Origin of the sequence: Bifidobacterium tissieri, assembly GCF_002259645.1 — a bacterium.
In the GTDB taxonomy this organism is placed as follows: domain Bacteria; phylum Actinomycetota; class Actinomycetes; order Actinomycetales; family Bifidobacteriaceae; genus Galliscardovia; species Galliscardovia tissieri.
This window is the reverse complement of the sequence record NZ_MWWV01000018.1, coordinates 1-57,671: the sequence shown is the minus strand read 5'-3', so window position 1 is coordinate 57,671 and position 57,671 is coordinate 1. Positions and strand designations below refer to the sequence as shown.

General features: G+C 61.3%; 46 protein-coding genes, 1 other RNA gene and 1 pseudogene (1 of these 48 running past the window's edge). 23 read left to right on the top strand and 25 right to left on the bottom strand.

Annotated features, from left to right (window positions below; translation table 11 throughout):
* On the bottom strand, window positions 1-2,818 hold the 5' portion of the coding sequence (gene secA / locus BTIS_RS10075; RefSeq protein WP_094665085.1) for a preprotein translocase subunit SecA. It extends 125 nt beyond the left edge of the window; the window shows 2,818 of its 2,943 coding nt (coding positions 1-2,818); its start codon is at window positions 2,816-2,818; its stop codon lies off the left edge, out of view.
* Window positions 2,819-3,019: 201 nt separating this feature from the next.
* Complete coding sequence (hpf, locus tag BTIS_RS10070; RefSeq protein ID WP_094665083.1) at window positions 3,020-3,685, bottom strand: ribosome hibernation-promoting factor, HPF/YfiA family; 666 nt, start codon at window positions 3,683-3,685, stop codon at window positions 3,020-3,022.
* A 199-nt stretch (window positions 3,686-3,884) separates the two neighbouring features.
* Here hpf and rnpB point away from each other — a divergent pair.
* An RNA gene (rnpB, locus tag BTIS_RS10065) (RNase P RNA component class A) lies at window positions 3,885-4,240 on the top strand.
* Window positions 4,241-4,478: 238 nt separating this feature from the next.
* Here rnpB and BTIS_RS10060 read toward each other — a convergent pair.
* The 9 genes from BTIS_RS10060 to miaB all read right to left on the bottom strand — a co-directional run bounded on the left by BTIS_RS10060 (window position 4,479) and on the right by miaB (window position 14,313).
* The gene (locus tag BTIS_RS10060) at window positions 4,479-5,174 is read right to left on the bottom strand and encodes a regulatory protein RecX (RefSeq protein ID WP_158216895.1); all 696 of its coding nucleotides are present in this window, start codon (window positions 5,172-5,174) and stop codon (window positions 4,479-4,481) included.
* Between the two features lies 1 nt (window position 5,175).
* Window positions 5,176-6,342, bottom strand: coding sequence for a recombinase RecA (recA, locus tag BTIS_RS10055; RefSeq protein ID WP_094665079.1), 1,167 nt, complete (start codon window positions 6,340-6,342; stop codon window positions 5,176-5,178).
* 241 nt (window positions 6,343-6,583) lie between these two features.
* Window positions 6,584-6,823: a DUF3046 domain-containing protein gene (locus BTIS_RS10050; protein ID WP_094665077.1), complete on the bottom strand. Its 240-nt coding sequence runs from the start codon at window positions 6,821-6,823 to the stop codon at window positions 6,584-6,586.
* An 11-nt stretch (window positions 6,824-6,834) separates the two neighbouring features.
* A complete protein-coding gene (locus BTIS_RS10045; protein ID WP_094665197.1) occupies window positions 6,835-7,332 on the bottom strand; it encodes a helix-turn-helix domain-containing protein in 498 nt (165 codons plus the stop codon).
* 209 nt (window positions 7,333-7,541) lie between these two features.
* Window positions 7,542-8,081: a CinA family protein gene (locus tag BTIS_RS10040; RefSeq protein ID WP_094665075.1), complete on the bottom strand. Its 540-nt coding sequence runs from the start codon at window positions 8,079-8,081 to the stop codon at window positions 7,542-7,544.
* Window positions 8,078-8,761 (bottom strand): CDP-diacylglycerol--glycerol-3-phosphate 3-phosphatidyltransferase, encoded by a 684-nt coding sequence (pgsA, locus tag BTIS_RS10035; RefSeq protein ID WP_094665073.1) that lies wholly within the window; start codon window positions 8,759-8,761, stop codon window positions 8,078-8,080. The genes BTIS_RS10040 and pgsA overlap by 4 nt, the downstream gene beginning before the upstream one ends.
* A 136-nt stretch (window positions 8,762-8,897) precedes the next feature.
* Window positions 8,898-11,717: an FtsK/SpoIIIE family DNA translocase gene (locus tag BTIS_RS10030; RefSeq protein WP_094665071.1), complete on the bottom strand. Its 2,820-nt coding sequence runs from the start codon at window positions 11,715-11,717 to the stop codon at window positions 8,898-8,900.
* Window positions 11,718-11,822: 105 nt separating this feature from the next.
* Complete coding sequence (miaA, locus tag BTIS_RS10025) at window positions 11,823-12,860, bottom strand: tRNA (adenosine(37)-N6)-dimethylallyltransferase MiaA (protein ID WP_169713087.1); 1,038 nt, start codon at window positions 12,858-12,860, stop codon at window positions 11,823-11,825.
* On the bottom strand, window positions 12,844-14,313 hold the full coding sequence (gene miaB, locus BTIS_RS10020; protein ID WP_094665069.1) for a tRNA (N6-isopentenyl adenosine(37)-C2)-methylthiotransferase MiaB: 1,470 nt from the start codon (window positions 14,311-14,313) through the stop codon (window positions 12,844-12,846). The genes miaA and miaB overlap by 17 nt, the downstream gene beginning before the upstream one ends.
* Before the next feature lie 214 nt (window positions 14,314-14,527).
* Here miaB and deoC point away from each other — a divergent pair, with 214 nt between their 5' ends.
* The 9 genes from deoC (at window position 14,528) to BTIS_RS09975 (ending at window position 24,652) form a co-directional block, all read left to right on the top strand.
* A complete protein-coding gene (deoC, locus tag BTIS_RS10015; RefSeq protein WP_094665067.1) occupies window positions 14,528-15,199 on the top strand; it encodes a deoxyribose-phosphate aldolase in 672 nt (223 codons plus the stop codon).
* A 172-nt stretch (window positions 15,200-15,371) separates the two neighbouring features.
* The gene (locus tag BTIS_RS10010; protein WP_094665065.1) at window positions 15,372-16,571 is read left to right on the top strand and encodes a phosphopentomutase; all 1,200 of its coding nucleotides are present in this window, start codon (window positions 15,372-15,374) and stop codon (window positions 16,569-16,571) included.
* Between the two features lie 97 nt (window positions 16,572-16,668).
* Window positions 16,669-17,382, top strand: coding sequence for a purine-nucleoside phosphorylase (deoD, locus tag BTIS_RS10005; protein WP_094665063.1), 714 nt, complete (start codon window positions 16,669-16,671; stop codon window positions 17,380-17,382).
* Between the two features lie 84 nt (window positions 17,383-17,466).
* A complete protein-coding gene (locus BTIS_RS10000; RefSeq protein WP_094665062.1) occupies window positions 17,467-18,426 on the top strand; it encodes a sugar-binding transcriptional regulator in 960 nt (319 codons plus the stop codon).
* A gap of 57 nt (window positions 18,427-18,483) precedes the next feature.
* Window positions 18,484-19,782, top strand: a complete 1,299-nt coding sequence (locus BTIS_RS09995) for a pyrimidine-nucleoside phosphorylase (RefSeq protein WP_094665060.1) — start codon at window positions 18,484-18,486, stop codon at window positions 19,780-19,782.
* A gap of 165 nt (window positions 19,783-19,947) precedes the next feature.
* Entirely contained in the window at window positions 19,948-21,279 is a 1,332-nt protein-coding gene (locus BTIS_RS09990) for a NupC/NupG family nucleoside CNT transporter (protein WP_094665058.1), read from the top strand.
* A 62-nt stretch (window positions 21,280-21,341) separates the two neighbouring features.
* Complete coding sequence (locus BTIS_RS09985) at window positions 21,342-22,295, top strand: nucleoside hydrolase (RefSeq protein ID WP_094665056.1); 954 nt, start codon at window positions 21,342-21,344, stop codon at window positions 22,293-22,295.
* A 161-nt stretch (window positions 22,296-22,456) separates the two neighbouring features.
* Complete coding sequence (locus BTIS_RS09980) at window positions 22,457-23,824, top strand: MFS transporter (RefSeq protein WP_094665054.1); 1,368 nt, start codon at window positions 22,457-22,459, stop codon at window positions 23,822-23,824.
* A gap of 129 nt (window positions 23,825-23,953) precedes the next feature.
* A complete protein-coding gene (locus BTIS_RS09975; RefSeq protein ID WP_094665052.1) occupies window positions 23,954-24,652 on the top strand; it encodes a GTP pyrophosphokinase in 699 nt (232 codons plus the stop codon).
* A 217-nt stretch (window positions 24,653-24,869) separates the two neighbouring features.
* Here the strand turns inward: BTIS_RS09975 and BTIS_RS09970 are convergent, their stop codons facing one another.
* On the bottom strand, window positions 24,870-25,688 hold the full coding sequence (locus BTIS_RS09970) for an aldo/keto reductase (RefSeq protein WP_094665050.1): 819 nt from the start codon (window positions 25,686-25,688) through the stop codon (window positions 24,870-24,872).
* A gap of 485 nt (window positions 25,689-26,173) precedes the next feature.
* Between BTIS_RS09970 and BTIS_RS09965 the strand changes: the two genes are divergently transcribed.
* Window positions 26,174-26,878, top strand: a complete 705-nt coding sequence (locus tag BTIS_RS09965) for a Bax inhibitor-1/YccA family protein (RefSeq protein WP_094665193.1) — start codon at window positions 26,174-26,176, stop codon at window positions 26,876-26,878.
* A 122-nt stretch (window positions 26,879-27,000) separates the two neighbouring features.
* Complete coding sequence (locus tag BTIS_RS09960) at window positions 27,001-27,966, top strand: DMT family transporter (protein WP_094665048.1); 966 nt, start codon at window positions 27,001-27,003, stop codon at window positions 27,964-27,966.
* A 701-nt stretch (window positions 27,967-28,667) separates the two neighbouring features.
* Here BTIS_RS09960 and BTIS_RS09955 read toward each other — a convergent pair.
* From BTIS_RS09955 to BTIS_RS09940, 4 genes are all read right to left on the bottom strand, one after another.
* Window positions 28,668-29,282: an isochorismatase family protein gene (locus BTIS_RS09955; protein ID WP_094665046.1), complete on the bottom strand. Its 615-nt coding sequence runs from the start codon at window positions 29,280-29,282 to the stop codon at window positions 28,668-28,670.
* A gap of 172 nt (window positions 29,283-29,454) precedes the next feature.
* Window positions 29,455-32,154: an aconitate hydratase AcnA gene (gene acnA, locus BTIS_RS09950; RefSeq protein WP_094665044.1), complete on the bottom strand. Its 2,700-nt coding sequence runs from the start codon at window positions 32,152-32,154 to the stop codon at window positions 29,455-29,457.
* Window positions 32,155-32,195: 41 nt separating this feature from the next.
* Window positions 32,196-34,634 carry an HAD-IC family P-type ATPase gene (locus BTIS_RS09945; protein WP_094665191.1) on the bottom strand — a complete coding sequence of 813 codons (2,439 nt, stop codon included), beginning with the start codon at window positions 34,632-34,634 and terminating at the stop codon, window positions 32,196-32,198.
* Between the two features lie 159 nt (window positions 34,635-34,793).
* Window positions 34,794-35,375 carry a substrate-binding domain-containing protein gene (locus BTIS_RS09940; RefSeq protein ID WP_158216894.1) on the bottom strand — a complete coding sequence of 194 codons (582 nt, stop codon included), beginning with the start codon at window positions 35,373-35,375 and terminating at the stop codon, window positions 34,794-34,796.
* Window positions 35,376-35,438: 63 nt separating this feature from the next.
* On the opposite strand from BTIS_RS09940, the gene BTIS_RS11755 reads away from it, so the two are divergent.
* The 7 genes from BTIS_RS11755 to BTIS_RS09905 all read left to right on the top strand — a co-directional run bounded on the left by BTIS_RS11755 (window position 35,439) and on the right by BTIS_RS09905 (window position 43,798).
* Window positions 35,439-36,110: a response regulator transcription factor gene (locus BTIS_RS11755; protein WP_158216893.1), complete on the top strand. Its 672-nt coding sequence runs from the start codon at window positions 35,439-35,441 to the stop codon at window positions 36,108-36,110.
* 18 nt (window positions 36,111-36,128) lie between these two features.
* Window positions 36,129-37,241 carry a sensor histidine kinase gene (locus tag BTIS_RS09930; protein WP_094665040.1) on the top strand — a complete coding sequence of 371 codons (1,113 nt, stop codon included), beginning with the start codon at window positions 36,129-36,131 and terminating at the stop codon, window positions 37,239-37,241.
* Between the two features lie 391 nt (window positions 37,242-37,632).
* Window positions 37,633-37,833 (top strand): lichenicidin A2 family type 2 lantibiotic, encoded by a 201-nt coding sequence (locus BTIS_RS09925; protein ID WP_094665038.1) that lies wholly within the window; start codon window positions 37,633-37,635, stop codon window positions 37,831-37,833.
* Window positions 37,834-37,926: 93 nt separating this feature from the next.
* Complete coding sequence (locus tag BTIS_RS09920; protein WP_094665036.1) at window positions 37,927-38,562, top strand: hypothetical protein; 636 nt, start codon at window positions 37,927-37,929, stop codon at window positions 38,560-38,562.
* A 198-nt stretch (window positions 38,563-38,760) separates the two neighbouring features.
* Entirely contained in the window at window positions 38,761-40,569 is a 1,809-nt protein-coding gene (lanM, locus tag BTIS_RS09915; protein WP_158216892.1) for a type 2 lanthipeptide synthetase LanM, read from the top strand.
* A complete protein-coding gene (locus BTIS_RS09910) occupies window positions 40,566-41,372 on the top strand; it encodes an ATP-binding cassette domain-containing protein (protein ID WP_245819414.1) in 807 nt (268 codons plus the stop codon). The genes lanM and BTIS_RS09910 overlap by 4 nt, the downstream gene beginning before the upstream one ends.
* A gap of 53 nt (window positions 41,373-41,425) precedes the next feature.
* On the top strand, window positions 41,426-43,798 hold the full coding sequence (locus tag BTIS_RS09905) for a peptidase domain-containing ABC transporter (protein WP_094665032.1): 2,373 nt from the start codon (window positions 41,426-41,428) through the stop codon (window positions 43,796-43,798).
* Window positions 43,799-44,026: 228 nt separating this feature from the next.
* Here the strand turns inward: BTIS_RS09905 and BTIS_RS09900 are convergent, their stop codons facing one another.
* The 5 genes from BTIS_RS09900 to BTIS_RS09880 all read right to left on the bottom strand — a co-directional run bounded on the left by BTIS_RS09900 (window position 44,027) and on the right by BTIS_RS09880 (window position 49,008).
* The gene (locus BTIS_RS09900; protein WP_094665030.1) at window positions 44,027-45,310 is read right to left on the bottom strand and encodes a class I SAM-dependent RNA methyltransferase; all 1,284 of its coding nucleotides are present in this window, start codon (window positions 45,308-45,310) and stop codon (window positions 44,027-44,029) included.
* Window positions 45,311-45,347: 37 nt separating this feature from the next.
* The gene (locus BTIS_RS09895; RefSeq protein ID WP_245819413.1) at window positions 45,348-46,115 is read right to left on the bottom strand and encodes a DUF3159 domain-containing protein; all 768 of its coding nucleotides are present in this window, start codon (window positions 46,113-46,115) and stop codon (window positions 45,348-45,350) included.
* Between the two features lie 6 nt (window positions 46,116-46,121).
* Complete coding sequence (locus BTIS_RS09890) at window positions 46,122-46,982, bottom strand: DUF3710 domain-containing protein (protein ID WP_094665028.1); 861 nt, start codon at window positions 46,980-46,982, stop codon at window positions 46,122-46,124.
* 50 nt (window positions 46,983-47,032) lie between these two features.
* Window positions 47,033-47,893, bottom strand: a complete 861-nt coding sequence (locus BTIS_RS09885; RefSeq protein ID WP_094665026.1) for an exodeoxyribonuclease III — start codon at window positions 47,891-47,893, stop codon at window positions 47,033-47,035.
* 125 nt (window positions 47,894-48,018) lie between these two features.
* Entirely contained in the window at window positions 48,019-49,008 is a 990-nt protein-coding gene (locus tag BTIS_RS09880) for a tyrosine recombinase XerC (RefSeq protein ID WP_094665024.1), read from the bottom strand.
* Between the two features lie 141 nt (window positions 49,009-49,149).
* Between BTIS_RS09880 and BTIS_RS09875 the strand changes: the two genes are divergently transcribed.
* Window positions 49,150-50,220: a glycosyltransferase family 2 protein gene (locus BTIS_RS09875; RefSeq protein ID WP_245819412.1), complete on the top strand. Its 1,071-nt coding sequence runs from the start codon at window positions 49,150-49,152 to the stop codon at window positions 50,218-50,220.
* Window positions 50,221-50,231: 11 nt separating this feature from the next.
* Here BTIS_RS09875 and BTIS_RS09870 read toward each other — a convergent pair whose 3' ends face one another.
* The gene (locus BTIS_RS09870) at window positions 50,232-50,951 is read right to left on the bottom strand and encodes an SGNH/GDSL hydrolase family protein (RefSeq protein WP_094665020.1); all 720 of its coding nucleotides are present in this window, start codon (window positions 50,949-50,951) and stop codon (window positions 50,232-50,234) included.
* The gene (locus tag BTIS_RS09865) at window positions 50,948-51,619 is read right to left on the bottom strand and encodes a GNAT family protein (RefSeq protein WP_094665018.1); all 672 of its coding nucleotides are present in this window, start codon (window positions 51,617-51,619) and stop codon (window positions 50,948-50,950) included. The genes BTIS_RS09870 and BTIS_RS09865 overlap by 4 nt, the downstream gene beginning before the upstream one ends.
* Window positions 51,620-51,839: 220 nt before the next feature.
* Here BTIS_RS09865 and BTIS_RS09860 point away from each other — a divergent pair.
* A pseudogene (locus tag BTIS_RS09860) lies at window positions 51,840-53,624 on the top strand (bifunctional ADP-dependent NAD(P)H-hydrate dehydratase/NAD(P)H-hydrate epimerase); the annotation flags it as partial.
* A 412-nt stretch (window positions 53,625-54,036) separates the two neighbouring features.
* Here BTIS_RS09860 and BTIS_RS09855 read toward each other — a convergent pair.
* Both BTIS_RS09855 and BTIS_RS09850 read right to left on the bottom strand, forming a co-directional pair.
* The gene (locus tag BTIS_RS09855) at window positions 54,037-55,023 is read right to left on the bottom strand and encodes a LysR family transcriptional regulator (RefSeq protein WP_158216891.1); all 987 of its coding nucleotides are present in this window, start codon (window positions 55,021-55,023) and stop codon (window positions 54,037-54,039) included.
* Between the two features lie 62 nt (window positions 55,024-55,085).
* Window positions 55,086-56,717 carry an NAD-dependent malic enzyme gene (locus BTIS_RS09850; RefSeq protein ID WP_094665014.1) on the bottom strand — a complete coding sequence of 544 codons (1,632 nt, stop codon included), beginning with the start codon at window positions 56,715-56,717 and terminating at the stop codon, window positions 55,086-55,088.
* A 222-nt stretch (window positions 56,718-56,939) separates the two neighbouring features.
* Between BTIS_RS09850 and BTIS_RS12240 the strand changes: the two genes are divergently transcribed.
* Together BTIS_RS12240 and BTIS_RS09845 are read left to right on the top strand one after the other, a co-directional pair.
* Window positions 56,940-57,110 carry an anion permease gene (locus BTIS_RS12240; protein ID WP_275542050.1) on the top strand — a complete coding sequence of 57 codons (171 nt, stop codon included), beginning with the start codon at window positions 56,940-56,942 and terminating at the stop codon, window positions 57,108-57,110.
* Between the two features lie 38 nt (window positions 57,111-57,148).
* A partial coding sequence (locus BTIS_RS09845; protein WP_143248937.1) for an IS1/IS1595 family N-terminal zinc-binding domain-containing protein occupies window positions 57,149-57,671 on the top strand: 523 nt, incomplete at its 3' end.

Here is a 57,671-nt window from a genome sequence, read left to right as displayed (position 1 = left end):
TCGGCCTTCTGGAAGCAGGAACCTTGGCATCAGCATGGCTGATCGGCTTGGGACCGGTCACACTGCCCATTTCGGTACGGACCGGTTCGGCAACCGTGGGTTCCTCCTCAGGTTCCTCGGCCTCATCCGCGTCGGCAATCTCCGGTTCGGCGACCTCGGCCTCGTCGGCGTCCTCGTCCACAGTTTCCGGCTCGGCGGGGGCGCTGGTCTCCAATTCGTCGGTTGAGGGCTTGTCCTCGGCGTCTCCTTCGGCCTTGGCGGCTGCGGCGACGGCCTCATCCTCGTCGGCGTTGCTGTCGGGGTTCTCGGCGTGTGCGTACTGCTGGATGTCCACGTGGAACAGCAGGCGGATGGACTCCTCCTTGATGCCTTCGACCATGGAGTTGTACATCTGGTAGCCCTCGCGCTGGTACTCGGTCAGCGGGTCGCGCTGTCCCATGCCACGCAGGCCGATGCCGTCCTTGAGGTAGTCCATCTCGTACAGGTGCTCGCGCCACTTCTGGTCGAGCACGGCGAGGACCACGCGGCGTTCGAGCTGACGCATGGCGTCGGAGCCGGCGATCTTCTCGAGCCCGGCGTACTTGGCCTCGGCGTCCTCGACGATCATGCCGTGCAGCTTCTCGATGGCCTTGTCGGACTTGAGGCCCTCGACGGCCTTCTCGCCGTCCTCGACGTCCAGACCGATCGGGTAGATCTGGCCCAGCGCCTTCCACAGGCCCTTGAGATCCCAGTCGGCGGGCTTGTCGCTGCCCTGGGCGGCCCCTCTGATGTAGGAGGAGACCGTGTCGGACAGGAACAGCTTGATGTCCTTGCTGATGTCCTCGCCCTTGAGCACGAGCTGACGCTCGGCGTACACGACGGTGCGCTGCTTGTTCATCACGTCGTCGTACTTGAGAACGTTCTTGCGGATCTCGAAGTTGCGCGACTCCACCGCTTTCTGCGCGTTGCGCACGCCCTTGGACACGCTCTTGGCCTCGATGGGCTCGCCGGTGGGCATGCCCTTGGCCATCACACGGGCCACGAGCTGCGTGTTGAACAGACGCATGAGGTTGTCCTCAAGCGACAGGTAGAAGCGGGACTCGCCCGGATCGCCCTGACGGCCGGAACGGCCACGCAGCTGGTTGTCGATACGACGGGACTCGTGACGTTCGGTGCCCAGCACGTACAGGCCGCCGAGCTTCTTGACCTCCTCGTGCTCGTCCTTGACCTGAGCCTTGACGGCGGCCAGGGTCTCGGGCCACAGACGCTCATAGTCCTCCGGAGTGTCCTCCGGCGAGTAGCCCTGCCTCTTGAGCTCCTGATCGGCGAGGAACTCGACGTTGCCGCCGAGCATGATGTCGGTACCACGGCCGGCCATGTTGGTGGCCACGGTCACCGCGCCCTTGCGACCGGCCACGGCCACGACAGCGGCCTCGCGCGCATGCTGCTTGGCGTTGAGCACCTGATGCGGGATGCCGGCAACGTCCAGCAGCGAGGAGACGACCTCGGAGGACTCCACGGACGCGGTGCCCAGCAGCACCGGCTGTCCCTTGGCGTGCCGCTTGGCCACGTCCTTGACGATCGCGGCCAGCTTCTCCTTCTTGGTGCGGTAGATCAGATCGTCCTTGTCCTGACGGATCATCGGACGGTTCGTCGGGATCGGCAGCACGCCCAACTTGTACGTGTTCATGAACTCGGCGGCCTCGGTCTCGGCCGTACCGGTCATGCCCGCGAGCTTGTCGTACATACGGAAGTAGTTCTGCAGCGTGATCGTCGCGAAGGTCTGGTTCTCCGCCTTGATCTCCACGCCCTCCTTGGCCTCGATCGCCTGATGCAGACCCTCGTTGTAGCGACGGCCCGGCAGCATACGGCCCGTGTGCTCGTCGACGATGAGCACCTCGCCGCCCTGCACCACGTAGTCCTTGTCGCGCAGGAACAGCTCCTTGGCCTTGATCGCGTTGTTCAGATAGCCGATCAGCGCCGTGTTGCTCGGCTCGTACAGGTTGTCGATGCCGAGATAGTCCTCCACCTTGGTGATGCCCGGATCCAGGATGCCGACGACCTTCTTCTTCTCGTCGACCTCGTAGTCCTCGTCACGGGTCAGCTTCGGCACCAGCTTCGCGAACTGACGGTACCAGCGCGTCACGTCGCCCTCGGCCGGACCGGAGATGATCAACGGGGTACGCGCCTCGTCGATCAGGATGGAATCAACCTCGTCGACGATGGCGAAATGATGCTCGCGCTGCACCAGATCAGCCTTGTCCCACGCCATATTGTCACGCAGGTAGTCGAAACCGAACTCGTTGTTCGTGCCGTACGTCACGTCGGCGGCATACTGTTTGCGACGCTCCGGCGGCTTCTGGTCCGTGATGATGCAGCCCGTGGTCATGCCCAGGAAACGGAACACACGACCCATCAGCTCGCTCTGATAGCTGGCCAGATAGTCGTTCACGGTCACCACATGCACGCCCTTGCCCTCGAGCGCGTTGAGATAGCTCGGCAACGTGGCCACCAGGGTCTTGCCCTCACCGGTCTTCATCTCAGCGATGTTGCCCCAATGCAGGGCCGCGCCGCCCATGAGCTGGACATCGAAGTGACGCATGCCCAACGTACGCTTGGAAGCCTCGCGCACCGTGGCGAACGCCTCCGGCATGATCTTGTCGAGATCCTCGCCGTTCTCGATACGCTGCTTGAATTTGGCGGTCTGCGCCCTGAGTTCGTCATCGGACAGCGAGGAGATCTCATCCTCCAAGGCGTTGGTCGCTTCCGCCACTGACTGGAGTTTGCGAAGCTGTCGTCCTTCGCCTATACGCAGGACCTTGTCCAGAACTGCTACCACGAGTCGTCTCCTCAAGTTTGACGGTAAGTTGGCGGTCAGGCCCGATATTATTCATTCGGGCACAAACTGCAACCATACTACGCGATTGTTGCGATTTTCCCGGTTAATCGGATCAACAACGCAATGTTGGCATAAAAAACGCCCCTGGAAAAATCCGGGGGCGCTGATGTACTGATGTACTCAGAAAGAACAGGTCAGGTTCTACTTGGCCTTATCGACGTTCTCAGGGGTGTCGATCTCGAAGACGCCGTAGCTCCAGCCGTGACGGTGGTAGACGACGGACGGACGGCCGGTCTCCTTGTTGACGAACAGGAAGAAGTCGTGTCCGATCAGCTCCATCTCGTACAGAGCCTCGTCGATGCTCATCGGTTCGGCGATGTGCAGCTTGCGGCGGATGACGATCGGCGTGTCACCGACCTGCACCTCGACGGATTCGCCCGGGCCCAGATCTCCGGCCACGGCATCGGCAGGGCTGTTGCTCGGCTCTTCGACGACGGGCTCTTCGGCCTGGGGCGGCTCGACGACGCCAAGGTCGACGGGCTGCGGGTTGGTGTAGCCGCGGCGATGGTCCTTACGACGATCGCGAGAACGGCGCAGACGCAGGGTCAGCTTGTCCAGAGCCAGATCGAGGGCGCTGAACTCGTCGGCACTGGAAGCCTCGGCGCGCACGACGGTACGGCCGGCGATCACCGTGATCTCGACCTTCTTGGCGGTGTCTGCCTGACGGGGGTTGCCCTCATGGGTCACCACCACCTGGGCGCGCTGGGCATCGGGAGCGATTGCGGTCACACGATTCATCTTGCTCTCTACGACATCACGGAACCGCTGCTTGATCTGCGTGTGACGTCCGGTAACGACGATTTCCATGTGAACCTCCTTTATCGAGCGGCCGAAGCCGCTGTGGACACCTAACAGCATCTTCGCGAAAGGTTGCTTTCATCTTAACCGACAATTCATGCTTTTGTCGGAAATCCGCGCAACGAATATCATCGTTTCTTTTTATGGATTCTCCCCAACTCGTCTGATATGGGCATGGGATGTCGAGGCACATGGTATGCTTGTCCGCCGAGACCTCCTGATGGCCGCGACGGCATAAGCCGTTGAGGAACTTCCGGGCTCCATAGAGCACGATGGCGGATAACGTCCGCCCAGGGTGACCTGAGAGATAGCGCAACAGAGAACAGACCGCCGGCCTAGGCCGGTAAGGGTGAAACGGCGGTGTAAGAGACCACCGGGCCGCTGGTAACAGGGGCCGCATGGCAAGCCTCATCGGGAGCAAGGCCAAGCAGAAGGCGATAAGAGCTGCTCGCTCGTGTCTTCGGGTAGGCTGCTAGAGCTTGACGGCGACGTCAAGTCGAGATGGATGGCCATCCGCGTGACTGGTTCACGTGACAGAACCCGGGGTATCGGAGGTCTCATTTTTTCTTCCCCCGCTTGCGATCGGCATGTATTTGACCGCATATGACGTACACGATCCTGAGTTGCACGATCCCGAGTATGGGCATGAGCACCGTCAAGACGTGAATATCATCAAGCAATTCAGGCAATCATGCAATAGACACGCGGGGTGGCCGACACCTGCCATGCGGTATCTGCCGACCACTCCACGTAACAACCACACCCCGCGTAACAACCCTATGATTTCCATGCGCTCTACGCGTCACATGTCGTCATCGTCACCGGCACGGAACAGATCGGCCGCGACCTGACGGATCAGACTCGGATCATGACCCTTTCTGCTTCCGGCCGACCATAGTCGTCGCAGTCGTTTCTCGCGTTCCATGCCTTGAGTGCGACGCGCCACGACACGCCCAAGCTCGTACGCCGACTCCACGAACTCGCCGTCCTCGGCGGCCTCGGACGCCACCCGGGATGCGAGCGACCGGGCCACTCCCCGACCCATCATTTCACGTACCGTCCCTCGCTCCCCAAGATGGCGGGACAGACAGTACCTAACCATGGACCGCGCATACTGTTCGTCGTCAATCAGACCGGATCGGATCAGCCCATTCACCACGTCGGCAATGGTCGACCCTGCGTATCCTTTGCGCTCGAGCCGTTCGAACATCTCTCCCGACGAGCGCGGGGCCGCGTCGAGCAGGCATAACGCGGCCTCACGGCATGCATCGGCATCATGCGGATTTTCCGGCCCTTCTCCGAGATTGCCGCGGGAGCCGAATCCGCCGCGTCGGGGTGCGGTCCTTTTCCGCCCCCGACCACGAACGAGATGTCCGTGGCCGGAATCCACGTCGGAAACGGCCTCCGATCCGTCAATGACAGACGCGGCGAGCTCAGCAGAATCGGCAGCTTGAATACGGACGGGATTCGAACGAAGAAAATCCTCTGCGGAGATCACATCAAGCCTTTGCAGCGGACTTAGAAGCTGCGGGCTTGGTATCGGGGGCTCCCTGACCTTGGGCGGCCGGACCATCGGGGGCCTTGCCGGAAGCCTGATTCTCGTCGTCGGCATCCGACGGCTGAGCATCACGTTCATCCGGCTGCTCCACACCAAACGACACCTTGACCTTGTGCTCGATCTCGTCGGTAAGTCCCGGGTTGTCCTTGAGGAACTGGCGGACCTTCTCCCTGCCCTGACCGAGCTGGTCCTCGTCATAGGTGAACCAGGAACCGGATTTCTTGACGATGCCGCTCTGCAGAGCCATGTCCAGCACGGAGCCTTCGCGGGAAATGCCCTCGCCGTACAGCACGTCGAATTCCGCGGACTTGAACGGCGGTGCCATCTTGTTCTTGACGACCTTGACTTTGGTGCGATTGCCGACCGCATCGTCGCCGACCTTGATCGTCTGGATACGCCTGATGTCCAAACGCACCGACGCATAGAACTTCAGCGCCTTACCACCGGTGGTGGTCTCGGGGGATCCGAAGAACACGCCAATCTTCTCACGGAGCTGGTTGATGAAGATCGCGGTGGTTCCCGCCTGCGCCAGGGCTCCGGTCATCTTGCGCAGCGCCTGACTCATCAGCCTTGCCTGCAGACCCACATGGCTGTCGCCCATATCGCCCTCGATCTCGGCCTTGGGCACCAATGCCGCCACGGAATCGATGACGATGACATCAAGGGCACCGGAACGGATCAGCATATCGGCGATCTCCAACGCCTGCTCGCCATTGTCCGGCTGGGAGACGATCAGCGCATCGGTATCGACGCCAAGTTTGCGGGCATATTCAGGATCAAGTGCATGCTCGGCATCGATGAACGCCGCCACACCGCCGTTCTTCTGCGCATTGGCCACCACATGCAACGCCAACGTGGTCTTGCCCGATGACTCGGGGCCATAGACCTCCACGATTCTGCCCTTCGGCAGACCTCCGATGCCCAGAGCCAGGTCCAAGGCCAACGATCCGGTGGGAATGACCTCAACGTTCTGAATGGGCTTGTCGCCCAAGCGCATGGCCGAGCCCTTACCGAAACTCTTCTCCACCTGTGCCAGTGCCGTATCCAGAGCCGCCTGCCTCCGTGCAGCCAGCTGATCGGCCGAATCCTTCTTAGTCTGCTGTGCCATCAGTGTCTCCTTGCAACGTTTCCGACGTTTTCACCGTACGCACGGCGACGTCGAAAACGCCAGCCGCTCCGATGATGTGAACAAACGGAACCCCCTCCATCCATGACGACATTGATGATATCCAAATCAAGGCCAGAGTGCATCCGCATGTTCGATAGCTACCTCTGACTATAGCCGAACATTTGTTCGAAGTTGTACGACACTCCGAAACAACACAAAAAACACGCACAAAACCATGGCATCAGAAACTACCGGCCGGCATCGGCGGTGCGTTATGACCCTTCCCCCATCTGCGAGAGTCCGGAACATCCATCTGATCGCACAGCACATTCCACACCACGCGTGGCTGCACACCGGCCTCCAATGCCTCGACCGGCGTCATCGCGTCAAGCGCCGTCAGACTTTGATCACGGGACAGGCTTCGGCCGTAGGAATGGCCGAAGACCTCATCCACCAATTGCCAGAATTCACGTTCCTTCATGCCGAATAAGCCTAGCTGCGGGATTCCACCTCGCGAACGCGGTCGGCGACCATCACCAGCATGTCGCTCAGCCGCACACCGAGAGCCTGGGTGATCGACACCAGCAGTTCGGAGCTGGCTTCCTTCTGTCCGCGTTCCACTTCGGAAAGGTAGCCGAGGGAGACACCGGCCTTGCCGCTCACCTCGCGCAGCGTCTTGTGGTCCTTGGTGCGCAGTGAACGCAGCACCTCGCCGATGACCTTGCGCAGCGAGATCTGCCCGTCACCATTCGCCACAACACGAGCGCGTTCCGCGTCATTGGCCTTGTCCGCCATACCGTCCTCGCGATCGGCATTGGCCCACATGCGGCTGAGTGCCGCCTGACGGTCGTCCTTAGCCTTCTTGGCCGCACGGGCACGCAGAATCTGCTGCTGCGCGAAAGCGACGGCACGCTTCTGCGCCGGCGTGAGATTCTTTGCCATGGCCTTGCCATCCGGAACGGCGACCGCGGAACGTTCCGCGGAACGCATCTTGATTTCGTTGTCGTAGCGTGTTGCCGTAGTCGTCATATCCACTCCTTTGTCCAACCCGTTTTCTCGAAATTCTCTATCTAGCACAACCGATGGCAGGACGGGATATTCCGCTTTCGGTATCAAATGTGATTCACTTCACAGGACCAATGCGCTACCCACATTCGATCACGGCAACATCTGATACCATCCGACGGACGATTGACGAATCAGCCAAGCAATTCGTTCAACCGTTCGAGAACCGCCTCGACCGTACGCAGACGCACCTGCCCTCGCGTACCGGAAAGATGCAACTCGCGTGCTTCCACGGTGCTTTCCCCCGAACGCCCATCACATGGCAGACTCAGTCCAATGTAGACCAGCCCGGCCGGCTTGTCGCCGTCTGGCCCCGGACCGGCGACGCCTGTAGTGGCAAGCCCGACCACCCGATCACGATATTCGGGAAGCGTGGTATACAGCTTCGCCGTATCACGGGCCATCTGCATGGCCACCTGCGGATGAACCGCGCCTTCGCGCTCCAGCAGACCCGAGTCCACGCCAAGAATACCTGCCTTGGCGTGAATATCGTAAGTGACCGCGGAGCCGAGGAACACCTTGGATGCGCCGGGGATTCGGACGAACGCGTCGGCGAGCAGACCGCCGGTCAGCGATTCGGCTGCTGCGATGAACAGGGACCGTTCTTCGCAGATGCGTAATGCTTGCGCCGCGAGGTCGTCCCTTCGCTCCCGAGCTTCGGAATCGGGGCTCATCGCGCGTCCCCGGCACTGGATGACTTCGGCTTGACGAGCGCGCCCTTGAGATATTCGTATCCCGAGTAGAGGCACAGCACCAAGGCGACGACGAGCAGCGCGTAGGCAAGCAGATAGTACCAACGGACCCAGCCGGTAAACACGCCATCGGCACCGGCGCCTGTGCCGGACAGCGACCACATGGGCACCATGTAGAACGACAGCGCCACGGACTGGAACACGGTCTTGAGTTTGCCCGGCCAGGCAGCAGCGATCACCTTGCCGCCGGTGTCGATGATGAAGAAACGCATGACGGTGATGCCGATCTCCCTGATTAGGAAGAGCGCCGTGATGAGCCATGCCAGCGGAAACTCGGCGAACACGGATAGCACAATTAACGCGGAGCACATGAGCAGCTTGTCGGCGATGGGGTCCATGAGCTTGCCCAGTTCGGTGACCTCGTTGCGAGACCTGGCAAGATAGCCGTCGATCTTGTCGGTGCTCGCCGCCACGATGAACAGCACCGCCGCCACCCATCGCAACGTCAGATCGTCACGCCCCAGAGGGCCTGCCAGCACGGTCAGCACAATGTAGGCGATGACGAGCACGATGCGGGCGTAGGTGACGAGATTCGCCGGCGTGTTCCACCCCACCAACAGGGGATTCTTTGCCTTCTGCGACGCGTTGTTCTTGTCTGACATCGTTCACTCCTCGATCCGCTTGCATGGCAGATGTTCGCGGATCATCAACCGAAAAGCTTATCTGCGATTCCCTAGGGTAGCGCATGGTATGCCGCCCCGCCTCGGGGAAACGCATACGGCGATCGTTCTCGCCCCGTCATTCCCCTGCTGGGTTGGCACCGCCCTCGGATTGCGGCTGCGAGGGCGTGATCGACGAGGTCTCCCCACGGATGAACGCCAATACCTGTGGAAGATCCTGCGGCTGGACGAGCACCTGACGCGCCTTCGAGCCCTCGGAGGGGCCCACCACTCCTCGTGATTCCAGAAGATCCATGAGCCGTCCGGCCTTGGCGAATCCGACGCGAAGCTTGCGCTGCAGCATGGATGTCGATCCGAACTGGGAGGTGACCACCAGTTCGGCCGCCTGCAGCAACACCTCCATATCGTCGCCGATGTCCTCGTCCGGTTCGAGACCGCTCTTCTCCGCCTCCTTGGCCATCTGCTCGATATCCTCGCGATACTTGGGCTTGCGCTGGGTGCGTACGAAATCCACCGCCGCGCGGATCTCGGATTCCGAGACCCACGATCCCTGCACACGCTTCGGCTTGGCCTCGCCCATCGGCAGGAACAGGGCGTCACCCTGGCCGATGAGGCTTTCGGCACCCGTGGTGTCGAGGATGACCCTGGAATCGGTGGCCGAGGAGGTGGCGAAGGCCAGACGCGAGGGAATGTTCGCCTTGATGAGACCGGTGACCACGTCAACGGACGGGCGCTGCGTCGCCAGCACCAGATGTACGCCGGCGGCTCGTGCAAGCTGCGTGATGCGCTGGATCGAGCTTTCCACGTCGTTCTTCGCCACCATCATGAGATCGGCCATCTCGTCAACGACCACGAGAATGTACGGGTAAGGGGCGATCTTGCGATTGGAGCCCTCGGGCGCATGCACCTTGCCCGCGCGCACGGCCTCGTTGAAGTCCTTGATGTGACGGAATCCGAAATACTGCAGATCGTCGTATCGGGAATCCATCTCCTTGACCACCCACTCCAACGCCTGCGCGGCCTTCTTCGGATCGGTGATGATGGGAGTGAGCAGATGCGGGATTCCGGCATAGGCGGACAGTTCCACGCGCTTGGGGTCGACCATGATCAGACGCACCTGTTCCGGGGTGGCACGCATGACGATGGAGGTAAGCATGGAGTTGATGAAGCTGGACTTTCCCGAACCGGTGGCACCGGCCACGAGCAGATGCGGCATCTTGGTCAGATCGGCGGTGACGAATCGTCCCTCCACGTCCTTGCCCACGCCGGCGAGCATGGGGTTATGGTCACGGATGGCCTCGTCGCTTCTGAGCACGTCGCCCAGATGCACGATCTCGCGATCGACGTTCGGGATCTCGATGCCGATGGCCGACTTGCCTGGGATCGGTGACAGGATACGTACGTCGGAACTCGCCACCGCATAGGCGATGTTCCGTCGAAGATTGGTGACCTTCTCCACCTTGACGCCGGGGCCGAGTTCGACCTCGTACTGGGTGACCGAGGGACCACGCAGGAATCCCACGACCTTGGCGTCGACCTTGAACTGCTGGAAGGTGGAGCGCAGCGCGGCGATCACCTTGTCATTGGCCGGGGTGCGTGCCGCGTGCGGCTTGCCATGGGCAAGCAGTTCGAGATCGGGAAGATGGTACTCATAGCCGTCGGTGGGCACGGGTTTTGCGTCTGTCCCCGCCGGGGTTGCGGATGCGGGACCGGCAGCGGCTGTCGCAGGCGCGGCTCCCGGGACGGCATCCGCATTGGCCGCCGGAGCGGCGACTGGCCGCGGCATCTCGTCTGACGTCGTCCCCGAGATGACGGGATCCGCGGCGGGTGCGGAGACGATGGGCGATCCCTGACTGAGCACAGTGGTGCCGGATGGCCCCTCCTCCCCCGTCGCGACCGGATCAAGTATGGCTGTGGCCCACGGGTCGACACCCATGGCACGGGTCTCCGGCTCCGGATGCGCGGCGGGACCGCCGGCGGAGGATACGGATCGTGGCGCGTGCGCCGGGAGTCCATCAACGGACTCCACGGTCGTTTCGGCGCTGTCGCCGTGGGAACGTGCGGCCTTGTCGAATGCGGTGTCGGCGGCATACGAATCAAGCTTGCCGTCATCGTCCTTGGCTCCCAAAGTGCCTGAGAACAGACGTCGCCACCATGTCTTCCATGATGAACCGTCGGAACGGTTTTCGGACTTCGCCGGTTCGTCATGGGTGGGAACGCCGTCGGCAAGCACCAGCGTTTCTTCATTGGCAGCGGCCGGGGTATCGGTTCCCCGATCTTTCCGATCGGATTTGCCGGACGATTCGTCAGCGGCCTTTCTGTCGTGTTCATCCTCCATACGAAGTCGAAGACTATGCCCGTATGAGGAGATATCGGTCATGGTGATGCCGGTGATCAGCAGCAACGACAGCAGTCCCACGATGACGAACAGAATGACGGAGAACGCCTTGGACAATCCCCAGGTCAGCGGGGAGCCGAACGCGAACCCAAGAACACCTCCGGAGCCCTGCACCATGGCCAGATCGAACCCGTGAACGTTACCGATGCGAACGGCGTCGATGATGGAACACACCGACCACAGCAGCAGACCCAGACCCGCCAGTACTCGCGGCTTGTTAAGAGACCGTAGCGTGGAGCTGACAACGCAGAGTGCGGCATACAGCAGTATCACCGGCAGCAGTACGCTCATCATACCGAACAACGTGGCCGCGATGGCGTGCAGGAACCGGCCGATCGAACCATTGACACGGAACCATTCACTGGCGCAGAACAGCACCGCGGCCACCAACAGACCGAAAAACAGCATGGTGCGGTGCCACGCCGACTCGGGGCCGGCAGACAAGGGTTGCCGTCCCTGACGGCCTCCCCCATTCGACGATGTCCTGCGTGAACTCGTGGTTCGGCTCGTAGTCGAGCGTGGAGATGATTTCTGTGCCATAGCACTGCCCGATAATACCGTCCAGTCAGGAAACAGTTGGCCGCTGCCCATGATATTCACATCATTCGGCCGTTCCCGAGGCAACCGCGGCCGGCAATAAGGACGTTAGTCGATATCGCCGAGATGATGCTGCACGTACTCGTCCGCCTGCGCGTCGATCGCATCGTAATCACCGGCATCGGCGTGCTGGACGATACCCATGGCATTGTCCAGCAGGGCGGGATTGAGCGCCTGCAACCAGTGGATGCGCGGGTCCCGACCGAACCATCCCATCTGCTTGCGGGCGAGGCGGCGGGTTTTCTGCGCGATATCCGCAAACGCCTCGTTCTCGTCGATGAGCCCGTCGAGCACATCGATCATCTGCTGGTAGCCCAGAGCCCTGGCGGCGGTGGGACCGAGATGGTCACGCAGCCGTTCCGCCTCGGCGAGGAAGCCCTGATCACGCATGGCGATCGTGCGTTCGGCGATACGGCGGTCCAGTTCCTTCCGCGGCAGGTCAAGACCGATCTGCACGGTGGGAATGACATACCGATATCTCGGCAGGCTCGCGGAAAATGGCCGGCCGGTGATCTCGATGACCTCCAACGCGCGGATGGTACGGCGTACGTTATGGGCATCCATTCGGGATGCAGCCTCGGGATCCTTGGCCGCCAGCTCCTCGAACAACCGGCCCGGCCCCTCCTCCTCGGCCCGCCGCTCCAGCCTCGCACGTACCTCGGGATCGGTTCCCGGGAAGGAGATGTCATCGATCGCGGCCCGTGCGTACAGGCCGGAACCGCCGACGAGGATCGGACGGATTCCACGGGACAGCAGATCGTGGATGCATTCACGTGCCAGTGCCTGAAAACGCGCCACGGTCATGGTGTCATCCGGTTCGATGATGTCGAGCAGATGATGCGGAACCGCGGCCTGCTCCTCGGCCGACGCCTTGGCCGTGCCGATATCCATGCCCCGGTACATCTGATAGGCGTCGGCGTTCACGATCTCCGCGTGCTGCCCGCGATCCGCGAGCGCCTTGGCGAGCGCGATGGCCAGTCCTGTCTTGCCGGATGCGGTGGGACCGATGATGGAGACCACTCGCATGGAGACGGACCGCGGTGCCGTCGATCGGGGCTCGATGCCGGAATCAGTGACGGACGGCATAGGTCTGCCCTGCCTTCGGATCGGGATCGGCAATGATGTAGTGGTCGGCGGCGCGCGTGACCGTTGCGGTGACGAAGTCGCCGACCTGCGGGATGGGCCCGCCCTCGGGGATGCCGATATGGGTGAGCACGCCAGTGCGCTCGCGTCCGGTGACGCGATGGGTCGTTTCGTCCCGTCGTCCCTGGGTGGCGGCGACCATCACCTCGACGTCGCGTCCTTCGAATCCCTTCATGTTCTCGACGGTAAGCCTCTCCTGCAGCGCATGCAGTCTGTCATAACGCTCGCGGACCACCTCGTGGGGCACCTGTTCCATCACCGCGGCGGGAGTGCCCGGGCGAGGCGAGTATTCGAAGGTGAAGGCGGAGGAGAATCTGGCCTGTTCGACTACGCGCATGGTCTGTTCGAAGTCCTCGTCGGTCTCCCCCGGGAATCCGACGATGATGTCGGTGCTGATCTGGGCATCCGGCATGGCCGCACGGACACGTCCGAGGATGTCCATGAACCTGGCCGAACGGTAGGACCGACGCATGGCGCGCAGGATGCGATCGGAACCGGACTGCAGGGGCATGTGCAGCTGATGCATGACGTTGGGGGTTTCGGCCATGGCCTCGATCACGTCGTCGGTGAAGGCGGCGGGGTGTGGCGAGGTGAAGCGCACACGTTCCAAACCGTCGATCGTGCCGCAGGCGCGCAGCAGTTTGGAGAAGGCCATGCGGTCGCCCATGGAATACCCGTATGAGTTGACGTTCTGTCCGAGGAGCGTCACCTCCTTGGCCCCTTCGCTGACGCAGCGCTGGATCTCCTCGAGGACGTCGCCAGGGCGGCGGTCGCGTTCCTTGCCGCGCACCGCGGGCACGATGCAGAACGTGCAGGTGTTGTTGCATCCCACGGAGATCGACACCCATGAGGAGATCCTGGATGCGCGGGATGTGGGCAGCTGACTGGGGAAGTATTCGAGGTCCTGGGAGATCTCCACCTGAGAATGGCCTGCGGCGCGCGCATCGTCCAGCAGCTTGGGCAGTGATCCGATGTTCTTGGTGCCGAAGACCGCATCGACCCAGGGGGCTCGACTGGTGATGCGCTCGCGGTCCTTCTGGGCCATGCACCCGCCAACGGCGATCTGCATATGCGGCCGCCGGCGTTTCAGCTTGGCCCAAAGGCCGATGGTGCCGTACATGCGTTCGGTGGCGTTCTCGCGCACCGCGCATGTGTTGAGTACGATCAGATCGACGTCCTTGGCCTGCACCTGTTCGTCCGTGGCCTGCACGTAGCCGTCGGATTCCAGGACTCCGGCGATGCGTTCGGAATCGTGGACGTTCATCTGGCATCCAAGTGTGTGCACATAATATACGCCCTTGCCTCGGGCCTTGGAGATCGCCCCGTCGTCCGTTCCCGTGAGCGCGGCTGCCGGCAGGGGGTTTCGTTCCTCGATCGTCATCATGTCCTCATTCATAACGACCCATCCTACCGACTGACTTGGAGCGGCATGGAATGACGGATCGGGGCATCATGCCGTCATTCGCCGCCGGACGTCGGTTCATGTGTTTCCCCATCATAAAATGAACATATGTGCACTATTTTAGGTGGACGTATGTAAAAAACGGTGATATGATAAAACGGTAAACCCGCCAACGAAGGCGGAATCACACAGGGAAGGAACACCAGAAATGCTCACCCAGTCCCAGCTCGCCAAGTACATGGACCACACACTGCTCAAGGCAAACGCCACCGAGGACATGATCGACAAGGTCGTGGCCGAGGCCATCAAGTACAACACCGCATCCGTCTGCATCAACCCCTACTGGATTCCCCGCGTGCACGCCGCGCTCGCCGGCACTGACATCGCCACCTGCACCGTCATCGGCTTCCCTCTGGGCGCCAACACCACCGAGACCAAGGTGTTCGAGACCAACGACGCCATCGACAAGGGTGCCGACGAGATCGACATGGTCATCAACATCGGCGAGCTCAAGGCCGGGCATGATGACGTGGTGCTCGCCGACATCACCGCCGTGGCCGAAGCCACCCATGCCAAGGGCAAGCTGCTCAAGGTGATCATCGAGACCGCGCTGCTCACCGACGACGAGAAGATCCGCGCCAGCAAGCTCACCGTGCAGGGTGGCGCCGACTTCGTCAAGACCTCCACCGGCTTCTCCACCGCCGGTGCCACCGCCCCCGACGTCAAGCTGATGCGCGAGGCCGTAGGCCCCGACTTCGGCGTGAAGGCCGCCGGCGGCATCCACAACCTGGCCGACGCCTACGCCATGATCGAGGCCGGCGCCACCCGACTCGGCGTCTCCGCATCCGTGGCCATCCTCGAGGAAGCGGCCCGTCAGTAGTCGAAAAGACCACATCATGGCCGATGCGTCGTAGTCAATACGCCGGTCACCATCATCAGTCGTCCGGCACGGGACCCAACCGCGACCCGGAGCCGGACGACACCATCGACGGAATCAACATCACCAACCATCAATCACCATGCGACCTTCAACGACGAAGGAAGGACGACGAATGTCATACACCTACAAACGTGTGCTCACGATCGCACTCGACTCCATCGGCATCGGCGAGGCTCCCGATGCCGCCCGCTTCGACGACGTCGGAGCCGACACCCTCGGCCACATCGGCAAGTTCTTCGATGGAAAACTGCATCTGCCCAATCTCGCCCGCATCGGTCTGGGCAACATCCGCGCCGACGATCCGATCATGGGCGTGCCGCCCGCCGAGCCGGCGGAAGGCTGCTTCGGCAAGATGACCATCACCTCCCATGGCAACGACTCACTCGACGGTCACTGGGAAATGATGTGTCTTCCCGTGCGATTCGAGATGGCGACATTCCCCGACGGATTCCCGCAGCACATCGTCGACGATCTCGAACGGTTCTCCGGACGCAAGGTCATCGTCAACAAGCCGTATTCCGGCACGGAGGTGATCCACGACTACGGCGAGCATCAGATGGCCACCGGCGATCTGATCCTGTACACCTCGGGCGACTCCGTGCTGCAGATCGCAGCGCATGAGGACGTGATCCCGGTCGACGAACTGTACCGCATCTGCGAATATGCACGTACTCTCATCAACGGCCCCGAAATCGTCATGGGACGCGTGATCGCCCGCCCGTACGTCGGACCGGACAAGGACCACTTCACCCGCACGTCGAACCGTCACGACTATGGACTCGAGCCGATCAAGCCGACCGTGCTGGACTTCCTCAACAAGGCCGGATACGACGTGCTCGCCGTGGGCAAGACCAACGACATCTTCTCCGGACACGGCATCACCAAGGGATGGCGCAACAAGAGCAACATGGACGGCATGGACCATGTGGACGAGGCCATGGCCTCGGACTTCACCGGACTGTGCTTCACCAACCTGGTCGACTTCGACGCCATGTACGGACACCGCCGCAACGCCCAGGGCGATGGCGAAGCGCTGATGGCGTTCGACGAGCGGCTCGGCCACGTGATGGACAACATGCACGACGACGATCTGCTGCTCATCACCGCGGACCACGGCAACGACCCCACCTACAAGGGAACCGACCACACCCGCGAATACGTGCCGATCCTCGCCTACTCCCCCGGCATGCCGAACCCCGGAACCTCGCTTGGCATCCGCGACACCGCATCCGACATGGGAGCCACCATCCTCGACAACTTCGGCGTCGAAGGCAACGGCGAAGGCACCAGCTTCCTCGAACAGATCAGCTGATCCGAACCGCAATCCCGATCCATAACCCGGATTCGGACCGACCCGAATCCGGTCATCATCAACAGGAACCCGTAGCAAACAAGAAAGGACCATCATCATGGCCACTCCCCACATCGAAGCAGAACCGGGCGATTACGCCGACGTCGTGCTCATGCCCGGAGATCCGCTCCGCGCCAAGTACATCGCCGAGACCTTCCTCAAGGACGTCGTCCAGGTCAACGGCGTACGCAACTGCCTCGGATTCACCGGCACCTACAAGGGCCACAGGGTATCCGTCCAGGCCAGCGGCATGGGCATCCCCTCGCTGTCGATCTACACCAACGAGCTCGCCACCATCTACGGCGTGAAGACCATCATCCGCGTCGGATCCTGCGGCGGCATGGCCCCGGACGTGAAGCTGCGCGACGTGCTGCTCGCATCCGGCTCGACCACCGACTCCGCCGTGGTGACCAACACGTTCGGCCATGGCGTGCACTATGCACCGCTGGCCAACTTCGAGCTGCTCGACACCGCCTACCATGTGGCCAAGGAGCAGGGCGTCAACGTGAAGGTGGGCGACATCTTCGCCGCCGACCGCTTCTACAACGACGAACTCGACATGAAGAAGCTGGCCGACTATGGCGTGCTCGGCACCGAGATGGAATCCGCCGGACTCTACCTGCTCGGAGCCAAGCTCGGCTTCCGCGCGCTGTCGATCCTCACCGTCTCCGATCTGATCTTCGGCGAAGGCAAGACGACCAGCGAGGAACGCGAGAAGACGTTCAACGACATGATCACGATCGCGCTGGAAACCGCGATCGCCGGCAAGTAGCCCACGCGAGACCGGAAACGGTCATAGAAGCGTCTGCGACATACCGCATGACCACCGACAACCACGACGAAGGAGGGACGGAAGATGGACACCAAGGCGCGGAAGAACGCCGACAGCCTCAGGGTCGCAAAGCTGTACTACCAGCAGGATTACAGCCAGAACGAGATCGCCAAGATCATGTCCATCTCCCGCCCCACCGTCTCGCGGCTGCTGCAGTACGCCAGGGACATGGGACTGGTCCGCATCGAAATCTCCGATCCCATGACCGACGCGACCGAAATGGCCGACGGCATCCAGCAACGATACGGGCTGCACAAGGTGATCGTCGTGCCGATTCAGGGGGTGGCGCCCAAGGACCAGCTCGACACCGTGGCCCAGGCCGCGGCGCTGTACCTCGAAGGCATCGTCCGTGACGACGACGTCATCGGCATCGGATGGGGGCGCACGCTCTACAGCATCGGCAGCCATCTGGCACCGAAGGACGTACGTCGCGTGAGCGTGGTGCAGATCAAGGGCTCCGTATCGAACACGGAAAGCAACAACTACGGCTTCGAAAGCGCCAACGCGTTCGCGAACGCATTCCATACGCTGCCGCAGTACCTGCCGCTTCCCGTGATCTTCGAGCACATCCAGACCAAGGAACTCGTGGAGCGTGAGACCTACATCCGGCGCATCATCGACATGGGCCGACGGGCGAACATCGCCGTGTTCACCGTGGGAACCGTACGCGACTCCGCCCTGTTGTTCCGCCTCGGCTACCTGACCGGGGAGGAGCAGCACCGCCTTCAGGAGGTCGCGGTGGGCGACGTGATCTCACGATTCATCGACACGCACGGCAATCCCGCGGACGAGGACATCAACCGCAGAACCGTGGGCATCGATCTCGACGATCTCAGAGCCAAACCGCATTCCATCCTCGTGGTCGCATCCCCGTCCAAGGTGCCGGCCACGCACGGCGCACTGGTCGCCGGATACGCCAACACACTGGTGATCGATCAGGTCAGCGCCGCTGAACTGCTGGATCAGCCGATGGCGAAACGTTAGTCAGACAACCACAAGACCACATCACGACAGACCACATCACGACAAAGGAGTCACATCATGCGTATGGTCGACGTCATTGACGCCAAACGCAACGGCGGCGCACTGACCGCCGAACAGATCAAATTCTTCGTCGACGGCTACACCGCCGGCGACATCCCCGACTATCAGGCGAGCGCCCTGCTTATGGCCATCTGGTTCAACGGCATGAGCGACGAGGAGACCCGCAACCTGACCATGGACATGCTGCACTCGGGCGACCGGCTCGACCTGTCCGACATTCCCGGCGTCAAGGTGGACAAGCACTCCACCGGCGGCGTGGGAGACAAGGTGAGCATTCCGCTCGCCCCGCTGGTCGCGTCGCTGGGCATCATCGTGCCGATGATCTCCGGCCGTGGTCTGGGCCACACGGGCGGCACCCTTGACAAGCTCGAGGCAATCCCCGGGTACACCGTGGAGATCGAGGAGGAGGCGTTCAAGCGCCAGCTGCGCGAAGTGGGATGCATCATCGCCGGAGCCACCGGCAACATCGCCCCGGCCGACAAGAAGATCTACGCGTTGCGCGACGTGACCGACACCGTCGACTCGATCCCGCTGATCGCCGGCTCGATCATGAGCAAGAAGATCGCCAGCGGCACCGATGCGCTGGTCATGGACGTCAAAACCGGATCCGGCGCGTTCATGAAGCGCGAGGAAGATGCCGTGGCGCTCGCCCACGCGTTGGTGAACATCGGCAAGGGTGTGGGCATGAACGCCATGGCCGTGATCTCCGATATGAACCAGCCGCTTGGCCGCGCCATCGGCAACGCCCTGGAGATCGAGGAATCGATCGCCCTGCTCAAGGGCGAGGGGCCGGATGATCTGCTCGACATCGTGCTCACCATCGGCAGCCAGATGACCGTGATGGCCGGCAAGGCTGAATCTCTGGAGGAAGCACGCGCCATGCTCGAGGAGAATATCGCCAACGGCAAGGCACTGGAACGCTTCCGCATGATGATCGAGGCGCAGGGCGGCGACGGTCGGGTGGTCGACGATCCGACGATCATGCCGCAGGCGAAATACCACATTCCGGTGTCCGCCGAATCGGACGGCGTGATCGCCTCGATGCGCGCCGACGAGATGGGCGTGGCGTCCATGATGCTCGGCGGCGGACGCGCCACCAAGGACGACAAGCTCGACTATGCGGTGGGGCTGACACTGGATCGCAAGGTGGGTGACACGGTGAAGGCCGGCGATCGCCTGCTGACCATCCATGCCAACCGAGAGGATGTCGAGAACGTCAAACGCCTGATCCTCGACAACATCGTCATCGGTGACCATGCCGAACCCATTACGCTGATCCATCAGGTCATCGTCTGAGGCATGCAATCAAGACATAATCAAGGCATATCGGATATCCAATAACCGGAACACTTCTAGAGTACGCTGGAAACCGTTCCGGAGAGAGAGAACGGCCCGGCGCATTCCGTCATCCACTAAGACCGTGGAATCGGCCGTCTCCCGGCATAAGGAAAGAAGGAAAACATGTATCTAGCCGTCAATATTCTGGGCCTGCTGGTCTTCCTGGCCCTGGGGTGGGTGTTCTCCCACGACCGCAAAGGCATCGATTGGAAGTCCGTCGGCTGCATGGTGGTGCTGAACCTCGCCATCACCTGGCTGCTCACCAGCTTCCAGTGGGGACGTGACGCCGTCAAGGCAGCCGCCGACGGATTCGCCTGGATCGTCAACATCTCGTACAAGGGCATCAACTTCGCCGTGGCCAACTGGGTGGGCCCCACCGGCACCGACCCCGCTCCGGTGAACTTCATCGTCAGCGCCCTGCTGCCGATCCTGCTCATCGTGCCGCTGTTCGACATCCTCACCTACATCGGATTCCTGCCATGGATCATCAAGTGGATCGGCCGTGGCCTGAGCTTCATCACCCGTCGTCCGAAGTTCGAAACCTTCTACGCCGTCGAGATGATGTTCCTCGGCAACACCGAGGCACTGGCCGTCTCCAAGATCCAGCTGCAGCGCATGAAGGCCGGCCGTAACGTGACGCTGGCCATGATGTCGATGAGCTGCGTGACCGCCGCCATCATCGGCTCCTACATCCAGATGGTCCCCGGTGAGTTCGTGATCACCGCCATCCCGCTGAACTGCATCAACGCCCTGATCGTCAGCCACATGCTCTACCCGGTCACCGTCACCAAGGACGAAGACGTCATCTACACGCTGGGCGACCCCGCTTCCGAGGACGACGTTCCGGAGCTGACCGAAGCCGAGCAGCAGGCAAAGGACAAGGCCGTGGCCGAGTACAACGCCCTGCCCTGGTACAAGAAGATCTACAAGCACGACCCGGCAGCCCCGAAGAAGGAGCCGTTCTTCTCCTTCCTGGGCGACTCGATCCTGGGTGCCGGCAAGCTGATCCTCATCATCACCGCCAACGTGATCGCCTTCGTGGCGCTGGCCGGTCTGATCGACGCCTTCCTAGGCATGATCTGGGACAAGCTGTCGCTCGAATCCATCCTCGGCGTGGTCATGTACGTGCCCGCCTGGCTGCTGGGCCTCGACCCGGGCACCGCCTGGGAGTTCTCACAGCTCATGGGCCTCAAGCTCGTGACCAACGAGTTCGTCGTCATGGGCCAGATCACCGGCGAGGTCGCCTCCTACGCGGCCCACTACAAGGCCGTGCTCACGGTGTTCATCACCTCCTTCGCCAACTTCTCCACGCTGGGCATGGTCATCGGCTGCTTCAAGGGCATCGTGGACAAGGAGAAGAACGACGCCATCTCCAAGCAGGTCGGCCGCATGCTGCTCTCCGGCATCCTGGTCTCCCTGCTGTCCGCCGCCATGGTCGGCCTGTTCGTCTGGTAATCACCAACCAATGATTCGCGGCGGTCTCCAGACCGCCGCACCGTTATGGTAAGGAGCGCAATATGAGCAAGAAGATGATCCTTGACCTCGACACCGGCATCGACGACACGCTCGCCATCGCCTACGCCCTGGGCAGCCCCGAAGTGGAGCTCATCGGCATCACCGGCACATACGGCAACGTGCTCGTGGAGCAGAGCGTGCGCAACGCCCTGGCCGTGACCGATCTGTTCGGACATCCCGAGGTCCCGGTCTACGCCGGCCTGTCGCATGCCAGCCACAAGGATTCCTTTGAGGTGCTTCCCGTGTCCGCGTTCATCCACGGACAGAACGGCATCGGCGACGTGGACATCCCCGACTCGGATCGTACCCCCGAGTCCGGTTCCGCCGTCGACTTCATCATCGACGCGGTCAAGACCTACGGCAAGGATCTGGTCTACGTGCCCACCGGCCCGATGACCAACATCGCCGCCGCACTGGCCAAGGCCCCGGAGATCAAAGACGAGATCGGCAAGATCGTGCTCATGGGTGGCGCGCTGACCGTATGCGGCAACGTCGACCCGTGGCAGGAGGCAAACATCTCGCAGGATCCGGACGCCGCCGATGAGCTGTTCCGCTCCGGCGCGCCGGTGACGATGGTCGGCCTCGACGTGACGCTGCAGACGCTGCTCACATACAAGGAGACCGCCACGTGGCGTGAACTGGGCACCCCAGCAGGTCGTTTCCTCGCCGATATGACCGACTTCTACATCAAGGCCTACGAGACCACCGCCCCGAAGCTCGGCGGATGCGGACTGCACGATCCACTCGCCGTGGGCGTGGCCGTGGACCCGACCCTGGTGGATACGCTGAAGATCAACATGAAGGTCGACGTGGATGGTCCCACCCGTGGACGCACCATCGGCGACAACGATCGCCTCAACGATCCGGTCAAGACCATGCAGGTTGCGGTGGGCGTCGACGTGCCCCGCTTCCTGAACGAGTTCATGACCCGCATCACCAACCTCGCCAAGGCGTGATGCCCAGTTGCCGATGAATCGTCGGCGACCATTCCGATGCCCCGCTCTCCTGTCGAAGACGCGGGGCATCATTGTCCGTGGATTGCGACCCACGGCCCTCCGACTCCCCGCATAACACCGAATCATCGCTTCGAGGAAACCCAACGATTAAGGACCGTCCCATGACCACCCATGACAGCAACACCACGGCGGCGAAAGCCCGCCGAACCCTCATCCCCCTGCTGGTCATCTACCTGCTTGGCACCGTATGCCTGCAAGCGTTCAATCTGGTGTTTCAACACATCGGCTCCGATCTGGGCGCACCCGACCAGGCCTCGCTGATCACCGCCATCCCCGGAGTGGTGCTGGGCATCGTCTGCTTCATCTATGGATCGCTCGGCGACTTCCTGTCACTGAAACGCATCACCCTGTTCGGCGTGACACTGCTTTGCGCCGGATCCGTTCTGGGATTCCTGCTGCACGGCAATCTTCCATTGGTGATCGCATTCCGCATCATCCAAACCATCGGATTCCAGGCCGCCGGATCCGTGTACCTGGTCATCGTGGCGAAGTATCTGAAGCCGGAGGAGAAACTGCTGTACTTCGGACTGTTCACCGCCGACTATCAGCTGGCCACGGCCATCGGCGTGCTGTCCGGAGGCCTGTTCGTCTCCATCGACTGGGCGTACCTGTTCCTCATCCCGCTGATCTCCCTGCTCGTCCTCGTGCCGTTGATCAAGGATCTTCCCGATTCCCACAGCGGCCACGGCAATGTGGACGTTCCCGGATTCGCGATCTTCGGCGTGGCGGTGCTGCTGCTCACCCTGTTCTTCTCCATGATGCAATGGTGGATGATCGTGGTGTCGCTGGCGTTCTTCGTGGCGTTCGCCATATACATCACCAAGGCCAAGGACCCGTTCATCACACCGGACTTCTTCCGCAACGCCCGTTGGATCAAGTCGGTGATGCTGATCGTGATCTTCTACTTCATCAACTTCTCGGTCACCCCGCTCGTCAACGCCTTCGGCTCCGAGGTCTACGGCATGACCAGCTCGCAGATCTCGCTGATGCTGCTGCCTGCCCTGATCCTCGCCACGATCTCCGGCACCTGCTCCGGCAGGATCGCCAAGGCGATCGGCCGCGAGCGCTCCATCCTCACCGGCGGCTCGCTCATGGGACTCGGCATGCTCGGCAGTGCGTTCTGCCTCGGACTCGGTCCTATCGCCGTGGCGCTAACAATGTGCCTGTTCTACGGAGGCATGGCCATGCTGTACTCCCCCACTGTGGATACGGTGCTCGGCACGCTCACCCATGAGCAGTCCGGCCGCGGCGTGGGACTCAACGATCTGGCCATGCAGGGAGCCGGTGCCATCGGCATCGCCGTGTTCGGTGGCCCGATCGTCATGCAACCGTTCGCATCCGGCAGTCTGATCGGAGCCACCGGCGCGGCGGCGAACGCCTCCAACCTGCTGCTCGTCTACGCGGCGATCATGGCGTTCGGTGTCGCTTGGTTCCTGGTCTTCCGCAGGTCGATCGCCAACCGGAAGTAACCGTCAACCGAAACCGCCAGCCGTTCGTACATGTCCGGTATCGCCAGCTTGGGCCGAAACGGATCTTTCAGCAAACTCTCCGGAACGTTTGCTAAACTCCCTTCGGCCCTAGCAAGGAGAACAGTTCCCATGATGCTCGAACGCAAACAACGATTCAACGTTCCCGAGATCCGTTCCAAGATAGAGCAGATCTCCACCAACATCGGCGTCGACGTATTCCAAGGCTCACAGATTCTGGCATACGCCGAACTTGAACAGATCTATTCCGGTGCCATGCGCGAGATCGGCACCAAGCTGGAAAATCTCGACGACGAGTTCCAGCTGCGCAACAAGCACAATCCGATCCACCACATGGAATGCCGGCTCAAAAGCATCGACTCGACCATCGGCAAGCTCCGCAAACGCAATCTACCGCTGTCTGTCGAATCGATCCGCCAGAATCTGTACGACATCGCCGGCATCCGCGTGATCTGCAACTACGTGACCGACGTGTATGCCGTGGCGAACACGCTGTCCGAACAGTCCGATATCGAAGTGATCCGCATCAAGGACTACATTCGCAATCCCAAGCCCAACGGCTACCGCAGTCTCCACGTGATCTACCAGGTTCCGGTGTTCCTCTCCGACGGCCCTCACCCCACACCCGTGGAAGTCCAGTTCCGTACCAGCGCCATGGACTACTGGGCGAGCCTCGAACATCGTCTCCGCTACAAGAACAGCATCGAGGACGCGGCAAAGGAACGGCACTTCGAAACACTCAGGGAATGCGCACGGCAACTTGCCGATATTGAGGATAGGATGCAACAAATCCACCAGGAAATCGGGTGAAGTCGGTGGTGCACGGAGTGTCATCGGCGTTGCGGACGGTTCGACGTACCGTTCGTACGCCTTCACCGTCCGCGCCTTGATGCCACACGCGTGCACCACCGACTTCACCAAGTCAGGAACGGCCCGACGTACCGTTCGTACGCCTTCACCGTCCGCGCCTTGATGCCACACGCGTACACCACCGACTTCACCACCCAATGAGGGCGATTGAGATCGATTAGAAGTCGAAATCGTCGGGGCTGGAACCGTTGCGGTGACCGCTGCCGGCCGCTTCGATCGCGGCCATATCCGCATCGGTGAGCGTGAAGTCGAACACGTCGATGTTCTGGCAGATACGCTCCTCGTGCACGGACTTGGGGATCACCACCACGCCACGCTGCAGATGCCATCGGATGACCACCTGGGCCGCCGACTTGCCATATTTGGCGCCGATCTCGGCGAGCGCCGGGCTTGACAGCAGCTTGCCGCCAGTACCGCCAAGCGGGCTCCATGCCTCGACGGCGATGCCATGCTCCTTGCAATAGGCGATGACCTCATTGTTGGGGAAATCGGGTGAGGATTCGATCTGGTTGGCGGCGGGAACCACGTCGCTGATCTTGAACAGGTCCTCAAGGTGATGAATCTGGAAGTTGCTCACGCCGATGGCGCGGATATGGCCGTCGTGGTACAGGTCGATCATGTCCTTCCACGCATCCTGCCAACCATCGGCGGGCCAGTGGATCAGGTAGAGGTCGACATAGTCGGTGCCGAGTCGCCTGAGGCTTTCCTCGAAGGCAGCCTTGGCGCGATGCTGGCGGATGTCCTCATTCCACAGTTTGGTGGTCAGGAAGATGTCCTTGCGATCCACGCCGGATTCGGCGATGCCCTTGCCCACCGATTCCTCGTTGCCGTAGACCTTGGCGGTGTCAATATGGCGGTAGCCGTTGGCGAGCGCCCAGCGTACGGCGTTTTCGGTCTGTTCGCCTTCCGGTGTCTGGAAGACACCAAGTCCCAGCTGCGGAATGGTCACATCGTTGTTGAGCGTGATGAATTCCATGAATCCTCCTTGATCGATCGTTGATCGATCGCACCGAAACCGTGCGATCATGCGATGACGTTGGGTGTTCAGCCCGATTCCCATCCTATTGGAGCGCGTGGGTGCCGTCGGTATGCCACACCGCCCACGTCCGTTTGGTATCGTTCTCAGCGTAATCGTGTTCAGGGATTCCTCAGGTGCCCCCCGTAAACTGGCCGTGATGATGAACAGAAGGAGCGATCATGGCATTTGGTGATAATGGCCAGCCCCGAAATCAATTCAATTCCAATAATGCGCAGAGCCCGTATGGGCAGAATCCGTATGGACAGCAGCAGTATCAGCAGCCTTACGGTCAGCAGGGTTATCAGCAGCCGCAGTATGCACAGCCCCAGTACGCGCAGCAGTCACAGCCCCAGTACACGCAACCTCAATACACGCAACCGCAGTACGGTCAGCCTCAATACGCGCAGAACGGTTACGCAGGGGCCGCCTATGGCCAGCCGGTGATGGATGCACAGGCCATCTACACGCAGGAGAACTATCTGAAGGCCACACGCGTTTCCACGGCCAAGGCATACGGCGAGATGACCGCCGGCCTGCTGGTTACCGCCGTAGTGGCGCTGCTCACCCAGACCACCGGCATGTTGTACGCGTTTCTTATGGCGTTCGGTTCGATCGGATGGATCGGCCTAGTCATCGCCCAGGTGGCGCTTGCCGTGGTGCTCGGCTGGAAGGTGATGACGATGAACCCCGCCGTCGCACGCGTGCTGTTCTACGTGTATGCGGCGCTGATGGGATTCACTCTGAGCTCGATCTTCGCCGTCTACTCGCTGGGCAGCATCGTGCTGGTACTGGCGATGACCGCCGGATTCTTCCTGTGCCTGACGATGGTGGCGCTGACCACGAAAGCCGATCTGCTCAAGGCCGGTCCGATTCTCATGGTGGCGCTGATCGTGCTGATCGTGGCCGAACTGATCATGATGTTCGTCATGCCCGGTCAGACCACGACGATGATCATCTCCGCGATCGCGCTAGTGATCTTCGCCGGTCTGACAGCGTATGACGCGCAGGCCACGCGAGCGCTGTTCCAGCAGTATGCGAATGATGCGACGATGATCAAGCGCGTGTCGATCCTGTGCGCGCTGAACCTGTATCTCGACTTCATCAATTTCTTCGTCAATCTGCTGCAGTTGCTCGGTTCGCGCGAGTAGTCGCCCGCCGATATCGCACCCGCGACGGTGAAGACCGGTCGTTTCGTTATGCGAGACGACCGGCTTTTTCGTTATCTGACCTCGGTAGGTTGTGCGACGTGATGAGAAAAGAATTGGGTGGCATGTTCTGCCTACTGTTGACGGCCCTGATCTGGGGATTGGCATTCGTGGCTCAGGTGCAGGGCATGGACTCCGTGTCCCCTCTGTTCTTCAATGCCACACGATTCACACTGGGAGCGGCGTCGCTGATACCGATTCTGCTGCTGACCGTGCGTCGGAAGCACGCTCCTGCCTCGGACTCCGGCGGCTCGTCTCGGGGTTCCCGAAACTCACGGAACTCTACCACTGTCTCTGCCACTTGGAAGCGCACGCTACTGATCGGCGGCATCTGCGGTCTGGTGCTGTTCACTGCGAGCACGATGCAGCAGTATGGCGTGCTGTGGGGGCGCGAGGCCGGACGGGCCGGGTTCATCACGGCGTTGTACATCGTGATCGTGCCGCTGCTGGCGTGGGTGTTTCTTCGACGTCGTGTCACGGTGGTCACCATATTGAGCGTGATCATCGCGGTGATCGGCTTCTACCTGCTCTGCATCACCGACGGATTCGGGTCCGTCAGCGGAGCCGATCTCATACTGTTCAGCTGTGCCGTGCTGTTTGCGGCGCATATTCTGATCATCGATATGTTCGGGTCCTCGGTGGATCCCATCTGGCTGTCGTTCTGCCAGTTCGTCACGTCGGCCGTACTCAGTTGGGTGGGAGCCGCATTCGATGGATCGATCGATTGGGCTGGCGCGGCGGCCGGCTGGATGCCTATCGTGTACGCCGGCATCGGTTCCGTCGGCATCGCCTACACGTTGCAGGTGGTGGGCCAGCAGTGGGTGCCGCCAACGCAGGCATCGTTGATCATGTCGTTGGAATCGTTGTTCTCCGCACTGGGAGGGGCTGTCATTCTTGGCGAGGTGATGACCGCCCGCTCCTACTGGGGTTGTGCGCTGATCTTCATCGGCACCCTGCTGGCGCAGATGCCGGTGTCGTTGCCGAAGCGTCTGCTGGAACGCAAAGCCGATCGTTCCGGCAAATCATTATGATGGCCATGATTCCGTAGTGGTGATTCACTGAGTCTTTCGTCAAGACGATGAAGGGGCGGATGGTGAGCGGACGACGTCAACGTCGTTCACCCGCCATCCGCCCCTTCGTCATTCCATCTTTCGATGCACTGATTCACGGACGATATCCGAACAATCAGATGGCACAACGTACTTTCGTTGTGGCAGCGAGCACGGTCTTGTGCTGCGGGGTCCTCACCTGACCATAGATGAGCGCGCGCGTAAAGTGCATCTCGCACATCCCGTTGGATTCGGCCTGTCGATCGCAACCGACTACGGCACACTGTTTGCTTGTCATATCAAGGACCCCCTTGTTCCTGTGGTTTCTCTCATTGATGAGCTTCTCTCTGAAGATGATGAATACGCTGCCATGCGCCGTTCATTGCCCTTCTTGATTCGAGCATAGACCAATCCCCCCTCCAGGTACAGCTCGCGTATCGAAAACGTGAGATAATGAACAGTTTCAGCGTGTCGCGTCGTTGCGTGCACGCTCACATCCCCCGAAACATACACCCTTCCACCTGGTAGGCAATCGCTTGCACTGCGATTTCGTCGGCGCCTGGATCGCCATCGATCCGTAATCACCGAAATCGTTCGCCACCCATCATGTCCGCGACGCGGCTGATCGTCACGACGGCAACCACATCTCACATCAGCGTCGTGTTTGATGCCGTGACGACATGTCAGCGCGACGGTTCCAGTACAACGCCGGCATCGGCCATCTGCTTACGGGCCAGTTCGCCAAGTTCCTCGCTCACGGGAACGGTGAGATCCGTGAACACGCGCACATGGAACCCGAATTTCACCGCATCCAACGCGGTCTCCTTGACGCAGTGCGATTCTGCGATACCGACCATGTCCACATCGTCGATCCCCGCCTTGCGCAGTGCGTTGACCAATGTATGCCCCTCCTCCGTGGCGATGCGCACTTCGGCGCGCGACTGCTGACGGTCGCTGTTGTCCTCAATGCCTTCGAACCCGGAGTAGGAGGCAGAGTACTGCCCCTTCTTGAAATGATGGTCCACATTCAGCGCGGCGATGGCGGGATGCAACTGCGCGTTAACCGTACCCGCCACACCGTGCGGCGGCCACGTGTCCACGAAATCGGGCTGCTCGGAGAAATGCCGCCCCGGCACGATGTGCCAATCCTGAGTGGTGGCGATGAACGCGTAGTCGTCGCGATGCGCACGCACGTAGTCGGCGATGCGCTCCGCCACGGCGTTGCCGCCGTCCACGCCGAGTTCACCTCCCTCGCAGAACGTGGGCTGCACGTCGACAATGATCAATGCCCTGCTCATAATTGACTCCCCTGCTTCATGCCGTTGATGATGGCCGTGTGCACGGCTTCATTCCATTCTGCCGCAACCGCATGAATATGCCGCTGCCGTGACCACGTCATCACGAGGTCACGGCAGCGGCACTGGCTGGCATCAGCCGATTCCAGCCGTTATCGGCATGGCGTTGAGCGTACTACTTCATCAGGTTGCGCAGCACGTACTGGAGGATGCCGCCGTTGCGGAAGTAGTCGGCCTCGCCGGGGGTGTCGATGCGCACCACGGCGTCGAAGCTCACGGTGGAGCCGTCGGCCTTGGTGGCGGTGACCTTCACCGTGCTCGGCGTCACACCGTTGTTGAGCTCCTCGATGCCGTCGATGTCGTACGTCTCCGTGCCGTCCAGGCCGAGCGACGTGTATGATTCGCCGGCCGGGAACTGCAACGGCAGCACACCCATGCCGATCAGGTTGGAGCGGTGGATGCGCTCGAAGCTCTCGGTGATCACGGCCTTCACGCCCAGCATGAGCGTGCCCTTGGCGGCCCAGTCACGCGAGGATCCGGTGCCGTACTCCTTGCCGGCGAGCACGACCAGCGGGGTGCCTGCGGCCTTGTAGTTGAGCGAGGCGTCGAAGATGGTGGACGGCTTGCCGGTGGTGAAATCGTAGGTGAAGCCGCCGGGCGTCACCTCGTTGCCGGTGGAGGCGAGTAGCTGGTTGCGCAGACGGATGTTGCCGAACGTGCCGCGCACCATCACCTCGTGGTTGCCTCGACGGGAACCGTACGAGTTGAAGTTCTTCGGCTCCACGCCACGCTCGGTCAGGTACTTGCCGGCGGGGCTGGACGCCTTGAACGCGCCAGCCGGGGAGATGTGGTCGGTGGTCACGGAGTCACCGAGCAGGGCAAGCACACGGGCACCGTGGATGTCCTGGACCGGATCCGGCGTGGCCTTCATGCCGTCGAAGAACGTCTGCTTGCGCACGTACGTGGACTTCGGGTCCCAGGCGAACAGTTCGCCTTCGGGCACGTCGAGGCCCTTCCAGCGGTGGTCGCCGTCGAACACGGAGGCGTAGTCCTTGAGGAACATCTCGCGGCTGACGGTGCCGTTGACCACAGCCTCCACCTCGGCGTTGGTGGGCCAAATGTCCTTGAGGTACACATCGTTGCCGTCCTTGTCCGTGCCGAGCGACTGGGTTTCGAAGTCGAAGTCCATGCTGCCTGCGAGCGCGTAGGCGATGACGAGCGGCGGGGATGCCAGATAGTTCATCTTGACGTCGGGGCTGATGCGGCCTTCGAAGTTGCGGTTGCCAGAGAGCACGGCGGTGACGGTCATGTCGTTGGCGTTGATCGCCTCGCTGATCTCGGGTAGCAGCGGGCCGGAGTTGCCGATGCAGGTGGCGCATCCGAAGCCGACGAGCTGGTAGCCGAGGGCGTCGAGGTCGTCCTGGAGGCCGGCGGCCTTGAGGTAGTCGGCCACGACCTGGGATCCCGGGGCGAGCGAGGTCTTGACCCACGGCTTGGGGGTGAGGCCCTTGGCGTGCGCGTTGCGGGCGATGAGGCCGGCGGCGATCATGACGCTCGGGTTGGATGTGTTGGTGCAGCTGGTGATGGAGGCGATGGCCACGGCACCGTTTTCGAGGTTGAAGTCGCCGCGGAAGTCGGTGGACACGGCCACGGGCTCCTTGACGGTCTTGTCGGTCTCGTAGGCGGGCAGCGTGTCTTCGAACGTCTGCTTGGATTCGGTGAGCTTGATGCGGTCCTGCGGGCGCTTGGGGCCAGCGATGGACGGGACCACGGTGCCGAGGTCGAGTTCCATGTATTCGGAGTACTGCGGTTCCACGTAGTCGGGGTCGGAGGCGTCGCCCCACAGCTTGTTGGCCTTGGCGTAGGCTTCCACGAGGGCGACCTGCTCGTCGCTGCGGCCGGTGAGGCGCAGGTAGTCGAGCGTGACGTCGTCGATCGGGAAGATGCCGCAGGTGGAACCGAATTCGGGGCTCATGTTGCCGATGGTGGCACGGTTGGCGAGCGGGACGGAGGCGATGCCCTCACCGTAGAATTCGACGAACTTGCCGACCACGCCGTGCTGGCGGAGCATGTCGGTGATGGTGAGCACCACGTCGGTGGCGGTGACCCCTTCGGGGATGGAGCCGGTGAGCTTGAAGCCGACGACGCGCGGAACGAGCATGGAGATCGGCTGGCCGAGCATGGCCGCCTCGGCTTCGATGCCGCCGACGCCCCAGCCGAGTACGCCGAGGCCGTTTTCGGTGGTGGTGTGCGAGTCGGTGCCCACGCAGGAGTCGAGGTAGGCGAGCGTGTTGCCGTTCTCCTCGGCGCGGGTCATGATCACCTTGGCCAGATATTCGATGTTGACCTGGTGGATGATGCCGGTTCCCGGCGGTACGACGCGGAAGTTGCGGAAGGCCTGCTGTCCCCAGCGCAGGAACTGGTAGCGTTCGCCGTTGCGCTGGTATTCGATGTCCATGTTCTGTTCGACGGCGTCGGCGAGCGCGTACTTGTCGATCTGGACGGAGTGGTCGATGACCATGTCGGACTGGACCTGCGGGTTGATGACCTCGGGGTCGCCGCCGAGATCCTTGACGGCGTCGCGCATGGTGGCGAGGTCGACGATGCACGGCACACCGGTGAAGTCCTGCATGACCACGCGGGAGGGGGTGAACTGGATCTCGTGGCTGGGTTCGGCGTTGGGGTCCCAGTCGAGCAGCGCCTTGACGTGGTCGTCGGTGATGTTGGCGCCGTCGATGTTGCGCACGAGATTCTCCACCAGCACCTTCAGTGAGTAGGGCAGGTGGTCGATGCCGGGCAGGTTGGCGATGGCATAGTAGTCATAATCCTTGCCCGCCACGTTGAGCGTGGTGAGCTGATCGTCATGGATGGACATACGGCCTCCGTGATCTTTACGAAATCAATAACAACATAGTTCTAGCGTGTTTTTGTTTCGTGTGTAATAATGCGCCCGATCTTTGGGACGATCCAGATGCAGACGAGGAAGATCACCGTGGCGATGGCCAGTGCGGCGATCGTTGCGGTCACCATGGGCCCTGTGGGGATGATGAGGGCGAAGAAGTTCGCGACGAATGGGATGAGCATGCCGGTCACGCCGCAGATGGCGAAGAATGCGACGAGCGCGCCACGCCACGAGTTGAGGGGTCTGGCCACGCGGGAGAGCACGAACATGCCCATGAGGAACAGGATGATGGCGCTGGTGGCGCGCAGCGATTCCAGATCGGCGGGATTGTCGAGGTTCCAGTGCATGACGCGCGGCACGATCCATGCGCACAGCAATACCGACAGGCCGGTGGCGATGCCGCCGGGCAGGGCGAAGGCGACGACGCGTTTGAGGAAGCCGGGGATGTAGCGGCGGGTGTTCGGTGCGAGGGCGAGGATGAATGCGGGGGCTCCGATGGTGAGCGCGCCCACGTAGGTGATGTGGCGCGGCAGGTACGGGTAGGGCATGGCGGTGAGTACCACGCCGATGGAGATGATGGCGGAGTAGACGGTTTTGACCAGGAACAGGCTGGCGACGCGTTCCATGTTGGCCATGACCTGACGGCCGCGGGCGACCACGTCGGGCAGGTGGGAGAATTTGGAGTCGACGAGCACCACCTGGGCCACGGCCTTGGTGGCGGGGGCGGCGTTGCCCATGGCGATGCCGAGGTCGGCCTCCTTGATGGCGAGCGTGTCGTTGACGCCGTCGCCGGTCATGGCGACCACGTGATCGCGCTTGTGCAACGCCTGGACGATGGCCTTCTTCTGGTCGGGCAGGACTCGGCCGAGCACATCCACGTCCTCGAGGGTTTCGGCGAGCGCGTCAATGTCGTCGGGCAGTTCGCGTGCGTCCATGTATCGCGGGGTTGTGTCGCCGGTCAGATGTACCTTGCCGGCGATGGCAGCGACGGTGCGTGGATTGTCGCCGGAGATGATGCGGCAGCGTACGCCCTGTTCGCGGAACCAGGCAAGGGTCCGTTCCGCGTCCGGTCGGATGCGTTCGGTGCAGACGACGAGTGCGACGGGTGCCGCCGATGGATCCAGTGCCGGGTCGTCGCCGGAGACGGGGGCCGTGGATCGTGCCAGCAACACCACGCGGCTTCCCTGTTCTGCGTAGGAGTTGGCTTCGTGCAATACCGTGGAGTGGTTGTCGGCGAGTGCGGCGATCACCACTTCGGGGGCACCCATATACCAGGTGGCACCGTCGGGCGTGGTGATGGCGCTCCATTTGCGCGCCGATGAGAACGGTATACGATCCGCGACATCGCCGGCGGTGATGCCCTGCTCCCCCAGTCCGGCGAGGATGGCGCGGCCGGTGCCGTTGGGCTGGCTTTCATTCGCCAGATCGTAGAGCGCCTGTTCGGCCGCATGCCGTTCGGATTGGACGACCGCATCGTCGAGCATGACGAGCCGGTCGAAGGCGATGCCGCCGTCGGTGATGGTGCCGGTCTTGTCGAGGTTGAGCGCATCCACGCGGGCGAGCGTCTCCACGGATTCGAGTTCCTGCACGAGCGTGTTCTTGCGGGCGAGCCGCATGGCCGCCACGGCGAAGTTCAATGATGTAAGCAGAACGAGTCCTTCGGGGATCATGCCCACCACACCGGCGACGGCGGAAACCACGGCCTGCCGCCATGCGCCGGTGGCGATCGCCACATCCCAGCCTCCCACGGTGTTCAGCTGCGTCCAGATGAGCAGCACGCACAGCGGCACAACGAGGAACGTCATGAATTTGAGGATGGTGTTGATGCCCGCGTTAAGATCGGAATGCGTTTTCTTGTATACCTTGGCCTGCGCGGTGAGCGTAGCCGCGTAGCTGCGCGCCCCCACGGCGGTGACCCGGCCAAGCGCGAGCCCGGATACCGCGGTGGAACCGGAGTAGGCGGTGTCGCCGGGGTTCTTGCGCACGGTTCGGGATTCGCCGGTGAGCATGGATTCGTCGAGTTCCAGTCCCCAGGTTCGCAGGATCTCCAGATCGGCGGGCACCTGGTCGCCGGCGCGCACCCAGAGCAGATCGTCCTTGACGATGCGATCGTGGGCGATCTCCTGATTGATGCCGTCACGACGGATCAGATACGTGGATGCGACGAGGATGGAAAGCTTGTCGAGCGTACGCTTGGCCTTGAGCTCGGTGAGGATGCCGATGCCCGTGTTGATGATGATCACGAATCCGAACACGGAGTCGCGCCATTGTCCGGTGAGCAGCACCATGACCATGGCCACGGCGATGATCGCGTTGAACAACGTGAACACGTTGGATCGGATGATCTGGCCGATCGAACGGGACGACTTGTCCTGCGTGATGTTGACCTCACCCTGCATGACGCGTTTGCTCACCTGTTCGCCGGTAAGTCCCGTCATGTCTACTTCGGGCATCGTGTTCTGCTGTGCCACCACTGCGCCGCCTTTCCGCTCCTGCACCGTATTCATTATGTCAGCGGCAATGCGGCTCCCGGCTCTGCGCACACGGAAACTCCGCGAAAATCACTCTTGAGGATGAGCAAGGATAAGCCAGGCACGCTCACTCCTCACGTATTATTCCGCCACTCCGGTGAGCAGCACGTTCATGGTCTTGGTGTGAGGCTTGTCGTCGATCACCCGCATCAGCGCGTCGCCGATGGCATAGTTCACCCCGCCGGTCTGCGCATCGTGTGACACCACCACGAGTCGTGCCGCATATAGAGTCTGGTCGTCGGGTTCGATCGAACTAGCCAGAAGGACCACGGGGATGCCCGCCTTGCGCGCCTTGGTGAGCGCTTCCTCCCAGCCTGTGGACTGGTCGGCGTGCAATACGATCGCCTTCACATTGCGATCAAGAAAATCGCTGACGGCACGCTGCTGGCTGCCGGCGTCCGTGTTCCCCGCGGCATACAACGCGGGCATGCGATCGTTGCCGATCGCCTCCACGATCCGGGAATCAAGATTCGCGTTGTCGGGATCGGCACTGCCCACCACACCGACCGTGGCGTCGGCACGGTCGATGCCGTCATGGGCGATCGCCGCCTCAGTCTCCTGCGTATCCCCCACCGCCTTGTCCTGCGGCATGCACCCCGCCAACGGCAGCATCATGCACATCAGCGCGGCCACTGCAATGGCATGTCTGCCCCATCTCACCATTCGACTGTTCATCATCGTTATTGTACGCAACGTCACGGTATGCTGGCCTGCATGGGAAACGAGATGTCACGCCCACAGAGGATCCGGATCGCCATCGTGGACAATGATGCACTGTCGCTGAAATTCCTGAGCATGTTTCTGCAGCAGACCAATCCAATGATTCAGGTTCTCTGGACATGCACCACAGGAGAGAAGGCAATACAGCAGGTGTTCGAACCGGATGCACAGCCCGACATACTGCTCGTGGATATGAGTCTTGGTGACATGAGCGGAGCCAGCGTCTGCCGCGAGATCAGACGGAGGACCGACCGCGTGCGGATACTGGGCATCACCTCGTTCACGTTGGACCGTTATGCGCAACGATTCGCCGACGCCGGAGGCCAGGGGATTCTCGGCAAGGAGAACATGCGCGATATCGCGCTCGCCATAGGCACGGTGCTGAAGAAAGAGACCCTTTCGGATTCATCGATTGACATGACACCCACGATCACATTCGACGATGCCAAGACCGCGCACCAGAGGCTCCGTACGGCACAGGATCCATTCCAGCTGCTGAGTCCCACGGAACAGCGTGTACTGGAACTGTACGCCAATGGAGACAATATGGCCGAGGTAGCCAAAAAACTTTCCATATCGGAAGGCACTGTCAAGACGCACATCACACGACTGGAGAAAAAGCTCGGCCTGTCCTCAAGGCAACAGGTCATCGTGCACTGGTGGACCAGTAAACGCTGAGAAACAAGAGGACGTGGAATGACGCATCAGTCACAATGGACAGCATGGATTACGAGACAATTCCCCTATCTCAGTGCCGCACTGGCCTTATTGGCGCTTGCCATGGTGGATGCAATATCACGCGCAACATGGATGCCATTGGGAATCGGGTACTTTGGTGTTTTTCTGATGCTTGATGTAGTCATGGCTTGCCGTCCGATGATCGGCAGTGTTTCCATGATGGCGTTTTCCATCATCGGGAGTCTGATCACTCAAACAGTCTCTCCGAATCCCATAGTAACCGCCATGGTCGCTTTGATAATACTGGGATATCGTAGGCCGAAGCTCGGCCTGATACTCGGGTGTATGGAAATAGTCTGTCCTTTTATCAATATCGCGCTTAGATATCCAGTGGACTTTGACCTATACAGTGCCGTTAACATGTGTGCGCTGACGGCACTCTGCTACTTCATCGGATACGCCTTACGTTGGAAAGACCAAGCAGCCAAAGCCGCAGTATTAAAATCGCAGCTCGGTCATCTTCAGCACACCTTGACGGTTGCCACTGCCCTCCACGATACGACGTCATCCAATCTCAGCAACATCATGCAGGTCACCCAGATGCATCTCATCAACAAGGAGGATGCCAGTAAGGACGACTGGCAATTAATCAATGTCAAGGCGACCGAGGCTCTCCACGGTGTACACCACGTGATTGCCTTGCTCGACGCCGATAAACAATCGACCGAGGTCGAGCCTCGGCAGTCGTTCATGGAACAATTGGAATCCTGCGTGAGATTCGAAGAAACCACTCTACGCAATGCCGGATTTACCGGCACCACGTTCATTACCGGAGTCGGCAACCCTTCCAGTCATCAACGAGGCCAAGCCGTATTGGACGCACTAAGCGAAATTTATCGCAACATTGAGCGCCACGCTAATCCCGATTTCTTCTACAAGGTTTCCATCAGTATCGATAATTCCATCAGCATACTTGCGAGCAATACTTGCCGCGACAAACATCTCTGTTCCATTCCCCACGGCAAAGGACTAAAGGTGCACACCAAACGGATAGCCTCGCTCGGAGGCACCTTTACAAGCCATAAAAACGGCAACCAATGGAACGTTATACTTCAAATGCCATTGCGCTAGCTTATTTACTATGAGGACAACCAAGAGGAAACAGCCAGGGAATAATGCATCCAATATTCGTAGGCTGAGGCTCATTGAGATTAGCGTCATTCTCACCCGTATTGGCCACAGGGCCAAACAACGTAGCCAGTGTCATGAGTATGGCGATAGTCGTCTTCATATCAGAAGGCCTCCTTGCATAGGATGTATATCGATATCGCTGTTATACGCCACACGCCTCTGTCATAACGACGGTATGTATTCCCCTGGGATACATACCCTTTTGGCATTCACGACATCGTATTCTTTTGGGATACCTTTGCTCGACCCGCGATATCCGTGGCATTCATACTGAAGTCATCCTCCAAATCGGAGGATCATTCAATAAGAATGCACATAGTAGGAGCTCATTATGAGCAACAAGGATATCAATACCATCGTCGGTGACGAGTTCAAGGATCTCAACACCGAAGACATGGCCATGCTCACCGGCCGCGGCTCGAACGACGTCGCACCTGCCTCCACACCGGCGGCAACAACCATCACCGTAAGCTTCGTTGTAACCGTTTCCTACGGGTTCGCGACGAAGAAGTTCAAGTGCAACAAGCACTGAGCTAAAACCCATACTCGGCGTGCCTGCAGAGTTCCGAGCCTCCCACAGGCATGTCGACTTATACCTATTTAGCCGAGAGGAAACGAGACAATCATGAAAGCTTGCATGTGGAAAGATTTTCGCTATTTCACAACGCCGACAAATCTGCTCCTGTTTTTCCTGCTTTCCTGCATCATGCCATTGGGAGTCGTTGCGGTCTACCAGAATAATATCCTGAGCCTAGGAACCTATACGCTTAGTTTTTTCTTCTTCTATGCTCCTGCATTGGCTTGCACCCTATCCGTTGAGCAGGATAAAAGAGAGAACATTATAGAACAGTTCCATCAGGCCGAAAGATCAGTAGTCCAATATGCGCTGGCAAAGAATGCCCTCCCACTAGCTGCCGCATCTCTCGCCTGCATCCTCAATTCCTTTTTCCTTGTGTGCCGCGGTTTCTTGCCCTTGAATACGGAATTCCTGTCCTACTGCGTCATGCAAATTCTTTGGATGGCTCCCTTCATCTTCTTTTCCACGGAGATCTCAATACTGTATATCTCAACCAAGAAGAAAATCCAGCATACCGATGAACTCATCATGTTCATACCAGCGCTCGTAATGGCTATTCCAGCAGCCCTTAAACCACTCATTTCCATTGAGATATTTGCCTTTATTATGGCAATGATTGCCTTAGCGATTGGAGCGGTCGCCTGCGCCATTCTCGCATATCGGTATCCTGCCAATCTCCAGTAGGAATCGCATATTGCCTTCGTAGATGTCGACATCAAAGAAAGCTTTCATATCATGAATCCCCTCTCAATATCATCTGCCCTTTCCATCGCGGAACGATATCAGCATCACAAGTCTTCCACACACTGCAATACGGCGTCTGACTCATTCCGCCTTTGGACTTCCCGCAACTCCTCGTTGACGTCAAAAGACTTCGACTCGATGCTGAAACTGCGCGGATACGATAAGGATCAATACGCACAGTGCGTCCGCGAGGCTCCTGAAATGAGTCATGAAGAGCTGTTGGAGCGCGAAGCATGGTATCATTTCTTTTCCGTCATCGAGGAGTGCAACACGGACGAGGCAACGCCGTTCGACGCGGAGGCCGGATATCTCAATGCATTCATGCCGTTCGTGGCATATGCGCATCAGAAGCTTTCCGATGCATTCGACAATGCCATATGCATGGCGAACAATGAGCATGCCGGCACTGTGATGGAGCAGTGCCTGATTGCGCTTGGTTCGCGTTTGCTCAACATTGGATTGAAAACGCTGGTATTGGAGCTCAACCGCGAGCGCATGAATGGGCACCTGTCTGGAGAAGACTCTCACGCACGATTCGCAGCATATACCCGCATCGCCGCACAGCCAGAATACCGGACCGCACTGTTCGACCGGTACCCTGTCCTTGCCCGTATGCTCACTCAGGCCACGAATTATTTCATCACGTTCGTGTCGGAGATCGTGCGACGTGTGGACGACAACGCCATGGAGCTCGCCACGCTTCTGCATACGGAAGCTCCGCTTCGGTTGGAATCCATGGAGCTGGACGGCGGCGACTCGCATGATCATGGTCGCACCGCCGCGATGCTGACCATCAACGATAGCAAGGTGGCCTATAAGCCGCGTAATCTGTCGATTCACACCATGTTCGCCGATTTGACTCATGCCTGCGAACGCCATGCCGGTTTTCTGCCGATGCATGTGCCCGGCATTCTGGATAAGGGCACGTATGCGTTCGAGGAATTCGTCGCCAAACGCGACTGCACTACCGAGGATGAAGTCCGCCGCTACTATACGCGGTTCGGTCAGCTGTTGGGGCTGGTGTGGTTCCTGCATGGCAATGACATGCACTACGAGAACATCATTCCATGCGGCGAATATCCGCAGATCATCGACTATGAAACCATCGCCACGAATTACGTGATGATGGACCTGCCGCAGGATTCCGCAGACATGGTGGTGCAGCAACGACTACGCGACTCCCTTGCCGGCAGTTCGTTCCTGCCCACGCGCATGATACTTGATGCCGCGGGGCATGCCGTGGATCTGAGCGCATTGAATCCCGAAGATCAGCGGATTCCATCCACCATTGCGGTTCCCGTGGATCTCGACAGCGATCAGGCTCGCTACGAGCGTCAGGATGGTGTGTTCAGCAAGCGTGAATATCTGCTGCACATCAATGGCATGCTGGCGGACCCGTACCGATACGGCGGGGAGATGCTGCACGGATTCGATCTGGCCATGGACGCATTGCGCGCCGTTGATGAGGCGGAGCTGCGCGGCATTGTGGAACGGGATGCCAATGTCTGCCGTATTCTGGTGCGCGCCACGAACATCTACTCCCGGTTCCAGGATTTCATCCATCATCCGTCGACTTTGACGGATATGACCAAGGTGGAGGCCGTGCTGGAGAACCTGTACGTGTTCCCCTACCGCAATAAGGCGATTTTCCTCAGCGAGTACCGGCAGATGATGGAGGGAGACATCCCCATGTTCACTGCGCGGCTCAACAGTCGCGACATGCAGGAGCCCGGCGGCGGCACCATCGGACCGGTGTTCGAACGCAGCGTGACGGAACGGATCCTGGACACGTATGCGCATCTTGAGCGGGAGGCGGAATTCCAGCGTCAGCTGATTCGCAATGCGCTGAGACTTTCGGTGAATACATGTTCGACTGCGACACCTTGCAGGAATACTTCCGACTGGTCGCGCAGCGGGAAACAGCAGAGAAAGGACGATGAACGATGAACGACAACGAAATGATGAACGACAACGAACAGAACCAGCAGAGCAAACCCCCGATCATCGCGGTGCAGGACATCACCTTCGGATACAAGCGCAAGCAGAGCGTGCTCGAACACGTGAGCTTCGACGTGCCCAAGGGACAGTCGCTGGCGATCCTCGGCTACAACGGCGTGGGGAAAACCACGTTGTTCAACCTCATCGTCGGACTGCTGCGCCCATGGTCCGGTCGGGCGATCATCAACAAGCGTTACGTACCGTCCATGCGCGACGTGTTCGAAATGACCGAGCAGGCGAACATGATCAATTCGATGACCGTGCGCGACAACATCAAGTTCCGCAAGCTCCTATTCGACAATCGCAAGGCCCGCAAGGTCGGTGCCAGGACGATTGATCTTGCCACGCTGGAGGATCAGAAGCTCGTGCAGGCGTTCGGCATCGGCGAGCATCTGGACAAGAAGGTGTCGGATCTGAGCTCGGGACTGCGCAAGCGCGCCGGACTCGTGGCCGGCATGCTGCTCGACCCGCATATGATCATGCTCGACGAGCCGACGAATTCGGTGGATCCGCTCACCCGACAGCTGCTTGTGGACTACATCAACCAGCTGCGCGCGGATGGTCGGACGATTCTGACCATCACGCATGACCTGCACTACTGCTGGGAGGTGGCCGACCGGATCATCATCCTCGATCACAAGCGTCTGATCGCCGATCATATGATCGCCGATTTCCCCACGTTCGAGGAGTTCGAAAAGGCCGCCACGCTTGGCCGGGAGAAGACGCACGTCGATTTCGGCATCAACGACTGACGGGCACTCTGCTACTCGACCGACCGGAACCATTTACGGAGGATTCATTCATCATGCGCATTATGTCGCCGTTGAGACTATGGCGCTGCCGTCGCCGCCGGTACCACGTGCCGCTGGTCGAGCAGTCCGAGCACAGCGAATGCGGGCTCGCCTGCGCCGCCATGCTGCTGCTCGCCTACGGGCGGCGAACCAGTCTGGAGGAGCTGCGCACCCGGTATGGTGTGCCGCGCGGGGGCATGAGCATGCAGGACATCGTCACCGTGCTCACCGACTTCCGTGTCTCATGCCGTGGCGTGGTAAGCCCCGCCACCATCGAGGGGACCGGCCGGCCGACCCCTAGGGTTCTCCGTGCGATGAAGTCACTGGCGGTGCCGGTGATCATGTTCTGGGATCAGCGGCATTTCGTGGTGTTGGAAAGCTATCGGTTTGGCCGGTTCCGCATCCTTGATCCGGCTAGGGGACGGCTCGCGTTGACCGACGAGGAATTCGTCGCCCATTTTTCGGGAGTCATGCTCATCAGCACCCCCAGCATCGAGGACGACGGATTCGATGATGAGGAGAATTGCGAGAACACCGAAGCCGAACAGGCCGAACGACCCGGTATCGGCGGGGAAAACGGCACGGGGAATCAGGATGCGATCCCGGACATGCGGAAGCTGAGGAATCGTATTCGTCTGCGGCTGCGGCTGATCGGCACCGGTACGTTGCGTCATATCGGGCAGTTCATCCGACGTTCCTCCTTCGCATTCGCGGCGACGCTACTGCTGTCGTTTGCGATTCAAGGGCTGGGACTGATCGTGCCGTCGGTCACCACGTTCATGGTGGATCATCAGACGTTGGCTGGTACGGAATCGTTCTTCATGCTCGCGCTATGCGTGGTGGCCGGTTCGCTGGCGGTGTCATATTTCGTTAACGCATTCAACGATCTGGTGCTCACTCGTCTGCAGGTGTCGTTCGGCCGGTTCCTGTTCGACCGATATATGCGTGGCGTACTGGATCGTGATTACGCGTTCTTCATCAACCGATCGAGCGGCGATCTGATCTACCGGGCGAATCTGGTGATGGTGATCGAACAGACACTGACCACCGGTCTGATCGGCTCACTCGTCTCATTCGTGTTTCTCATCGTGTATCTGGTCATGATGATCGTCTATTCGGTGCCGCTCACCATGATGACGCTGACGGTATGCGCACTGATCCTGATCGTATCCGTGGTGTATGCGGCACGGTCCAAGATGTTGGTGGACAAGGAGACGCAGGCGCAGTCCGCGGTGCAGCAGTCGTTCATCGAGATCTTCTCCGGCATCGAGACGGTGAAAAGCCTCAATTTGGAATCGCATTTCCACGACCGGTGGCATGACGCGTTGGAACGGCAGCTGGGATTCCAGACCCGGCGTGGACGGCTGGAGGCATGGCTGTCGTCACTGTCCGGAGCGTTGATCTTCGTGCTGCCGCTGGCGGTGGTGATGTTCGGCTCCCTGCTGGCGGAGCACGGTATGATCGGGCTCGGCGGAGTCGTCGGTTTCATGACATTGGCGTCATCGTTCGCCACGCCGTTCGCCGGCATCATGGGGGCAATCAGTCAGTTCGCCGCCATCGGCACATACATCCGCAAGGTGATGGAGATCATTCCCGATGACGAAGACAGTGCCCGTGCCGATGATTCCCCGAATGCTCTGCCGGTTCGGGAGATCCCCCAACGGCTGCACGCGGCTGACGTGTCCTACTCGTATTCGGTGTTCAGCAAACCAGTGGTGGAACATATCGACATCGATCTGGATGCAGGGAAAAAGATCGCGATCGTCGGACCGACCGGTTCAGGTAAGAGCACGGTGTTGAGGGTACTCGCCGGACTGGTGGCACCCACCAGCGGACGGATGCTGGTGGAGGAGCCGGACGCGGCGCATCCTCTGACGGAGCAGGCCTCCGAATGGAGAGCACGACATCTGGCGTTCGTGCATCAGGACTCCATGGTGTTCAACGAGACGCTGCGCGACAACATTCTGCTGCATCGAGACGATATCGCGCCGCAACGGCTGTCGGAGATCTGCCAGACCGTGGGCATCGACGAATCGATGATGAACCCGACCATGGGTTTGGACACCATGATCAGCGAGCATGGCATGAATCTGTCCGGCGGACAGAAGCAGAAGATCGCGCTGGCCCGTGCGCTGGTGGCTGATCCTGCGTTTGTGCTGCTCGACGAGCCGACCAGCGCGCTCGACAATCGATCCGAGCAGCGGGTGATGGACTATCTGCTCTCCTCGCCGTGCGGGTGCGCGGTGGTGGCTCATCGGTTGAACGCGATCCGACGGTTCGACGAGATTCTGGTCATGGATCATGGTCGTATCGTGGAACGCGGCACTCATGATGAGCTCATGCAACTGGACGGCGTGTATGCGGGATTGTATGGACGCGGCCAGTGACGCACGGTGCGTTACACAAGCACGAAACCACCGCCTCGATGCTTGTTCGTCGCACACGTGCGTCATATGGGCACCGAGACCGCTCTCCCATGCTTGTTTGACGTACGCACGTGTCGGATGAGCAGCTGGCGCATTCCTCGGTGCGTATCCGACGTATCCATGTATCGGATACGCACCGAAGCGGCATACCCACCGGCATGTGAGCCCCCACGGGAACGCTGCTGAGCCTCACTTGGTGAAAAGGGCCACCGTTTCGACGTGATGGGTGTTGGGGTAGATGTCGAAGCCCTGAATGTGTGCCAGATCGTAGCCGAGATCAGTGAGCGTGGCCGTGTCGCGGGCGAGGCTCGTCGGGTCGCAGGCCACGTAGATCACGCTGCGGGTGCCGGAATCGGCGATCTGCTCGCACACGCGCCTCTTCGCGCCGGCACGCGGCGGGTCGAGCACCACCACGTCCGGCAGGGCGAGATTCTTCGGAATGTTGCGCAGCGTCTTCGACACATCGCCGGCACGGGAATCCACATTATCCAGTCCGGCGGCACGCAGATTGCGCTGGGCGCTTTTCACGGCGGTCTTGGCCCCTTCGATGCTGAGAACCTGCGTTCGTTCGGCGGTCGCGGCGGCCAATGGCAGCGTGAACAGGCCTGACCCGGAATACAGATCCCACAACACGGCCGATTCGGCACCGTCAAGTCGCTCCCGTACCAGATCGATCACCTCGTTCGCCAAGGCGATCGGCGCCTGACGGTGCACCTGCCAGAAGCCGCCGGCATCCACGGTGTAGGTAAACTCATGGCCGTCGTTGAGTCGCACGGTTTCAGTGAGCGTCTGGGAACCGGACTTCAGCTTGCCGTCGACAAGCAGAGCGTAATTGTCGCCGACAGCTGCGGGAATATCCGCGTCATCCGACGATGCATTGCGCGGTTCGGGCACGGCAAGACGAATCTGGGATCCGGGAACGAATCCCCCCTCCCAGACCCGCTGCCGATCAGCCACGGCGTTAAGCGCGTCGGTGGCGAGCGGCATCGCGTCAAGCGGCACGCGGATGTGCGACTCGCGTCGGCGCATGGACGGACGGCCCTCATCATCGGCGATCATCTCGATGCGGGTACGCCAGCCGAGACCGTTGCGATCCACATCATCAGACACGCCGACCACGGGCACCTCGACATCCACATGGCCGAGACGACGCATCTGCTCGCCGATCGTCGATGACTTCCACCGCAGCTGTCCCGGAATGGACACATGCACCATGTCGGCACCGCCCACTCCCCCGCCCCAGGCAAGCGGACCGGCGAGCGGCCAGACGGGGTCCACACGGTCGGCGCTCGGTTCGATCACCTCGACGACCTCGCCGGTCCAGAACCGGTCATCCCGGTCATGCGGCTCGTCAAGACGGATGTCCACCAATTCACCCGGCAATGCGAAACGAACGAACACCACCCGTCCGTCGATATGCGCCACGCACCGGCCCTGATCGGCATAGCGTTCGATACGGACCTGAGTGTTCATAGGGTTTCCTTTCATACAGTTGCGATGGCTGCGACGGTCATGCCTGCTCGTCGGCGGACTCTGCATTAGCGGACTCTGCATTAGCGGCCCGCTCGGCAAGACGATGACGATGCAATGGCGTGGCGATGACCAGCCACGAAGCCCAGATGGCAGCGGCGAACAACGGCACGCCCATGATGAGCCGCGCCGTGCCCAGCCAGCCCACATGATTCGTCAGATACATGGGCACCTGCACGCCAAGACGGGCGGCGAACACCACGATCCACAACCCGGTGACGGTCATGTACGCGCGCAGCAGCGGCTTGTCGTCACGCCACGCGGACAGCCATGCGCGCGGGTGCTCGATCACCGGATTGCGCACGAACTCCACCAGCGCGCCGATGCCCGGGATACGAACAAGCAGAGAAATCGCCAACACCACGATCCAGAACGTATTGACCAGGAAACCCGGCAGATAGTAGTTGCGCGCGTCATGGCTGAACCACGCCCACACCAGGCAGATCGCCACCGCGAACACGCCGGCGAGCGCGCCCATGACCGACTGACGTTGTACAAGGCGGACGATCACCTGGATCACGGCGAGCGCCGCGGAAACCATGATCGTCAGCTGCAGGTCGCGGGTGGCGACGAACAGCACCACGAACACCACGCCGGGCAGTACGGATTCGAGTACGCCGCGCGGGCCTCCGATGGCATCGATGACGGAGAAGTCCTCGTTGGCCAGCGACGCCATGCCGCTGCGTTTGCCGGTGTCGCCAGTGCTACCGGTGTCGCCGGGGTCGGTCTTGTGATCGAACAGGCCCATGCCGGATCAGCGCACTTCGGAGAACAGCGGGCCGCGACGCAGCGTGGTCTGTGTTTCCGTCTCGAGGGTCTTGCTCAGCGGTCCCTTGGGCTTGCCGGGGATCTCCGCGGCCTGGGACTCGCCGGAGTCTTCACCCTCCTCGATCTTGCCTTCAGCCGCAGCCTGCTTGGCACGTTCGGCCGGGCCGATCGGCGGGTGCATGGGAATCAGGTCACGGGGGGCAAGCGGTTCCTCGCCGCGCTCCACCACCACGTCGGAGAAGTACTTGTCGAGCGTCTTCTTCTCCTCGCTGTCCGGATCGGTGGCGGCGGGGCCGGAGAACACGCCGCGCAGCATCCAACGCGGTCCGTCCACGCCCACGATGCGGGTCTTGAGTACCTTCTTGCCGACCGTGACGGGAAGGATCAGCTCCTTGCCGAACGTGCCGTCCTGTTCCTTGGCGTCATGATTGGCGTCCATGAGGTCGCTGCGCACGTCGTCCCACAGGCCGAAGGACTTGGGGGCCGCGAACGCCTCCAGCTCCAGACTGGAGTCGCCCCAGGTGATGGTGGCACCCAGAATCTGGTTGGTCTGGCGGTTGCCCTTCAGGCGCATTTCGATGCCCTGGAGGAACGGCAGGTAGAGGGAGCCGATGTCGAGGTAGTCGTCGTAGTCGGGGATGTTGTCGTCATCCACGTCCCACGGGCCCTGATCCTCGCCGCGCTCGCCATCGGCGGTGGGCTGACGGTCGGCACGCGGTTCGGCGGCGGACTTGTCGGCGTCGTCGGAGTCACTGGACTCATCGACGATGTCGATGTCCGTTTCCTTGTCCTTCTCCTTGGCTTCCTCTTCGGCGTGCTTCTTCCTGCCGAATCCGAACAGTCCCATGGTGCCTCGTTTCTCAAGCGTTCGAACGGTGAGTTTTTCCGTTACATAGACTACACGTTGTACATGATGCTCAGTGGAGCGTGGTCCGACCATCGGGCTTCGTAGGTGGGTGCCTTGTCGATGACGAATCCGCACGCGGTCTCCGCCAGCTCCGGCGTGGCGAACTGGTAGTCGAGCCGCCAGCCGACGTTGTTGTCGAACGCGCGGCCGCGCTGGCTCCACCAGGTGTACGGTCCCTGAATGTCTCCGGCGAGATCGCGCATCACGTCGACGAACTCGTATTCGTCGAGCCACCGGTCCACGTAGGCACGCTCCTCCGGTAGGAATCCGGCGTGTTTGACGTTGCCTTTCGCGTTCTTGATATCGAGCGGCGTGTGCGCGATGTTGAAGTCGCCGCACAGCACGGCCTGTCTGCCGCCGCGTGCGGCCTCGTCGCGCAGCTCGCCGAGCCGGACGAGCATGTGGTCGAGGAACCGGTACTTCTGCGCCATCTTCGTCTCGTCCTCGGCGCTGCCCGCGTGCACGTACACGCATGCAACGGTGATTGTATAGCCCTGTGGCGTGGTGACGTCGGCCTCGATCCACCGACCGGAATCCACGTCCTCGTCCAGTCCGGGCAGACCACGCCGAGTGGCGACCACAGGCAGCGCGGACAGCAGTCCGACGCCGGCCCGGCCCTTGACCCGGCAGACCTCGTTCAGCCGATGCAGATCACCGGGGTCGGACAGCACACCGGCGTCGACGTATCGTCGTGCGAAGTCGTCGAAGATCGGATCGATCTCGTTCTGGGGAGCGCGCACCTCCTGCATGCACCACACGTCAGGGGTATGGGCGTCAACCCATTTTCCTACGTTCTTGCGTCGGGCGGCGCGAATGCCGTTCATGTTCGAAGTGGTGATCGTAATCGTCATGGTTCCTCCAGTGTAGTAGCGACGATGCGACGGCAGCGGCATCGTGACGGCACGGTGCCACGTGACTGAAACAGTGCCACGTGACTGAAACAGTGCCACGTGACTGAATATGCGGCCGTGTCAAGTCAGGCGCGGGGAAAGGCCTGATTGTAGCGTTGGGTGAGCTGTTCGATGGAGACGTGCGTGTAGCGTTGCGTGGTCTGCAGCGAGGAATGGCCGAGCATCTCCTGCACTTCGCGCAGATCGGCGCCGCCGTCAAGCATATGGGTGGCGGCTGAATGGCGCAACGCATGGGGACTGATGTCCGGTACGCCGGCGGCCGCCGCACAGCGATGCACCACCGTGCGGGCCTGCCGCGCATCCAGCCGGCCGCCACGCACGCCAACGAATACGGCCGTCGACGACCGTCCGGCATGCTCGAGCACCCATGGACGGCCCTCGTCAAGCCATTGCGAAAGCGCCGTGGCCGCCGGTACGCCGAAGGGCACCACACGTTGCTTGTTGCCCTTGCCGGTCACGCGGATGGTGTGCGCGGAGAAGTCGACATCACGCAGATCCAGTCCGATGAGCTCCGAAACGCGGATGCCTGTGGCATACAGCAGCTCCATGATGGCGGCATCGCGCAGGGCGAGTGCATGCCGCTTGGCTGTTCCCTCGGGTGAGTCATCCGTCGACTTGGCACGCCCATTCGACGTATTCGCCCCGGCCTCGCCTGATTCCGAGGATGCGACGGATGCGGCATCCACGCTGTTCATCAGCGTCTCCGCCTGCTCCTCGCTTAGCACGGCCGGCAGCGTCGAGGGGATCTTCGGTGTCTTGAGCCCCGCCGCCGGATCGGAGGCGATCATGCCGCGGTCCTGCAGGAACGCGAAGAACGACCGCACGGACACCACCTTGCGCGCCATGGAGGAGCGCGCGTGGGATCGTGACTCAAAGGCGAGCCACGACCGCAGGTCGTTCACCGTCACCGCGTTGAGCGATGTCACGCCGTATAGGTGCAGCATGTGCAGGCATCCCGACAGATCGGCCCCATAGGAGCGCACGGTGTTCGCGCTCAGGCCGCGATTGCGCGTCAGATACTCCAGAAACGCGTCCAGCTGGCGGTCATACTCCATTCGGCTCCTCCCTTCTGCATGCGGCGCGCTCCTCATCATGTCCCTGATCATGACGACGAGAGCGACATTCCCACGATAGGACATGCCGTTGTTTCGGGCGTGGTGGTTGTCCTCCGGCGGAATCTATGGTTTAACAGAAAGGTGAACACTACCGACAACGCCATCACCCCCGCCGAGACGACCGGCGACATCGTACTCACCTTCGTGGTCCCCTCCTACAATGTGGAGGACTATCTGGGCCGCTGCCTCTCCTCACTGCTCATTGAACAGGACCTGAGCGACACGGAGATCCTCATCGTCAACGACGGTTCCAAGGATGGGACCGCCGCGCTCGCCCGAGAATACGAGAAACGCTATCCGAACGTGATCCGGGTGATCGATCAGGAGAACAAGGGCCATGGCGGCGCGGTGAACACGGGCGTGGCCAACGCCAGGGGCATGTATGTCAAGGTCGTCGACGCCGACGACTGGCTCGACATGATGGCGCTGCGCAATGTGCTGGCCGAACTGCGTACGCAGGCCCGTGCCAAGGCTCCGATCGATCTGCTCATCACCAACTACACGTACGAGAAGCAGGGCAAGCGCATCAAGCAGACGATTCGATACCGTGGCGTGCTGCCCGTCAACCGGACTCTCGGATGGAACGACGTCAAACGGTTCCGCCCCGATCAGAACCTGCTCATGCACTCGCTGATCTACCGCACCAAGGTGCTGCGGGAGAAGGCGGGGCTCGCATTGCCCGAGCACACGTTCTACGTGGACAACATCTATGCGTATGCGCCCCTGCCGCAGGTGCGCACGCTCATGTACATGGACGAGGATCTGTACCGGTACTTCATCGGCCGCGAAGGGCAGTCGGTGGAGAAGGACACGATGATCCGCCGCATCGACCAGCTGATCCGCGTGGTGCGCACCATGATCGACGCCACGCCGTCGCCCGTTGCCGTGCCGACCGGACTGTACCGCTACATGATCCACTATCTGACCATCAACATGGCCATTGATTCCGTGTTTATGGTGCTGTCCAAGGACAAGGAGAACTACCGCCGCAAGGACGAACTGTGGGCGTATCTCGCCGAACACGCGCCCGAGGCGGACAAGGCGGTGCGCCGGACGATGATCGGACGGGCGCTGAATATTCCCGGGCCCGTCGGACGCATGCTCATCCATGTGGGCTACGGCATCGCCCACAATATCGTCGGCGTGAACTAGGAGACTAGGATTCAGCGAAAACGCCGCAGATAGTCGTCCAGCAGCTCCACGCTGCGGCCTGCCATGTACCGGTAGCCGAACACGCCTGGATGGAAGTGATCGGACGCATAGAATTCATCCGTGTCGGAGCGCACGTTCTCGTGGGTCATGTCGAGGAAGAACACGCCACGTTCGGCGCAGATCTCCCGACTGGCCCTGGTCTGCGCATCGATCTGCCCCTCAAGGAACTTCCTCAACGCCGGTCCGAGCGACGGGCTGTTGTACAGCTGCCCTGAACTGAACACCACGATGTTGTCGGTCAACGGCTGGGCCTCGTCAAGCACGGCGGCAAGATCCGTCTTCCATTCGTCGATGCTGCGCTGGGCCATGATGTCGTTGGAGCCGGCGCATACGATCAGCAGATCCGGCGACTCATCCACCTCGGGCAGCAGACGGTAACGCACGCGGCGCATGGTGGCACCCAGCTTGCCATACGTCCGCCACTGCACCTGACGTCCCAATGCGCCGGCGATCTCCTGGGCGATCGCCGGAATGAACCCGTCCTTTTGATCGTCGACGCCGCAGCCGGCGACCATGGAATCGCCCACCGCCACCAGACTCAGCGGGCTTCGATCGGAGGCCAGCGGGCCGACCACGCCGGAACGATCCCCCGCCGGCTCGGCTGCAAGATGCACATGATGCTTGGCCCACCATGCCTCGGCCAGCACCCTGGCCCTGCGTGCGACGTTCATCGACTGTCCTCCCCGTGGTCGCTTATCTGATGCGATACCGTATCGTCGTAAATATACATCTCCTCGGTACGAATCCGATCACCTATGGGGAATGAGACGGACCGCGCGCAACGCCGGGTCATGCCCCGATGCCCGTAGAAGCCGAAGTCGCAGCCGGTGTCGGTGTACAGGAAGAAGTCATCGATGCCCTGATCGTGGAAGTACCGCATCGCGTCGTCGAACAGCATCCGTCCCAATCCGTAGCCGCGATATTGTCCGTCGACGATGAACAGGACAAGCTCGCCATCGTATCGTCTGCCCTGGGATTCGGCGTCTCGCGACAGCTCCTTGTCGGCGGCCATGTACTGGCGGAACATGCCCAGCCCCTGACGTCCCTCGCGGCTGGTCAGCAGTCCGCACACCGCTCCCAGCTGCATCAGCTGCATCCGCCGGTCGATGTGTGGACGACGACGGTCGGCGGCGACGATGAGTCCGGCCACTTCCCCGTCGACGTCAGCCACCCTCATATAGGTGCGACGGGACAGGCATTCGTAGGCGTCGATCTTTCCCAACAGTGCGGCGTTACGCGCGGACATGCTGACGTCATAGCCCCAGGTTCGGCAGACGATTTCCTCGATCCTCGGCATGTCCTCGGCACGCATGGCCCTCAACACGGCTTGCGACGACATTGGTGCACAACCTCCATTCAATCGACCTTCACCTTATCCGATGCCCGCGTGGAACGCCAACTGCACCGTCATGGTCTTCGGCAGACGCACCGGGAATATTCACATGACGTTCAGCGAATCATCCGCGTTTCTCCGCGCTGTGAGGGACAATGGTGGGTGCAGGCCGGCGACGGTGAGAGTCACCATGGCGCCGGCGGGAAGGCTGGGTACGATGATGTCGATGTTGTTCGATGACGACGCCGAGCTGGAGGACGAGTTCAAGTCCGCAGCATTCACCTCGGACGACGTGCGCGCCATGGAAAGGCCGCTGCTTGACGACGGCGTGCCGCTGATGCGCATGGCGGCGTCCGCCACCGCCATGACGGCGCGGGTCATGATGGCCCGGGCCCATGTCTCCCCTGACACCGCTCGTATCGTGCTGCTGGCCGGAGGCGGCGACAATGGCGGCGATGGCCTGTTCGCCGCGGCGGAACTCGCGCATGACGGCGTGGAGGTGACCGTGGTGGCCGTCGGCAGAAGCCTGCACGAGCAGGGGCTTGCGGCGTTGCGCGCCGAGGGAGGCGAGCTGATCGTGCTCGATCCGGATGCGGACATCCCCGGATTCGCCGGTCCCGAGGACGCGCAGGAGGCTGCTGACCTGTTCGATGATGCGATCGGTGTGATCGAGACCTCACATCTGGTCATCGACGCCATGACCGGCATCGGACTCAACGGAGCGTTGCGGGGCATTCCCGCCCATATCGCCGCCGAAGTGGGCGAGGATGGTGAACTTCCCGACACGATCGTGCTGCCGCATGGCCGCAGCGGTGACGAGTTCCCGCTGGTGCTGGCCGTGGATACACCGTCAGGCGTGGGCATCAACGATGGCACATTGCCCGGCCCGTATATTCCCGCAGATGTGACGATCACGTTCGGCGCACTGAAGCCCTGTGATCTGCTGCCGCCTGCCACGTATGTGTGCGGCCGTCAGGTGCTGGTCGATTTCGGATTCGACACCGAGCCCTTCACCCCGGCCGTAGAGGCGGTCACCCGCCGTACCGCCGCGCAGGCCGTCCGGTTGCCGCATATCACCGATGCCAAGTATTCGCGTGGCGTGGTCGGACTGGTCACCGGCTCGGACGAATACCCGGGGGCCGCCGTGCTCTCCAGCGAGGCCGCCGCGAACTCGAACGTGGGCATGGTCCGCTATGTAGGTCCGGTTCGTGCGCAGGACATGGTCCTGCGCCGCGTGCCGGAGGCGGTGATGGGCAAGGGCCATGTGCAGTCCTGGGTGGTGGGTTCGGGCGTGCCCGCCGGACCTGATGAAGGCGATGTGGATCAGCAGCGCAAGCGCATCGGCGCACTGCTCGCCCATTATGCCGCGGATGAGGCCGGCAGCGAGGAGATGCCGCCGATCGTGGTGGATGCCGGCGCCTTGGATCTGCTGCCCGAATCGTGCGTGCCTCAGGTGCTGATCACCCCGCATGCCGGCGAGCTCGCACGACTCATCTCCGAGCGCGACGAGGATGTGACCGCCGAGGATGTGATGGCCGAACCGCTGGCGTGGGCCACGCGCGCGTGGGAGCTCACCGGCGCGACCGTGCTGCTCAAGGGCGCGGTGACCGTGGTGGTCGGTGATGATGACGCAGGCAACGCGCAGGCCTTCGTCTCGGGATCCGCACCGGCATGGCTGGCGAGCGCAGGTGCCGGCGATGTGCTTGCCGGCACGTTGGGTGCGGTGCTAGCGCAGAATGCGGCGACGCTGGAGCAGCTTCCCGACCAGACGGCCATCTATGCGGCGGTCGGCGCGTATATCCATGGTCTGGCGGCGACGCTGGCCTCCGCGTCGACGCAATCGGGTCTGTGCGAACCGGTGGTGTACGACGATCGGGATCCGATTGCGTTCCTGCAGGCCATGGAACCGGATGACGTGCCGGACGATGCCATCACGGGAACGCTGGGATCTCCGATCCGCGCCGGTGACGTGGCGGATCAGCTGCCGCTGGCATTCGGGACGCTGGTGAGTCTGTACGATGCGGAATCGGATGACTCCGACGATTCGTCCGACGGCGGTGATGACGGCGGTTCCGCTCCTGATTCCCCGAAGCCCGACGGGTCCGACGCCGTGCGCGTGTATTCCTCCGATGGCGGATCGGGAATCATCGATGGCACCGTGGCGAACGGACCGCGTGACGATGACGATGAAATCGTGCTCGATGCGGACCGTGACTACACGGACGAGGAGCTGGACGCGCTTGCCGACGCGATTCTCGCCCAGTATGAGGATCCCGAGCGGTAACGCGTTCGGGCGTTCGCCCATCGCCCGTCATCTGTCATTTCGCAATACCGTATGACGAGAACCACATGATGAAACCCCCTCGCGGATCGCATCCCGAGGGGGTTTCGTCATGGACGGTGCGGATATGTCCAATGATCGGCTATCGGGAGGCGAGGTGCTCCCCGATGATGCCAAGGAACCTCTGCGACGCGGATTCACGCCTTTCACCGTCGCCGTCGCGTGTGGGGTTCTGTCGGGTTTCGTCATTGAAGACATAGACGTCGAAGTCTGGCAGGTCGGCACCCACGACCGGCATGGACGACAGACGGTCATCATGATCCACCGCCACGGAGGCCATGAGCCCCACGGCCAGTCCGGAGATGATGATCGCCTTCATCGTGTTCACGTCGGATACTTCGATGAGCCGTGTCGCATCCACATGCGATCGCAGGTATGCGGTGGCGGCCTTGGAGTGGACGAAATCGTCGCCCAGCGTGACGAACCGCAGCGAGCCGGTCATCGCGGGATCGGAGATGTCGAACACCGCCCGGTCCCCCATGACAGCCCTAACGCCATGAGGATTGTCCGCCGCGTAGGCGAGCACGAATGGGAACGAGGCGATGCGGAACGTCTGGATGCCTCCCACGCTGGGGGCGCTTCCCACGCTGGCCACGGCCCCGAAATCCACGGCGTGCCGTTCGATCTGTCGCATGAGCCGCCGTGACCCCACGGATTGCACGTCCACCTCCCCGCCCAGTCGGCTGGCGAGCGTATCGATGGATTCGGCTCCGAGCAGGTAGGCGGAGATGATGGGTGGCAGACCGACGTTGTACCGGCTGGCATGGTCTGCCTGCTGCAGTTCCTCCGGCAGCCGGTCGAGTTCGCCGAGAATCGAGGCGGTGTGCCGCATGAGCACCAGTCCGGCTTCGGTGAGCGATACGCCGCCCTTGGCACCGAATCGATGACGTTCCACCAAGGTCACCCCAAGCCGCTGTTCCAGCCGTTTGATGGCCAACGACACCGTGGGTTGGGAAACGCGTGCGGCCGCGGCGGCATCGGTGAAACTCCCCAGTTCGGCCACCAGTTGGAACAGTTCCATGTCGCGCACATTGTCGATCGACGCCATTGCCACCTCCCCTGCCGCCATGTTGCCTCCATCCATTGTATGGGACGGTTCGGCGGCGTGGGGAGGTGATGCCGGCATGGGCCTCAGTCCTCGGGATGCCAGATGTTGGCCTCCACCGCTGCAGGCACGTCCGGCACGGGCTCGCGGTTGAGTCCTTCGACGACGGCTTGCTCGGCGACGGCGATGGCCACACGGCGGGAGATCTCGGTGAGGGATGACACGGGTGGCAGCACGGCAGCACCCGGTTCGTTCACGTCGATCATGTCGGAGATGGCGTGCGCGGAGGCAAGCAGCATGCGGTCACTGATCAGACGGGCCTTACCCACGATGGCACCGAAGCAGATGCCCGGGTACATGAGCGCGTTGTTGCCCTGTCCGATGTGGTAGGTCACGCCGTTGTATTCCACGGGATCGGACGGGGTTCCGGTGATCACGAACGCACGGCCCTCGGTCCAGCGAATCACATCGGCCGCCTTGGCCTCGGCCAGTTCGGTGGGGTTGGAGATCGGGCAGATCAGCGGGCGGTCCACATGGGAGGCCATGGCACGCACCACGCGTTCGTCGAATGCTCCGGCACGGGTGGAGGTGCCGATCAGTACGGACGGCTTGAACGCATCGACCACGGCCGCAAGGTCGGTGATGTCGTCGAGCCCGGCGAATTCGGACGGATCATGCGCGTACTTGGCCTGCCCTTCGGTCAGCCCCTCCTGTCCGACGAGGATGAGTCCGTAACGGTCCACAAGCGCCACACGGCTCATGGCGTCGGCACGGTCCATGCCGCCTTCGAGCACCATGTCGTCGACGAGCTGATCGGCGATGCCCACGCCGGCCGTGCCCGCTCCGAATACGAGAATGCGGGTGTCGTCATAGTTCGTGCCGGCGATGCGACGTGCGGCCACCAGAGCGGCGAGCACGGTCACGCCAGTGCCCTGGATGTCGTCATTCAGCGTCAGCACATCGCCGCGGTAGCGGTCGAGAATCGGAGCAGCGCACGGACGGCCGAAATCCTCCCAATGCAACAGGGCGTTCGGATAAAGCTCCAGGCTGTCGCGTACGAACGTTTCGATGAAATCGTCGTAGCGCTCGCCGCGTACGCGCTTGAAACGATTGCCCACGTAATGCGAATCGTCGAGCAGTTCCCTGCGATCGGTGCCCACGTCGATCATGACGGGCAGCACACGTGCGGGATCGATGCCTGCGGCAGCCGTATACACGGCGAGCTTGCCGGTAAGGATCTCCGCACCCTGCGCGCCCCAGTCGCCGATGCCCAGAATGCCTTCGCCATCGGTGGCGACGATCAGATCGATGTCCCGTCCCTGCGCGTACTGGCGCAAGGCGTCCTTGATTCGCTCGGGGTGTTCGATCGACACATAGGCCACGTCTGATCCGAAGTAGAACTCGCCGTACCGCTGGATGGACTGGGCGACGGTGGGTGCATAGACGATCGGCATGTATTCGGTCAGATGCTTCGCCATGCCGTGATAGAACAGGCGACGGTTCTCACGGCAGACGCCCATAAGGTACAGGCGCTTTTCGATGTCCTTGTCAAGGCTCCGGAAGCGGGCGTACACGGCCTGTTCCTGCAGATCAAGCGTCTGCACGGCTGCCGGCAGCAGTCCGTCGACATCCATTGCCACCCGCTCATCGGCGGTGAGGGCAAGCCCCCTGGTCGCGAAGGAATCCTTGAGTGTGGTGAATCCGGTCATGTCGTTCATCCTCGTTTCTTGCACTGGACGGTGTTCGGGAGTGGGCTTCGAGTGGTTCAGGCCTCGTTGCCCGGTTGTTGTCTTTCAACTTAGGAAGCCGCCCGCACCGGCACAAATAATCAACGGCAATACGACAACATGCCTCATATTGCAACGGTTTACGATCATTCTTCGGTGGTTCGTCCCCATATTGCCGTTGGTTATTACGGCTGACATCTGCGATTCGGAGCGATGACGCATTACGCCTCGGGTCCGGCCGCGTTGATCTACGGTGCCGGATATCTCAAGACCCCTGAGTTCCTCCGGATCGGGGTTATAGGAACTTTTGTGGTGCTTATAACTGGCATCTGGCCTTGTGGCAGTAGGCGTGTCGGCTGGTTATTTTCGACGGCGGGAAAATAGCCGGCTTGTGCCATGGGTCGGGTGGCGGGCTGGATGTCGTGAGAACGAAATCCAGCAAGGCGAAGAAGTGCCCGATCTGCGGTCGGGCGATGAAGAAGAACGGCAGGACCGCGAAGGGCACCCAACGGTGGAAGTGTCCCGACTGTTCGTTGAGCTCGACGATGCCGCAGGAACGGGCCGCGCGGGCGCGCATGCTGGACGAATTCCTGACCTGGCTGCTGGGCAGGCAGCCGCAGTGTGCGATCGACCCGTCCGGTGACTCGCGCGCCCTGCGCAAGCGCACCGCCTGGTGCTGGAACATCCATCCGCGCATACCGTCCGTGACGGCCAGGCATCATACGGTGATGGCGGACGGCACGTACATGGACCACGGCTGGTGCCTGATCATCGCCATCGACGGCGAGACCGGCGAGACGCTTGACTTCCAATGGTGCGGGCATGAGTCCAAGGCGGCCTACACGGCGCTGTTCTCGCGCATGCCCGCGCCGGACGTGCTCGTCACCGACGGGCTGCGCGGCGCGGAGACCGCCTGCCGTGAGACCTGGCCCGGCACGCGCATCC

Excerpts from the sequence above, each read along its gene's own strand:
- hpf (WP_094665083.1), bottom strand. The coding sequence starts at position 3,685 with ATGGAAATCGTCGTTACCGGACGTCACACGCAGATCAAGCAGCGGTTC.
- BTIS_RS09850 (WP_094665014.1), bottom strand. The coding sequence starts at position 56,717 with ATGAACGACATGACCGGATTCACCACACTCAAGGATTCCTTCGCGACC.
- BTIS_RS10050 (WP_094665077.1), bottom strand. The coding sequence starts at position 6,823 with ATGAAGGAACGTGAATTCTGGCAATTGGTGGATGAGGTCTTCGGCCAT.
- BTIS_RS10010 (WP_094665065.1), top strand. The coding sequence starts at position 15,372 with ATGTCATACACCTACAAACGTGTGCTCACGATCGCACTCGACTCCATC.
- pgsA (WP_094665073.1), bottom strand. The coding sequence starts at position 8,761 with ATGTCAGACAAGAACAACGCGTCGCAGAAGGCAAAGAATCCCCTGTTG.
- deoC (WP_094665067.1), top strand. The coding sequence starts at position 14,528 with ATGCTCACCCAGTCCCAGCTCGCCAAGTACATGGACCACACACTGCTC.
- BTIS_RS09995 (WP_094665060.1), top strand. The coding sequence starts at position 18,484 with ATGCGTATGGTCGACGTCATTGACGCCAAACGCAACGGCGGCGCACTG.
- deoD (WP_094665063.1), top strand. The coding sequence starts at position 16,669 with ATGGCCACTCCCCACATCGAAGCAGAACCGGGCGATTACGCCGACGTC.
- lanM (WP_158216892.1), top strand. The coding sequence starts at position 38,761 with ATGCTGAAACTGCGCGGATACGATAAGGATCAATACGCACAGTGCGTC.
- BTIS_RS09855 (WP_158216891.1), bottom strand. The coding sequence starts at position 55,023 with ATGGCGGCAGGGGAGGTGGCAATGGCGTCGATCGACAATGTGCGCGAC.
- BTIS_RS09900 (WP_094665030.1), bottom strand. The coding sequence starts at position 45,310 with ATGAACACTCAGGTCCGTATCGAACGCTATGCCGATCAGGGCCGGTGC.
- BTIS_RS09905 (WP_094665032.1), top strand. The coding sequence starts at position 41,426 with ATGCGCATTATGTCGCCGTTGAGACTATGGCGCTGCCGTCGCCGCCGG.
- BTIS_RS09985 (WP_094665056.1), top strand. The coding sequence starts at position 21,342 with ATGAGCAAGAAGATGATCCTTGACCTCGACACCGGCATCGACGACACG.
- BTIS_RS10000 (WP_094665062.1), top strand. The coding sequence starts at position 17,467 with ATGGACACCAAGGCGCGGAAGAACGCCGACAGCCTCAGGGTCGCAAAG.
- BTIS_RS09955 (WP_094665046.1), bottom strand. The coding sequence starts at position 29,282 with ATGAGCAGGGCATTGATCATTGTCGACGTGCAGCCCACGTTCTGCGAG.
- BTIS_RS09945 (WP_094665191.1), bottom strand. The coding sequence starts at position 34,634 with ATGCCCGAAGTAGACATGACGGGACTTACCGGCGAACAGGTGAGCAAA.
- BTIS_RS09990 (WP_094665058.1), top strand. The coding sequence starts at position 19,948 with ATGTATCTAGCCGTCAATATTCTGGGCCTGCTGGTCTTCCTGGCCCTG.
- acnA (WP_094665044.1), bottom strand. The coding sequence starts at position 32,154 with ATGTCCATCCATGACGATCAGCTCACCACGCTCAACGTGGCGGGCAAG.
- BTIS_RS12240 (WP_275542050.1), top strand. The coding sequence starts at position 56,940 with ATGACGCATTACGCCTCGGGTCCGGCCGCGTTGATCTACGGTGCCGGA.
- BTIS_RS10045 (WP_094665197.1), bottom strand. The coding sequence starts at position 7,332 with ATGCGTTCCGCGGAACGTTCCGCGGTCGCCGTTCCGGATGGCAAGGCC.
- BTIS_RS09910 (WP_245819414.1), top strand. The coding sequence starts at position 40,566 with ATGAACGACAACGAAATGATGAACGACAACGAACAGAACCAGCAGAGC.
- recA (WP_094665079.1), bottom strand. The coding sequence starts at position 6,342 with ATGGCACAGCAGACTAAGAAGGATTCGGCCGATCAGCTGGCTGCACGG.
- BTIS_RS09885 (WP_094665026.1), bottom strand. The coding sequence starts at position 47,893 with ATGACGATTACGATCACCACTTCGAACATGAACGGCATTCGCGCCGCC.
- miaB (WP_094665069.1), bottom strand. The coding sequence starts at position 14,313 with ATGAATGAGGACATGATGACGATCGAGGAACGAAACCCCCTGCCGGCA.
- BTIS_RS09970 (WP_094665050.1), bottom strand. The coding sequence starts at position 25,688 with ATGGAATTCATCACGCTCAACAACGATGTGACCATTCCGCAGCTGGGA.
- BTIS_RS09965 (WP_094665193.1), top strand. The coding sequence starts at position 26,174 with ATGGATGCACAGGCCATCTACACGCAGGAGAACTATCTGAAGGCCACA.
- BTIS_RS09925 (WP_094665038.1), top strand. The coding sequence starts at position 37,633 with ATGAGCAACAAGGATATCAATACCATCGTCGGTGACGAGTTCAAGGAT.
- BTIS_RS09865 (WP_094665018.1), bottom strand. The coding sequence starts at position 51,619 with ATGTCGTCGCAAGCCGTGTTGAGGGCCATGCGTGCCGAGGACATGCCG.
- BTIS_RS09920 (WP_094665036.1), top strand. The coding sequence starts at position 37,927 with ATGAAAGCTTGCATGTGGAAAGATTTTCGCTATTTCACAACGCCGACA.
- BTIS_RS11755 (WP_158216893.1), top strand. The coding sequence starts at position 35,439 with ATGTCACGCCCACAGAGGATCCGGATCGCCATCGTGGACAATGATGCA.
- BTIS_RS09960 (WP_094665048.1), top strand. The coding sequence starts at position 27,001 with ATGTTCTGCCTACTGTTGACGGCCCTGATCTGGGGATTGGCATTCGTG.
- BTIS_RS09980 (WP_094665054.1), top strand. The coding sequence starts at position 22,457 with ATGACCACCCATGACAGCAACACCACGGCGGCGAAAGCCCGCCGAACC.
- BTIS_RS10030 (WP_094665071.1), bottom strand. The coding sequence starts at position 11,717 with ATGGCACAGAAATCATCTCCACGCTCGACTACGAGCCGAACCACGAGT.
- BTIS_RS09975 (WP_094665052.1), top strand. The coding sequence starts at position 23,954 with ATGATGCTCGAACGCAAACAACGATTCAACGTTCCCGAGATCCGTTCC.
- BTIS_RS10040 (WP_094665075.1), bottom strand. The coding sequence starts at position 8,081 with ATGAGCCCCGATTCCGAAGCTCGGGAGCGAAGGGACGACCTCGCGGCG.
- BTIS_RS09890 (WP_094665028.1), bottom strand. The coding sequence starts at position 46,982 with ATGGGACTGTTCGGATTCGGCAGGAAGAAGCACGCCGAAGAGGAAGCC.
- BTIS_RS09940 (WP_158216894.1), bottom strand. The coding sequence starts at position 35,375 with ATGGTGAGATGGGGCAGACATGCCATTGCAGTGGCCGCGCTGATGTGC.
- BTIS_RS09880 (WP_094665024.1), bottom strand. The coding sequence starts at position 49,008 with ATGGAGTATGACCGCCAGCTGGACGCGTTTCTGGAGTATCTGACGCGC.
- BTIS_RS09930 (WP_094665040.1), top strand. The coding sequence starts at position 36,129 with ATGACGCATCAGTCACAATGGACAGCATGGATTACGAGACAATTCCCC.
- BTIS_RS09870 (WP_094665020.1), bottom strand. The coding sequence starts at position 50,951 with ATGAACGTCGCACGCAGGGCCAGGGTGCTGGCCGAGGCATGGTGGGCC.
- BTIS_RS09895 (WP_245819413.1), bottom strand. The coding sequence starts at position 46,115 with ATGGGCCTGTTCGATCACAAGACCGACCCCGGCGACACCGGTAGCACT.
- miaA (WP_169713087.1), bottom strand. The coding sequence starts at position 12,860 with ATGCCGTCCGTCACTGATTCCGGCATCGAGCCCCGATCGACGGCACCG.